General features: G+C 61.7%; 56 protein-coding genes (2 of these 56 running past the window's edge). 47 read left to right on the top strand and 9 right to left on the bottom strand.

The genetic code is table 11. The annotated features are described in order from the left end of the window. Together E5720_RS02395 and E5720_RS02390 are read right to left on the bottom strand one after the other, a co-directional pair. On the bottom strand, positions 1-365 hold the 5' portion of the coding sequence (locus E5720_RS02395) for a PPOX class F420-dependent oxidoreductase (RefSeq protein ID WP_136172385.1). It extends 133 nt beyond the left edge of the window; the window shows 365 of its 498 coding nt (coding positions 1-365); the start codon lies at positions 363-365; the stop codon falls past the left edge of the window. A gap of 58 nt (positions 366-423) precedes the next feature. Further along, positions 424-1,125 carry an IclR family transcriptional regulator gene (locus E5720_RS02390; RefSeq protein ID WP_136169324.1) on the bottom strand — a complete coding sequence of 234 codons (702 nt, stop codon included), beginning with the start codon at positions 1,123-1,125 and terminating at the stop codon, positions 424-426. Positions 1,126-1,277: 152 nt separating this feature from the next. Between E5720_RS02390 and leuC the strand changes: the two genes are divergently transcribed. The 3 genes from leuC (at position 1,278) to E5720_RS02375 (ending at position 4,223) form a co-directional block, all read left to right on the top strand. Continuing rightward, on the top strand, positions 1,278-2,702 hold the full coding sequence (gene leuC, locus E5720_RS02385; protein WP_136169323.1) for a 3-isopropylmalate dehydratase large subunit: 1,425 nt from the start codon (positions 1,278-1,280) through the stop codon (positions 2,700-2,702). A 50-nt stretch (positions 2,703-2,752) separates the two neighbouring features. After that, a complete protein-coding gene (gene leuD, locus E5720_RS02380; protein WP_084348563.1) occupies positions 2,753-3,370 on the top strand; it encodes a 3-isopropylmalate dehydratase small subunit in 618 nt (205 codons plus the stop codon). A 148-nt stretch (positions 3,371-3,518) separates the two neighbouring features. Further along, positions 3,519-4,223, top strand: a complete 705-nt coding sequence (locus E5720_RS02375; protein ID WP_136169322.1) for an HU family DNA-binding protein — start codon at positions 3,519-3,521, stop codon at positions 4,221-4,223. Between the two features lie 90 nt (positions 4,224-4,313). On the opposite strand, the gene E5720_RS02370 is transcribed toward E5720_RS02375, so the two are convergent. The 3 genes from E5720_RS02370 to cofC are packed head-to-tail and all read right to left on the bottom strand — an operon-like array spanning position 4,314 to position 8,197. Beyond that, positions 4,314-5,249 carry a bifunctional NUDIX hydrolase/histidine phosphatase family protein gene (locus tag E5720_RS02370; RefSeq protein WP_136169321.1) on the bottom strand — a complete coding sequence of 312 codons (936 nt, stop codon included), beginning with the start codon at positions 5,247-5,249 and terminating at the stop codon, positions 4,314-4,316. Next, the gene (locus tag E5720_RS02365; RefSeq protein WP_136169320.1) at positions 5,249-7,486 is read right to left on the bottom strand and encodes an RNA degradosome polyphosphate kinase; all 2,238 of its coding nucleotides are present in this window, start codon (positions 7,484-7,486) and stop codon (positions 5,249-5,251) included. The genes E5720_RS02370 and E5720_RS02365 overlap by 1 nt, the downstream gene beginning before the upstream one ends. 60 nt (positions 7,487-7,546) lie before the next feature. Then, a complete protein-coding gene (gene cofC / locus E5720_RS02360; RefSeq protein ID WP_210729942.1) occupies positions 7,547-8,197 on the bottom strand; it encodes a 2-phospho-L-lactate guanylyltransferase in 651 nt (216 codons plus the stop codon). Positions 8,198-8,319: 122 nt separating this feature from the next. Here cofC and E5720_RS02355 point away from each other — a divergent pair, with 122 nt between their 5' ends. Further along, positions 8,320-9,318: an NAD(P)H-dependent glycerol-3-phosphate dehydrogenase gene (locus E5720_RS02355; RefSeq protein WP_136169319.1), complete on the top strand. Its 999-nt coding sequence runs from the start codon at positions 8,320-8,322 to the stop codon at positions 9,316-9,318. A 52-nt stretch (positions 9,319-9,370) separates the two neighbouring features. Further along, on the top strand, positions 9,371-10,477 hold the full coding sequence (locus E5720_RS02350; protein WP_136169318.1) for a D-alanine--D-alanine ligase family protein: 1,107 nt from the start codon (positions 9,371-9,373) through the stop codon (positions 10,475-10,477). A 9-nt stretch (positions 10,478-10,486) separates the two neighbouring features. On the opposite strand, the gene E5720_RS02345 is transcribed toward E5720_RS02350, so the two are convergent. Next, positions 10,487-11,080 carry a DUF3515 domain-containing protein gene (locus E5720_RS02345; RefSeq protein WP_247596136.1) on the bottom strand — a complete coding sequence of 198 codons (594 nt, stop codon included), beginning with the start codon at positions 11,078-11,080 and terminating at the stop codon, positions 10,487-10,489. Positions 11,081-11,261: 181 nt separating this feature from the next. On the opposite strand from E5720_RS02345, the gene E5720_RS02340 reads away from it, so the two are divergent. From E5720_RS02340 to E5720_RS02330, 3 genes are all read left to right on the top strand, one after another. Continuing rightward, on the top strand, positions 11,262-12,254 hold the full coding sequence (locus E5720_RS02340) for a thiamine-phosphate kinase (RefSeq protein ID WP_247596278.1): 993 nt from the start codon (positions 11,262-11,264) through the stop codon (positions 12,252-12,254). 75 nt (positions 12,255-12,329) lie between these two features. Beyond that, entirely contained in the window at positions 12,330-12,854 is a 525-nt protein-coding gene (locus E5720_RS02335; RefSeq protein WP_136169316.1) for a gamma carbonic anhydrase family protein, read from the top strand. Then, entirely contained in the window at positions 12,851-13,543 is a 693-nt protein-coding gene (locus tag E5720_RS02330; RefSeq protein ID WP_136169315.1) for a uracil-DNA glycosylase, read from the top strand. Before E5720_RS02335 ends, E5720_RS02330 begins: the two co-directional genes overlap by 4 nt. Positions 13,544-13,554: 11 nt before the next feature. Here E5720_RS02330 and E5720_RS02325 read toward each other — a convergent pair whose 3' ends face one another. Further along, positions 13,555-14,343 carry an enoyl-CoA hydratase-related protein gene (locus E5720_RS02325; RefSeq protein WP_210729941.1) on the bottom strand — a complete coding sequence of 263 codons (789 nt, stop codon included), beginning with the start codon at positions 14,341-14,343 and terminating at the stop codon, positions 13,555-13,557. Positions 14,344-14,502: 159 nt separating this feature from the next. Further along, positions 14,503-14,694 (bottom strand): 50S ribosomal protein L28, encoded by a 192-nt coding sequence (gene rpmB / locus E5720_RS02320; RefSeq protein ID WP_084348574.1) that lies wholly within the window; start codon positions 14,692-14,694, stop codon positions 14,503-14,505. Between the two features lie 328 nt (positions 14,695-15,022). On the opposite strand from rpmB, the gene E5720_RS02315 reads away from it, so the two are divergent. The 25 genes from E5720_RS02315 (at position 15,023) to trmD (ending at position 44,460) form a co-directional block, all read left to right on the top strand. Then, positions 15,023-16,690, top strand: coding sequence for a DAK2 domain-containing protein (locus tag E5720_RS02315; protein ID WP_136172381.1), 1,668 nt, complete (start codon positions 15,023-15,025; stop codon positions 16,688-16,690). A gap of 47 nt (positions 16,691-16,737) precedes the next feature. Continuing rightward, complete coding sequence (gene recG, locus E5720_RS02310) at positions 16,738-19,017, top strand: ATP-dependent DNA helicase RecG (protein ID WP_136169314.1); 2,280 nt, start codon at positions 16,738-16,740, stop codon at positions 19,015-19,017. Positions 19,018-19,107: 90 nt separating this feature from the next. Next, the gene (locus E5720_RS02305) at positions 19,108-22,518 is read left to right on the top strand and encodes a pyruvate carboxylase (protein ID WP_136169313.1); all 3,411 of its coding nucleotides are present in this window, start codon (positions 19,108-19,110) and stop codon (positions 22,516-22,518) included. A gap of 57 nt (positions 22,519-22,575) precedes the next feature. Continuing rightward, positions 22,576-23,133 (top strand): 16S rRNA (guanine(966)-N(2))-methyltransferase RsmD, encoded by a 558-nt coding sequence (gene rsmD, locus E5720_RS02300; RefSeq protein WP_136169312.1) that lies wholly within the window; start codon positions 22,576-22,578, stop codon positions 23,131-23,133. A 13-nt stretch (positions 23,134-23,146) separates the two neighbouring features. Next, the gene (gene coaD / locus E5720_RS02295; RefSeq protein WP_136169311.1) at positions 23,147-23,635 is read left to right on the top strand and encodes a pantetheine-phosphate adenylyltransferase; all 489 of its coding nucleotides are present in this window, start codon (positions 23,147-23,149) and stop codon (positions 23,633-23,635) included. 109 nt (positions 23,636-23,744) lie between these two features. Further along, positions 23,745-24,512 carry a DivIVA domain-containing protein gene (locus E5720_RS02290; RefSeq protein ID WP_136172380.1) on the top strand — a complete coding sequence of 256 codons (768 nt, stop codon included), beginning with the start codon at positions 23,745-23,747 and terminating at the stop codon, positions 24,510-24,512. Between the two features lie 192 nt (positions 24,513-24,704). Continuing rightward, a complete protein-coding gene (locus E5720_RS02285; RefSeq protein ID WP_247596277.1) occupies positions 24,705-25,265 on the top strand; it encodes a DUF177 domain-containing protein in 561 nt (186 codons plus the stop codon). Between the two features lie 2 nt (positions 25,266-25,267). Beyond that, positions 25,268-25,450: a 50S ribosomal protein L32 gene (gene rpmF, locus E5720_RS02280; RefSeq protein ID WP_084348580.1), complete on the top strand. Its 183-nt coding sequence runs from the start codon at positions 25,268-25,270 to the stop codon at positions 25,448-25,450. Between the two features lie 10 nt (positions 25,451-25,460). Then, positions 25,461-26,318 (top strand): ribonuclease III, encoded by an 858-nt coding sequence (rnc, locus tag E5720_RS02275; protein WP_136169310.1) that lies wholly within the window; start codon positions 25,461-25,463, stop codon positions 26,316-26,318. Positions 26,319-26,328: 10 nt separating this feature from the next. Beyond that, positions 26,329-27,195, top strand: a complete 867-nt coding sequence (gene mutM, locus E5720_RS02270; protein WP_136169309.1) for a bifunctional DNA-formamidopyrimidine glycosylase/DNA-(apurinic or apyrimidinic site) lyase — start codon at positions 26,329-26,331, stop codon at positions 27,193-27,195. Positions 27,196-27,233: 38 nt separating this feature from the next. Continuing rightward, positions 27,234-27,662, top strand: coding sequence for an OsmC family protein (locus E5720_RS02265; RefSeq protein ID WP_136169308.1), 429 nt, complete (start codon positions 27,234-27,236; stop codon positions 27,660-27,662). 85 nt (positions 27,663-27,747) lie between these two features. After that, positions 27,748-28,023 (top strand): acylphosphatase, encoded by a 276-nt coding sequence (locus E5720_RS02260; protein ID WP_136169307.1) that lies wholly within the window; start codon positions 27,748-27,750, stop codon positions 28,021-28,023. Between the two features lie 76 nt (positions 28,024-28,099). Next, complete coding sequence (smc, locus tag E5720_RS02255) at positions 28,100-31,828, top strand: chromosome segregation protein SMC (protein ID WP_136169306.1); 3,729 nt, start codon at positions 28,100-28,102, stop codon at positions 31,826-31,828. A gap of 76 nt (positions 31,829-31,904) precedes the next feature. Next, positions 31,905-33,251 carry a signal recognition particle-docking protein FtsY gene (ftsY, locus tag E5720_RS02250; protein ID WP_136169305.1) on the top strand — a complete coding sequence of 449 codons (1,347 nt, stop codon included), beginning with the start codon at positions 31,905-31,907 and terminating at the stop codon, positions 33,249-33,251. Positions 33,252-33,571: 320 nt separating this feature from the next. Next, on the top strand, positions 33,572-34,831 hold the full coding sequence (locus E5720_RS02245; protein ID WP_168708407.1) for an ammonium transporter: 1,260 nt from the start codon (positions 33,572-33,574) through the stop codon (positions 34,829-34,831). A 74-nt stretch (positions 34,832-34,905) separates the two neighbouring features. Beyond that, positions 34,906-35,244 carry a P-II family nitrogen regulator gene (locus tag E5720_RS02240; protein ID WP_019664269.1) on the top strand — a complete coding sequence of 113 codons (339 nt, stop codon included), beginning with the start codon at positions 34,906-34,908 and terminating at the stop codon, positions 35,242-35,244. After that, on the top strand, positions 35,234-37,762 hold the full coding sequence (locus E5720_RS02235; protein ID WP_136169304.1) for a [protein-PII] uridylyltransferase: 2,529 nt from the start codon (positions 35,234-35,236) through the stop codon (positions 37,760-37,762). Before E5720_RS02240 ends, E5720_RS02235 begins: the two co-directional genes overlap by 11 nt. Positions 37,763-37,946: 184 nt before the next feature. Then, positions 37,947-38,762, top strand: coding sequence for a M23 family metallopeptidase (locus E5720_RS02230; protein ID WP_136169303.1), 816 nt, complete (start codon positions 37,947-37,949; stop codon positions 38,760-38,762). Positions 38,763-38,898: 136 nt separating this feature from the next. After that, positions 38,899-40,455 (top strand): signal recognition particle protein, encoded by a 1,557-nt coding sequence (ffh, locus tag E5720_RS02225; protein ID WP_136169302.1) that lies wholly within the window; start codon positions 38,899-38,901, stop codon positions 40,453-40,455. A 6-nt stretch (positions 40,456-40,461) separates the two neighbouring features. Beyond that, entirely contained in the window at positions 40,462-41,544 is a 1,083-nt protein-coding gene (locus E5720_RS02220; RefSeq protein WP_136169301.1) for an amidohydrolase family protein, read from the top strand. Further along, complete coding sequence (locus tag E5720_RS02215) at positions 41,541-42,371, top strand: CPBP family intramembrane glutamic endopeptidase (RefSeq protein WP_136169300.1); 831 nt, start codon at positions 41,541-41,543, stop codon at positions 42,369-42,371. The genes E5720_RS02220 and E5720_RS02215 overlap by 4 nt, the downstream gene beginning before the upstream one ends. Positions 42,372-42,499: 128 nt before the next feature. Beyond that, positions 42,500-42,991, top strand: a complete 492-nt coding sequence (gene rpsP / locus E5720_RS02210) for a 30S ribosomal protein S16 (RefSeq protein ID WP_136169299.1) — start codon at positions 42,500-42,502, stop codon at positions 42,989-42,991. Further along, positions 42,988-43,230 carry an RNA-binding protein gene (locus E5720_RS02205; protein ID WP_003939023.1) on the top strand — a complete coding sequence of 81 codons (243 nt, stop codon included), beginning with the start codon at positions 42,988-42,990 and terminating at the stop codon, positions 43,228-43,230. The genes rpsP and E5720_RS02205 overlap by 4 nt, the downstream gene beginning before the upstream one ends. A gap of 11 nt (positions 43,231-43,241) precedes the next feature. Beyond that, positions 43,242-43,775 (top strand): ribosome maturation factor RimM, encoded by a 534-nt coding sequence (gene rimM / locus E5720_RS02200; RefSeq protein ID WP_136169298.1) that lies wholly within the window; start codon positions 43,242-43,244, stop codon positions 43,773-43,775. A 4-nt stretch (positions 43,776-43,779) separates the two neighbouring features. Further along, positions 43,780-44,460 (top strand): tRNA (guanosine(37)-N1)-methyltransferase TrmD, encoded by a 681-nt coding sequence (gene trmD, locus E5720_RS02195; RefSeq protein ID WP_136169297.1) that lies wholly within the window; start codon positions 43,780-43,782, stop codon positions 44,458-44,460. 10 nt (positions 44,461-44,470) lie between these two features. Here trmD and E5720_RS02190 read toward each other — a convergent pair whose 3' ends face one another. Beyond that, entirely contained in the window at positions 44,471-45,442 is a 972-nt protein-coding gene (locus E5720_RS02190; protein WP_136169296.1) for a serine hydrolase, read from the bottom strand. 64 nt (positions 45,443-45,506) lie between these two features. Between E5720_RS02190 and E5720_RS02185 the strand changes: the two genes are divergently transcribed. The 14 genes from E5720_RS02185 to E5720_RS02125 form a co-directional block, all read left to right on the top strand. Continuing rightward, positions 45,507-47,852: a Tex family protein gene (locus tag E5720_RS02185; protein WP_168708265.1), complete on the top strand. Its 2,346-nt coding sequence runs from the start codon at positions 45,507-45,509 to the stop codon at positions 47,850-47,852. A gap of 77 nt (positions 47,853-47,929) precedes the next feature. Continuing rightward, on the top strand, positions 47,930-48,775 hold the full coding sequence (locus tag E5720_RS02180) for a hypothetical protein (RefSeq protein WP_210729940.1): 846 nt from the start codon (positions 47,930-47,932) through the stop codon (positions 48,773-48,775). 151 nt (positions 48,776-48,926) lie between these two features. Continuing rightward, positions 48,927-49,268: a 50S ribosomal protein L19 gene (gene rplS, locus E5720_RS02175; RefSeq protein ID WP_136169295.1), complete on the top strand. Its 342-nt coding sequence runs from the start codon at positions 48,927-48,929 to the stop codon at positions 49,266-49,268. Between the two features lie 175 nt (positions 49,269-49,443). Next, on the top strand, positions 49,444-50,226 hold the full coding sequence (gene lepB / locus E5720_RS02170) for a signal peptidase I (RefSeq protein ID WP_136169294.1): 783 nt from the start codon (positions 49,444-49,446) through the stop codon (positions 50,224-50,226). A 14-nt stretch (positions 50,227-50,240) separates the two neighbouring features. Next, positions 50,241-50,981, top strand: a complete 741-nt coding sequence (locus E5720_RS02165; RefSeq protein WP_136169293.1) for a ribonuclease HII — start codon at positions 50,241-50,243, stop codon at positions 50,979-50,981. 40 nt (positions 50,982-51,021) lie between these two features. Continuing rightward, complete coding sequence (locus E5720_RS02160) at positions 51,022-51,327, top strand: DUF2469 domain-containing protein (protein WP_084348597.1); 306 nt, start codon at positions 51,022-51,024, stop codon at positions 51,325-51,327. A 10-nt stretch (positions 51,328-51,337) separates the two neighbouring features. Continuing rightward, the gene (locus tag E5720_RS21555) at positions 51,338-51,496 is read left to right on the top strand and encodes a hypothetical protein (protein ID WP_168708264.1); all 159 of its coding nucleotides are present in this window, start codon (positions 51,338-51,340) and stop codon (positions 51,494-51,496) included. A gap of 242 nt (positions 51,497-51,738) precedes the next feature. Beyond that, positions 51,739-52,077 (top strand): Lsr2 family protein, encoded by a 339-nt coding sequence (locus E5720_RS02155; protein ID WP_136169292.1) that lies wholly within the window; start codon positions 51,739-51,741, stop codon positions 52,075-52,077. A gap of 289 nt (positions 52,078-52,366) precedes the next feature. Continuing rightward, entirely contained in the window at positions 52,367-52,720 is a 354-nt protein-coding gene (locus tag E5720_RS02150; protein ID WP_136169291.1) for a YraN family protein, read from the top strand. Continuing rightward, positions 52,720-54,228, top strand: coding sequence for a YifB family Mg chelatase-like AAA ATPase (locus E5720_RS02145; RefSeq protein ID WP_136169290.1), 1,509 nt, complete (start codon positions 52,720-52,722; stop codon positions 54,226-54,228). Before E5720_RS02150 ends, E5720_RS02145 begins: the two co-directional genes overlap by 1 nt. Continuing rightward, positions 54,225-55,349: a DNA-processing protein DprA gene (gene dprA / locus E5720_RS02140; RefSeq protein WP_136169289.1), complete on the top strand. Its 1,125-nt coding sequence runs from the start codon at positions 54,225-54,227 to the stop codon at positions 55,347-55,349. The genes E5720_RS02145 and dprA overlap by 4 nt, the downstream gene beginning before the upstream one ends. A gap of 94 nt (positions 55,350-55,443) precedes the next feature. Continuing rightward, positions 55,444-56,214, top strand: a complete 771-nt coding sequence (locus E5720_RS02135; RefSeq protein WP_136169288.1) for a siderophore-interacting protein — start codon at positions 55,444-55,446, stop codon at positions 56,212-56,214. Between the two features lie 96 nt (positions 56,215-56,310). Beyond that, positions 56,311-57,240: a tyrosine recombinase XerC gene (locus tag E5720_RS02130; protein WP_136169287.1), complete on the top strand. Its 930-nt coding sequence runs from the start codon at positions 56,311-56,313 to the stop codon at positions 57,238-57,240. Positions 57,241-57,380: 140 nt separating this feature from the next. Further along, a protein-coding gene (locus E5720_RS02125) for a MinD/ParA family protein (RefSeq protein ID WP_247596135.1) crosses the window boundary here: on the top strand, positions 57,381-57,671 show its 5' portion. The gene runs 1,101 nt beyond the window's last position; only the first 291 of its 1,392 coding nucleotides appear in the window; the start codon lies at positions 57,381-57,383; its stop codon lies off the right edge, out of view.

Raw genomic sequence — 57,671 nt, 5'->3', positions numbered from 1 at the left:
CGCACCTGTTCCGAATAGGGCCCGGTGTAGCGATCCCACACACTTATGCCCACTGCAGAGATCGACTCAGGGTCGTCGAGTATCTCCGCTGTCCCTTCGAAGGAGACGCCGCGGAGAGTGTCATAGGTGTTGCCGTCCTCGACGAGCACCGTGATCCGTGAGTCACGACGAATGTTGACGGCCTTCTGGGACTTCGCCTTGGTCTCGAACCACACCTCGCCGTCGATGACGCCATACCACATCGCTACTAGGTGAGGCTGTCCATCGGCTCCGATGGTGGCGAGAGTCGCAACTCGACTTCTCTCGATGAACGTCGCGATTTCGACGTCGGTCATTGTTATCTGCGCGCGCTGATTGGTTCCCACGCTCATTGCTTATCAGAGAACGGGGTATCGAGGATCGTAGATTCCGAATCTGTTCGTGTCAGAGCCGTTTGTGTATCGCCTCGGCAGCAGCGAGCAGATCTGCGGCCCAACGCGCGCCGGGTCGACGGCCGATTCGGTCGATGGGTCCTGAGACCGATACAGCGGCGATGACATTTCCTGCCGCATCTCGAACCGGAGCTGCGACGCTGGCGACTCCTGGCTCACGTTCCCCGGCACTCTGAGCCCAACCCCGCCTGCGGACTTCGATCAGCACACGTTCCCCGAATTCTGCATCCGGCAGAACGGTGCGTTGGGTCTGTTGATCGGCCCAAGCGAGTAGAACTTTCGCGCCGGAGCCTGCTGACATGGGAAGGCGGGCACCGACGAGAACCGTATCGCGCAGACCTGTCGGCGGTTCCATCGAGGCGACGCAAACCCGTACGGTGCCCTCGCGCCGGTAGATTTGCACGCTTTCGCCCGTGATCTCGCGCAACCGCGGAAGGACGGATGCTGCTGCGTCGAGCAATGCATCGGTGGCAGTGGCCGCAAGTTCGGCCAGGCCCGGCCCGGGCCGGAAGAGCCCGTGCGCGTCACGCGCGAGGAGCCTGTGGACTTCGAGACCGACGGCCAGGCGATGTGCGGTGGCGCGGGGGAGTCCGGTTCTTATGCAGAGATCACTGAGCGTGCAGGGTTCCGCGGCAACCGCATGGAGAACCCCCATTGCTTTGTCCAGAACGCCGATGCCGCTATGCTGTCTCATAGACCGATACTAGCGTCTCGCATCGTGGGAATGCACACTGTCGAAGGTGCTCGCTCGCGGCGGGAGATACGTGATGTCGGTGCGATAGCGCGACGTGGGCCAGCCCGTAGTCCACCGGCGCGACACACATCAGGAAAAGGTTGGTGGCATTGATGGCCGGCACAGCACGCACTCTGGCAGAGAAGGTATGGGATCAGCACGTCGTCGTTCGAGGCGGCGGCGAAGGGGGCTCGCGGGAGCCCGATCTCATCTTCATCGATCTCCACCTCGTTCACGAGGTGACGAGTCCGCAAGCGTTCGACGGTCTTCGCCTGGCCGATCGGCCGCTGCGTCGACCGGATCTCACCATTGCAACCGAGGATCACAACGTCCCGACGGCCGATATTTTTGCGCCGATCGCGGATCTCGTCTCACGTACCCAGGTCGACACTCTTCGTAGGAACTGTGAAGAATTCGGAGTTCGCCTGTACCCCATGGGCGATCTCGATCAAGGAATCGTGCACATCATCGGACCTCAACTCGGTCTGACGCAGCCGGGTATGACAGTTGTCTGCGGAGACAGTCATACCTCTACCCACGGTGCATTCGGGGCGATCGCGATGGGAATCGGAACCAGCGAGGTCGAGCATGTGATGGCCACGCAGACTCTGTCGCTGAGGCCGTTCAAGACGATGGCGATAACCGTGGACGGTGAATTGGCGCCCGGGGTGACGAGTAAGGATTTGATTCTGGCCGTCATCGCCAAGATCGGGACGGGTGGCGGGCAGGGGTACATACTCGAGTACCGCGGCGAAGCCATTCGAAAGCTTTCGATGGAAGCTCGAATGACCATCTGCAACATGTCGATCGAGGCAGGTGCGCGTGCCGGGATGATCGCACCCGACGAGATCACGTACGAGTACATCAAAGGCCGGCCGCATGCCCCGCAGGGAAGCGACTGGGACGCCGCTGTTTCGGCGTGGGAGGAACTCGCAACGGACGCGGACGCAGTCTTCGACAACGAAGTCCACATCGATGCTTCCAGTCTCACTCCGTTCGTCACGTGGGGTACGAACCCCGGTCAGGGTGCGCCACTGGCAGATCGGGTGCCGAACCCGGCCGATATGACCGACGAGGGAGAAAAGCTCTCGGCCGAGAAGGCGTTGGCGTACATGGGTCTCGAAGCAGGGACGCCACTTCGGGAGGTGTCGATCGACACAGTGTTCGTCGGTTCGTGCACGAACGGACGAATCGAAGATCTGCGTGCCGTCGCGGGAGTCCTGGAAGGGCGGACGGTGGCGAAGGGGGTGCGCATGCTCGTGGTGCCCGGATCGATGCGGGTGCGCGCCCAGGCCGAAAAGGAAGGTCTCGGCGACATCTTCACTGCCGCAGGAGCCGAGTGGCGCCAAGCGGGATGCTCGATGTGCCTGGGAATGAACCCCGATCAATTGGCTGTAGGGGAGCGATCGGCGTCGACATCCAATCGAAATTTCGAGGGTCGGCAAGGCAAAGGCAGCCGTACGCACCTTGTCTCGCCATTGGTCGCGGCTGCCACCGCGGTCCGAGGGACGCTGTCGTCTCCGGCCGATCTTGATTAGTTCTTTCGCTCGAGCCGCCTGATCGTTCGTCAAACGTAGGAGATTTTTCGATGGAAGCCTTTATCCGCCACCAAGGAATCGGCGTGCCTCTGCGCCGTTCGAACGTCGACACCGACCAGATCATTCCAGCGGAGTACCTGAAGCGGGTGACGCGCACCGGTTTCGAAGACGGACTCTTCGCTGCATGGCGTAACGACCCGGAATTCATTCTCAATGTGAGCCCTTACGACCGAGGTTCGGTCCTCGTTGCCGGCCCCGACTTCGGAACTGGATCTTCCCGCGAGCATGCAGTGTGGGCGCTATCGGACTTCGGATTTCGGGTCGTCATCGCATCTCGTTTCGCCGACATCTTTCGTGGGAACGCTGGAAAGGCTGGGCTTCTCGCGGCAGAAGTCGAGCAGAGCGACGTGGAATTGATCTGGAAAGTTCTCGAGGAACAGCCCGGTCTGGAAATTCTTGTCGATCTCGAATCGAAGACCATAACGGCCGGAACCTTGGTGGTGCGCTTTGCCATTGACGACTACACGCGATGGCGTCTGCTGGAAGGTCTGGATGACATCGGACTGACATTACGCCAGGTAGAGGCTATCTCCGAGTACGAAAAGTCAAGGCCTTCATGGAAACCTGCGACGCTTCCGGCCCGTATCGAAGAACCTTTGGAAGGGTGACGGGGGAGGGTTCCGACACGCTTTGCGGCCCTGCCACATTGCGCGACACCCGATGAGAAATGGCGTGGCGCATAGACTCTTGACGACTTGGGGTTTACCGTTGTAGTAGTCGGTCCGACGATGGACCACAATATTGCGGAGGAATTCCATGAACAAGGCAGAGCTGATTGACGCCCTGACCGAGAAGTTGGGGTCGGATAGGCGGAGCGCCACAGAGGCTGTCGAGAACATCGTCGACACCATCGTGCGTGCGGTCCATCGTGGCGAGAGCGTAACCATCACTGGTTTCGGCGTCTTCGAGCAGCGTCGTCGTGCGGCGCGTGTCGCCCGCAACCCGCGCACCGGTGAGACGGTTCGCGTAAAGCCGACCAATGTCCCCGCATTCCGTCCGGGCGCTCAGTTCAAGGCAGTGATCGCCGGCGGACAGAAACTTCCCGCAACCGGACCCGCAGTAAAGCGTGGATCCGCTTCGGCGCCAGTGAAGAAGACGGCCGCAGCGAAGAAGACGGCCGCCAAGAAGGCCGCAGTCAAGACCACGGCACGCAAGACCACTGCCGCGGCCAAGAAGGCGGCACCGGTCAAGACCGTCGCAAAGAAGACAGCGCCAGCCAAGACCGTCGCGAAGAAGGCAGCTCCCGCCAAGACGGCAGCACGTAAGACAGTGGCCAAGAAGGCTCCCGCGAAGGCGCCGGCCAAGAAGGCCACGACCACTGCTGCAGCGAAGAAGGCTCCGGCCAAGACTGCAGCGAAGAAGGCTACGACCACTGCTGCAGCGAAGAAGGCTCCGGCCAAGACTGCAGCGAAGAAGACCGCGGCAAAGAAGGCCCCGGTAAAGCGCGCAGCTCGCAAGTAGTTCTCGATTCGGTAATCGACGAACGGACAGAAAGCAGGGCCCAGGCAGACACTGCCTGGGCCCTGCTTTCGTGTGTGAAGATCTACTGGTTCAGTCCACGGCCGGAACCACCGGTAATGGACTGGCAAGGTGGTCTGCCGCAATCAACCGACCACCGTGGAGTGAGAGTACCCAGACGCTGCCCTTGCGGTTCCGGTTCGGCGGGAGTTTCACGCCGTCCTCATCGGCCCACGACTGCAACAGATCCGGGATGACCTTCCCCTGGCTGCATATCGCTCGGACACCACCCGCCGACGCGATCGCACGTGCACGCTCGCGCGCACCCGCGGGATCCTCCCAGTAGCCCTCCTCGGAGAGCAGCGGCTCCAAGATGATCTCTTCGCCGAGCCGATCGGCCAAAGGTTGCACTGTCTGAACACAACGGCGTCTGTCGGCAGAGTGGACGCGGTCGGCTCCGAATGCCAAGAGCTGAGCCACCAGCGCGTCGGCCTGAGATTGTCCGACCTTGTCCAGCGGCCGCAATGTGTCGTCGCCTTTGTAACGTGAGCGTCGCCCAGCGCGCCCATGTCTGACGAGAAGGACGGTGTCGGTGTTGGGCGGCTTCTCGAGAAATCTACGGAGAATCTTCCGATCCATCGGGTAAGACAGCTCTTCCGATGCTTCGGTCGGTGAAACCCAGCGGAGCTCGTCGACTTCGTCGTTCGGTTCGAACTTGCCGTCGTACGCTTCTGCCGCCCAGTAGTCGACCTTCTTCATCCGTCTATGCCCGGGAACGGGATATGTGACCTTCGACAGATATCGCCCGAAGCGTGCGGCGAACCCGGTCTCCTCCTCGACCTCGCGAACGGCCGCCACCACCGCAGTCTCTCCTGGATCGATCTTTCCTTTCGGAAAAGACCAGTCGTCGTACTTCGGCCGGTGAACGAGTGCGACGCTGATCTCCCCGTTCACGCCCTGAGATTTCTGCCACAGAACCGCCCCGGCGGCAAAGATGTCGTCAGGCAGTGGCGTGCTGCGGCTTGCCATTACGAAGCCTGGTTTCGACGACTACGCATCAATTCCTGTTGGTGTTCACGGACCTTCTCGCCATGGGCGGGGGACGCCGCCCATCCGCCGTCCGCTCTCAGTTCCCAGCAACGAGTTGTCGGATCCAGAGCAGACTCGAAAATTTCGTCCAGCTGATGGGTCAGGCGTGGATCCTTCACCTGCGCCATGACTTCGACGCGACGGTCGAGATTTCGGTGCATCATGTCCGCGCTTCCGATCCAGAACTCATCGGCACCCCGAAAATTCAGTACGCGCGAGTGCTCGAGGAATCTACCGAGAATGGAACGTACTTCGATGTTCTCACTCAGACCGGGCACGCCAGGCTTCAGTGCGCAGATTCCGCGTACGACGACCTGAACCGAGACACCCGCCGCTGATGCGCGATAGAGCGCATCGATGACTTGCTCGTCGACGAGGGCGTTGGCCTTGAGCCGAATTCCCGCCTCGCCGCCCGCCAGCTTGCGCTCGATCTCGCCTTCGATACGTTCCACGATGCCCCGGCGCACTCCGTAGGGAGCAACGAGGAGGTTGCGATAACTGGTCTTTCGCGAGTACCCCGTCAAAGAGTTGAACAGATCCGTGAGATCGGCGCCGATCTCGGGCGAGGAGGTCAACAAGCCCACGTCCTCGTAGATTCGAGCGGTCTTCGGGTTGTAGTTACCGGTTCCGATGTGGCAGTACCGTCTGATCACAGAGCCTTCGCGGCGAACCACCAAGCACGTCTTGCAGTGCGTTTTCAGCCCTACGAGCCCATACACGACATGGACCCCTGCCTTTTCGAGCTTGCGTGCCCATTCGATGTTGGCTTGCTCGTCGAATCGCGCCTTGATCTCCACGAGTGCCACCACCTGCTTGCCCGCGCCTGCGGCATCGACGAGAGCGTTGACGATGGGGGAGTCACCGGATGTTCGATACAGAGTTTGCTTGATGGCGAGAACCTGAGGGTCGGCCGCGGCCTGCTCGATGAAGCGCTGAATGCTGGTGGAGAAAGAATCGTATGGGTGATGCACCAATACGTCCCCGTCGCGAAGGGTGGAGAAGACACTTTTGGGTGTTTCACGTTCCCCGAACGCTGGATGCGTTGCAGGGACGAAAGGCGCATCCTTGAGGTTCGGCCGGTCCACGCCGTATACCTGCCACAGGCACGAGAGGTCGAGCAAGCCTGGAACCTGAATCACGTCACTGGGGTCGACGTCCAACTCGCGCAGCAGCAATTCGAGCATGTGCTCGGTCATGTCGTCTGCGATCTCGAGTCGAACGGGAGAGCCGAATCTGCGACGCGCGAGTTCGCGCTCCAATGCTTGGAGGAGATCCTCGTCGCGATCTTCCTCTACCTCGAAGTCGGCGTTGCGAGTGATGCGGAAGGCGTGGCTTTCCACCACGTCCATACCAGGGAACAACACATCGAGATGTGCGGAGATCACTTCCTCCATCGACAGAAAGGCATCGATGCGATGGCTGCCGTCGCCGCGTCGTACTCGAACGAAACGATCGACATTGTCCGGTACCTTGACGCGCGCGAAGTGCTCACCCGAGGTGGCGTAGTCCTTCACTGTCACAGCAAGATTGAGGCTCAACCCGCTGATGTAGGGGAACGGGTGAGCCGGGTCGACGGCGAGCGGGGTGAGGACCGGAAACACTTGTTCGTGGAAATAACCGGACAGACGCTCCCTCTCGTCCGCATCGAGATCGGACCAACGGATGATCGCAATGCCTTCGGAAGTCAGTTCGGGGAGTATGGCGTCGAGGAGGACGCGAGCATGGCGGTGTGCGAGCTGTTGAGTGCGCTCGCCGATCAGAGCCAATTGTTCACGCGGTGTGAGACCGTCCGCGGAGCGGACCGACAATCCTGTCTCGTCGCGGCGCTTCAAGCCCGCAACTCGCACCATGTAGAACTCGTCCAGATTGGACGCGAAGATGGCGAGGAACTTCGCTCGCTCCAGAAGCGGGAGAGATGAATCCTCCGCGAGCGCGAGGACGCGGGAGTTGAAGTCGAGCCAGCTCAATTCCCGGTTCAGGTACCGGTTCTCGGGCAGTGCGTCCGCGGCGTCCAGGGAATCGAGCGCAGTAGTCGCGGGAAGCGATGTGGGATTACCTGGCGTCGGGTTCGTCGGTAGTGCACTCGACTGCACTGTGTCGGTGCTGCCGTCGGACTCTGACGATCCGGCGGCGGCGGCTGGTCCTTCACTGTTGCTCACCGTCCGATCATCCCCCATTCGGGTGGACTGTGAAACTCGGATCGGTGAATTGTCCGGGTCTAGTTCGTCGGCGATACGTCACCAGCCGAGCGAGTGCAGCACTTCCGTCGTTGCGCGACCCACACCCAGTTCGAAAGCGAGCCGAACGTCGGAGATCGTATCGACGTCCAGACGCAGTCCTGGCCAGTGGCCGTCGAGGTCGAGCGCACCGGAATCTTGATGACGTTGCGCTGATTCCGGGCCGAACAGTGGGTCGAAACGACCCGAAGTGCCCTTCAGGATCAATGCCGCTGTGCCGGTCCCATGATGGTCACTGACCAAGGAGCGGCCATTGGGTCGAGCACGTGCATACGCCTGCGCCAATTCCTCGCTGCGCAGGGCGGGCAAATCGGCTTGGAGTGCGACGATATCGAGTCCATCCTGCGCTCGGATAGCCGATGCAGCAGTGGAGAAGGCAAAGTTGAGACGTGTGGACGAGTCCCCGGAAGGATTGCTCCACGGCTCCTGCGCAACGCGCGCACCCATGCTCTCGGCAATCTCTGCAACTGCGGGATCAGGAGTCACCACGGTGATCCCGACGACCGAGTCGACGGCCCGCGCGGCCTCCGCCGTATCGCGAAGCATCGCCACGACGAGCCGTGCACGATCGGCAGCGGTGAACGAGTCGGCCAACCGAGACTTGGCGGTAACCAGGTCCCTGACGGCAATCACCACGTGCGCTCTTCCCATGACGGTCCATTCTGTCAGCGACTCGAGTATCAGTGGAGTTCGGCCTCGGCAACGCCTCGGACAGATACTGTGGTCCGGCGTGGTCCACATGATTTCTTGGCGATCAAAGAAGGTGGCGTTCGATGACCAAAGCAGCGGTACTCGGTTCTGGATCGTGGGGAACCGCATTCGCGAAAGTGCTCGCGGACGCAGGCACCGACGTCACGATGTGGGCCAGACGTCCTGAGTTGGCCGAGTCGATCAACGATAGTCACGAGAACACGGACTATCTTGCGGGAATCACCTTGCCACCCTCGATCTCGGCGACGAGTGATCCAGGCCGTGCACTGGACGGTGCGGACATCGTCGTTCTCGCCGTACCGTCACAGTCGCTTCGGGACAATCTCGCCGTGTGGACCGACTCGATTCCAGCCGACGCAACCTTGCTCAGTCTTGCGAAGGGGATCGAGACCGGGACATTGCTACGCATGAGTCAGGTCATCAGTCAGGTGACCGGAGCCGATCCGAGCCGAATCGCAGCGTTGTCCGGCCCGAATCTCGCTCGGCCGATCGCCGAGGGGCAGCCGGCTGCCACCGTTATTGCATGCTCAGACTCCAGGCGCGCTCTCGAGGTTCAAAAGTCTTGTGCAACTGGATATTTCAGGCCATACACTAATTCGGACGTCATCGGGGTCGAAATCGGTGGTGCGTGCAAGAATGTGATCGCGTTGGCGTGCGGCATGGCCAGCGGAGTCGGGTACGGCGAAAACACGCTCGCCTCGATCATGACTCGCGGTCTCGCCGAGATCATCAGACTAGGCTCGGCGCTCGGGGCGAAACCCGCCACCCTTGCAGGCTTGGCAGGCGTCGGTGATCTGGTGGCGACCTGTTCGTCGTCGCTGTCACGAAATCGATCCTTCGGGGAACGGCTGGGCGTCGGTGGGTCGATGGAGAGTGCCCAGGCGGCAGCCCACGGTCAGGTCGCCGAAGGCGTCAAGTCCTGCACCTCGGTGCGGGCTCTGGCGGAGAGTTACGACGTCGAGATGCCGCTGACCGACGCGGTGCACCGCGTGTGCCACAGCGGACTGTCGGTCCCTGATGCAGTGGGTCATCTGCTCGGCCGTCGGATCAAGCCCGAGTAACGTCGACGGGCCACATCGAGGCCCCTCTTCGGGGTGACGGTACGGTTTCGCCGTGAGCAATCCTCGTACCAGAGTCGCCCTGATCTTCGGTGGTCGGAGCAGCGAGCACGCCGTTTCCTGCGTATCCGCAGGTAGCGTGCTCGACAACATCGACCGTGAACGATACGACGTGATTCCCATCGGTATCACCACCGATGGTGCATGGGTTCTCGGTGCCACCGACGTCGACGAACTTGCCATCCACGGACGGTCCCTGCCGTCGGTGGACAAGAACGGTACGGCTCTGGCGTTGACAGCGGATCCAACCCGGCGCGGCGCCATCATCGGTCTGGGTGAAGAGGATGCAGGAAAAATCTTGGCGTCGGTGGACGTCGTGTTTCCCATTCTGCACGGCCCGTACGGCGAGGACGGCACGCTACAGGGACTCCTCGAACTCGCCACCATTCCCTACGTCGGGCCCGGAGTGTTCGCCAGCGCCGCAGGCATGGACAAGGAGTTCACCAAGAAGCTACTGGCATCGGAGGGGCTGCCGGTCGGCAAGCAGATCGTGCTCAGACGAGGCGCCGACGCGCTGACGGTCGACCAACAGGAGTCGCTGGGCCTGCCTGCGTTCGTCAAGCCGGCGCGTGGGGGATCGTCGATCGGTATCACGAGAATCGTCGCATGGGACCAACTTCCGGCTGCGGTGGCAGAGGCTCGCCGACATGATCCGAAGGTGATCGTGGAAGCCGCAATTCACGGACGTGAAGTCGAGTGCGGAGTCCTCGAGTTTCCGGATGGATCCATCCGAGCAAGCGTCGTGGCGGAAATCAGAATGCCCGACGCCCTAGCCGACGATCACACGTTCTACGACTTCGACAGCAAGTACCTGGACAACGTGTGTGAATTCGACGTTCCGGCACTTCTGGCCGAGGACATCAGTGCGTCCATTCGCGCTGCAGCAGTCGACGCATTCCGGGCTTTGGACTGCCAAGGTCTGGCCCGCGTCGACTTCTTCGTCACAGATGACGGACCGGTGATCAACGAGATCAACACGATGCCCGGATTCACCTCGATTTCGATGTTCCCGAAGATGTGGAACGCGACCGGCGTCGATTATGGAACGCTGATCGACACCCTCATCCAGACCGCACTAGCGCGCGGCACCGGGTTGAGATAGGTCGGCTACCTACCGAAGTGGGGCCGGATCGAGAGGTGCCTGCGCGAGTGAGTTCGAAATCGCAGTGGAGGCATCCTGCAGCGGCGTGGGTCCGGACCCGTTCGGCACGGTCAGCGCCACGTACACCGGGCGATCTACTGCGAACCACGTGCTCGCCTCGATGCCCGAGTCGGCGCCGGAGACTTCGAACCATTGAACTCCGTTGACCACCTGCAAAGGGGCTGCGACATCGAATCCGTCGGGGCGGTTCAGGCCGCACCGCAAGACCACGGGCTCGGATGTGTCGTCGTCGAGCGCCCATGCTCGGGTTGCGAGCGGTGCCGGATCGGCGAGCTCGACGCTCTCGTAGTCGCCGAGTGATGTTGGTAAGGCATCGACGAGTGCGTTGCAGTCGGCACTGTCTGCTGCAGGAGCATCGACCGGCCCAAGGGCCTCGGGTGCCCGCGTCGAGGTTCCGGATATCGACACCGCAGCCACGATGAACCCGACCAGCAGGGCCACCGGAAGTGCGATCGCGGTCGCGACTACCGCGGGATGGCGTTTGTCGGGCTCGGGGGTGGGTTCGGGCGCGTGATCGTCGGTATTCATCGTCCTCGGTGTCATCAGGAGTCGTTGTCGGACAGTCGACGGCTCAGCTTACGGGTGATCGGCCCGTCCTGAATCCCCCACCGTGATACCGAGGTAGTGTCGCGGTGGTTTCTTGCGCGCGTCGAAAGTATTCAGGCCGCTGCTCGGCCGCAGCTGAAAGGTACCGCAGAGGTCGGCGGCAAGCCTGCCTCGCCAGATTCGTAGGAGGAAGATCATCGACGACGAAGATCGTGTCGAAGTCCGGAAGCGAACCGTTGCGGAGATCGGCGAATTCGCGGTTATAGACCGCGCCACTCGCGGGCGCGTGCAGACCGCCGACTCGATCCTGGGTCCGGGCGACGACGCTGCCGTTGTCGCCGCATCGGATGGCAGGGTCGTCGTGACCACGGATATGTTGGTGCAGGGCAGGCACTTTCGTCTGGACTGGTCCAGCCCGGTCGATATCGGCCGGAAGGCGATCGCACAGAACGGTGCGGACATCGCAGCGATGGGAGCGCGGTGCACCGGATTTCTCGTTGCTCTGGGGTGTCCGGCCGACACGCCCCTTTTCGTCACGGATGGCATCAACGAAGGGCTATGGCGGGAGGCAAGCCGCGCAGGCGCGGGAATCGTAGGTGGTGACCTCGTACAGAGTGACAGCTTGGTGATTTCGATCACGGCGCTCGGCGACCTCGGCGGAAGGTCTCCGATCCTGCGGTCCGGGGCGGAACCGGGCGACGTCGTTGCCGTTAGCGGACGGTTGGGTTGGTCGGCAGGGGGTCTCGCTGTGCTTCTCGCGGGATCGGCCCGTCATCACAGCCTCGTGGAATTACATTGCGCTCCACAACCCGACTATCTTCAGGGGATCTCCGCCGCGGTCAGTGGTGCCACATCTTTGACCGATGTGTCCGACGGGTTGATCGCCGATCTCGATCATATCGCCGAGGCATCCTCGGTCGCCATCGATCTCCACAGTGAATCGATCACCCTGGATGACGAGATCGTCGACGCCGCACACGATCTCGGTTCGTCCGCGCTCGACTGGGCTCTCACCGGAGGAGAGGATCACTCGTTCGCAGGCACCTTCCCAGCGGATGCCTCGCTCCCCGACGGGTGGATTCGGATCGGTTGGGTCCGCGAGGGCGCCGGGGTCACCGTCGACGGGCGGAAGTTCTCGGGCGGGAACGGATGGTCGAGTTTCTCGACCTGACAGTCGAGTGGACTCCGCCACCGTCGGCGCCTTCACGCAGGTCGGCCGAGTTCGAAGACATGTAAGTTGCAGGACATGGCAATCTACGCGCTCGGCGACCGTGAACCACAGATACATCCCGACGCCTACGTGCATCCTGACGCTGTGGTCATCGGAGCTGTGACACTGGCCGCAGGCTCGTCTCTCTGGCCAGGAGCAGTCCTTCGCGGTGACTACGGAACGATTTCGGTCGGCGCATATACCAATGTGCAGGACGGAACGGTCGTGCACTGCACGCCGATCCACCCGACCGTGATCGGATCGAACTGCGTTCTCGGACACAACGCTCACGTGGAAGGCGCAATCATCGGTGACGATTGCCTGATCGCTTCCGGTTCGGTGGTCCTCAACGGCTCGACGATCGGTGCCGGTTCGATCGTCGGCGCCGGCGCAGTGGTTCCGTTCGGATTCGTAGTTCCAGAGCGGAGCATGGCTCTGGGGGTACCCGCGAAAGTCCGCGAGGGATATGAGGTTCCGCTCGGTCACCTCGACATCAACGTCAAAATGTACGCGGCGAATGCCACCTACTACCGTGACTCGCTTCGGCGGTTGGACTTATGAACGGTATGCCACTCACCGATATCGTCGAAAGCGGTTGGGCCACAGCACTTGCACCTGTGGAAGACCGGATCTCGGCAATGGGGGACTTCCTTCGAGACGAAATCACCGAGGGACGCACTTATTTACCGTCCGGTGAGAACGTGCTGCGCGCTTTCGCACGGCCGTTCGCGAATGCCCGTGTTCTCATCGTCGGCCAGGATCCGTACCCGACACCCGGCCACGCTGTAGGACTGAGCTTCTCGGTTGCTCCCGACGTTCGACCGGTGCCACGGAGCCTCGCCAACATCTTCAAGGAATATTCGAACGATCTCGGATTTCCGACGCCATCGAACGGAGACCTCACCCCGTGGGCCGACCAAGGGGTGCTCCTCCTCAACAGAGTCCTCACCGTCGAACCAGGGGTCGCCGCTTCGCACCGCAAAAAAGGGTGGGAAGCGGTGACCGAGCAGGCGATTCGAGCGCTCGTAGAGCGTGAGGAAGCAGAAAGGCCGTCGGGACTCGTCGCTATCTTGTGGGGCCGCGACGCGGCCACTCTCAAACCCATGCTGGGACTCACTCCCATCATCGAGTCCGTGCATCCGTCACCGTTGTCGGCGTCGCGAGGATTCTTCGGCACCAAGCCGTTCAGTCGCACCAATGAGCTACTGACCGCCGACGGATACGAGCCTATCGACTGGCGTCTTCCCTGACTGTGTGCGAGTCAGGAAAAATCAGGTCGACGCTTCTCGACGAAAGCATCGACACCCTCGCGGCCCGTCGGTCCTACCGCTGCCGCGGAGATCGACACGGCCTCTGCCTCCAATTGCTCGGCCAGAGTCCGGTGCTCCGAGTGCGCCAGCAACTCTTTCGCGCCGCGGTAAGCCGACGTCGGTCCGGCGGCGAACGCTCGAGCCAACCGCTCGGCCTCGCTCACGATGATGTCGTCGCCGACGAGCCGGCTCAGTAATCCGAGTCGCACGGCCTCTTCGCCGTTGAGGATCGAGTCGTTCAGGAGAATGTCACGTGCTCTGACCGAACCCACGATGCGAGGCAACGTCCAGGTCAGCCCGCCATCCGGGGTGAAACCGATTCCTGGGTAAGCCGGACGCATCTTGGTTGCACGCCCGCCGATGGCGACATCGGCGTGACAAACCAAACTCATCCCTGCGCCTGCTGCCCATCCGTGCACACCGGCGACGACGGGAACGGTCGTCGCCGCCAGTTCCAGGACGAAGGCATGGAAGCCGTCGGCCACGGCGCGAACGTAACTTCCGCGATCGTCCGCTGAAGCGAAGGCTCGCACATTGCCGCCCGCGCAGAAATTGGCGCCGGTACCGACGAGAAGAACGCAGCCGACGCGGAGATCACCTGCGTTCACAGACCGAAGTGCCGCAGCCCCTTCGGTCATGGCATCGCCACTGAGCGAGGTGCCCGCGGCATCGGTCGACACGATGATCTTCAGGACCCCGTCAACCAGTTCTACATGATTCGTGCTTTCGAAGTTCGTCACAATCGCACTGTATCCGGCCGCATTGGTCGGCATCGACGGTGCCCTGACGACGAGAAGCGATCGCGAGGACAACCTTGCCCAGCTGCTGTGGTCGAAAGACAACTATGGCCTCACTGCTCCGAGAGCAGTGAGGCCATAGTCGAGTCTCGTGGGCGAAAGTCAGCCCCGAACCACCTTGCCTGCCTTGAGGCAGGACGTGCAGACGTTCATGCGCTTGTTGTTGCCGGGGGCAACCTGTGCATGAACGGTCTGAATGTTCGGGTTCCAACGACGGTTGGTCCGTCGGTGCGAGTGCGAGACCGACTTACCGAAGCCGGGCCCTTTGGCGCATACGTCGCAGACGGCAGCCATAGTCGCGAACTCCTTGATAGATGATTGATCATTAACGTGCGGGCGGTTGCTCCGAATAACTTCAGCACACAATCCGCCGAACCACACCGGGCAACCCTGCAAGATTAGCGGGCGTAGCGCTAATTCGCCAAACCGCGTCCAGAGGCCACGCCATGACAGACGCTCGACGGAGTGCCGACCTGCGCCTGCAGGTGCTCGAGTCTAGGCTGACTCGTCTGAAGAAGCTGGGTCATGGAACGTGGTCGGCTCAGCCAAATGTATTTCGGTTCTTTCAGCACGAACTGGGGGCGAACAGGTGGTGGACGTGGTCGAGCACGGCGAGAAGTCCATGGCCGTCGGCAGTCCCACGTCCTCTATCGGGGTCGAGGAGATTCGGCTGTGGGCCTACAGATGTGTCGACGGCCTCACTGCGCGATGCGACGAGATCAACGAACTGAATGTCTTCCCGATCGCAGACTCCGATACCGGCACCAATCTCGTGTTCACCATTCGTGCAGCGGTGGAGTCGATGCGCAAGGCAGGCGCGGACGCCGATATCGCTGCCGTTGCGGCAGCGCTGGCACAAGGCTCCATAGCCGGTGCGCGGGGCAATTCCGGGGTGATCGTGTCTCAATTGCTGCGTGCCGTTGCAGAGGTTGCGGCCAACGGTGAGTTCGATGGAGCCGCGCTCGCCCGTGCACTGGTTCGGGCGGCCGACCTCGTCGTCGACGTAGTGAGCGTTCCGGTGGACGGGACGATCGTCAGCGTGCTGGGCAGTTCGGCACGCGCGGTCGCCAGCCTCGATCAGCCGTGCGATATCGCAGCAGTGGCGCGCTGCGCAGCTGAATCGGCTGCCGTGGCACTCGACCGCACCCGCCACCAACTGCCGGCTCTTCGAGCAGCAGGAGTCGTCGATGCAGGCGCACTCGGCCTTCTCGTGATGCTCGACGCGCTCTGTGGTGTCGTGACCGGAAGCGAGCCGCCGCCGAGACAGCGCTACCACCGGCACGTGACGACCGAGACCAGTCGAGCCGTGATGCCGAGATCGAACAATCGCCTCGATTCGGTGCAGGTAGGAGAGGCGATCGTCGGATACGAGGTTCTCTATCAGCTTTCCGATATCGACGACGCCGCTGCGATCGAGTTGCGGCGAGCGCTGACAGAGATCGGTGATTCGGTGGTCGTAGCCGGTGACGGCAACGGTTCGTGGTCCGCTCATGTTCACACGGCAAATGCCGGCCTGGCCGTCGACATAGGCATAGGTGCCGGGCGGATACATGGTGTGCGCATTGCAGCCTTCGGCGCAGGGGAGGGCTGTGACACGGCGGCGTCGACTCCGGACGACGGTGGGGAAATTTTCGGTCGAGAGATATTGGCGGTGGTGGCAGGTGCGGGTGCCGAGCAGCTGTACCTTGCCGAGGGCGCACACGTACTTCGTTGCGACACAACAGAGATAGGACCCACACAGTTGTGCGCGGCGATCGTCGGATCCAGGCACACGGAGGTCCTCGTCCTGCCGAACGGGGCATTGTCCGCCCAGGAATTGGTAGCCGTCAGCGTCGCTTCACGCAACGCAGGCAAGGACGTCTTGATGCTTCCGTCCTCGTCGATGGTTCAAGGCCTGGCGGCACTCGCCGTCCACGACCCGACCAAAGAAGGAGTGGACGACGCATTCACGATGTCCGAAGCGGCGGCCGGGACCCGGTGGGCTTCGGTCCGAATCGCCGAGGGGCGCGCCCTGACATGGGTCGGGACATGTGAACCCGGTGACGGCCTCGGTTTGGTCGGGCGGGAAGTGGTGGTTATCGGGTCCGACGCGATCACCGCCGGATGTAACCTGCTCGATCAATTGTTGTCGGCGGGTGGTGAGATGGTGACCATGCTTCTGGGGGAGTCCGCAGACGACGAATTCGGTCAGCGGTTGGCCGAGTACGTCGCCGAGCATTATCCCGTCGTGGAGTTCGTCACCTATCGCGGAGGGCAGCCAGGAGACATGGCTCAACTCGGCGTGGAATGAGAACTTCGCACGAGAACCGGATCGAGAGGGTAAGGACGACAATCGAGATGGTGGCACTCGCGGATCGGCTCGACGGGGTTTTCGGCGACAAGGTGGCCGGGCCCCTGGCGGAATTGTTCGCGCTCGAGACCGTCGAGGATCTCTTGCGGTACTACCCTCACCGTTACATGACGCAGGGCGCCGAACTGAGCGAAAAGGAACCGCCGGAGGGCGAGCACATCACCATCGTCGCGACGATCGCATCGGCAACGTTGCGAACGATGAAGGCGCGCAAAGGGCAGTTTCTCGCTGTCTCCCTCGCCGCGGAAGACCAGCAGATCGATGCGACGTTTTTCAGCCCCCACAAGCTCAAGCATGTCCTCACCCCCGGTAAGCGTGGAATGTTCTCGGGCAAGGTCAAGTATTTCGGCAGGCGATGGAATCTGACCCACCCGAGTTACGTGATGCTCGGTGGGGACGAGGATGACGGTGCGGTACTCACCGAAGGTCGGGTCGTGGGTGGTGGATCGTTGGCAGGGTTGGCGCGTGGCTCGCTGGATTCGTCCGGCAGTGTCGACATGACGGTGTTCGAGCGCACATTCGTTCCGATCTATCCCGCGGCGAAGGACGTGGAGAGTTGGACGTTCATGCGTTGCGTCCGTCAAGTTCTCGACCAGTTGGACACCGTCGAGGACCCACTTCCGCCGGAGGTGCGCTCGGAGCGGGGATTGGTGGACCTCGACACCGCACTGCGTTGGATCCACTTTCCGGACTCCGCGGACGAAAAGGACCAGGCGCGAGCACGTCTGAAGTTCGATGAAGCGCTTGCAGTGCAACTCGTGCTGGCAGCGCGCAGACAGAATGCGTCGAGCAGGGTGGCGCCCGAATGTTCGCCGCGTGTGGACGGGATTGCAGCGGAGTTCGAGCGTCGACTTCCGTTCACACTGACAGCAGGGCAGTTGACGGTGGCGGCGGAAATCTCTGCGGACTTGTCGCAGGGACATCCGATGTCGCGATTGCTACAGGGTGAAGTCGGATCGGGTAAGACAGTGGTTGCCCTACGGGCGATGCTGCAGGTGATCGATTCGGGACATCAATGTGCTCTGTTGGCCCCTACCGAGGTACTTGCGTCGCAGCACGCGCGATCCATCTCGGCGATGCTGGGCTCGTTGGCGGCCGCCGGTGAACTCGGATCCCACGAGCTCGCCACCAAGGTCGCCCTGCTGACCGGTTCCATGTCGACGGCGGCCAAGCGGACAGCGCTGCTGGATGCAATTACCGGAGACGCCGGAATCGTGATCGGGACGCACGCGCTCATCCAAGATCGGGTCGAGTTCATGGACCTCGGCATGGTAGTCATCGACGAACAGCACAGGTTCGGTGTCGAACAACGGGATGCGCTCAGATCCAAGGCGCGTAACAACAGAAGTCCCCACCTGCTCGTGATGACGGCAACTCCTATTCCGCGGACCATTGCCATGGCCTCACTGGGTGATCTCGAGACGTCCATTCTCGCCGAGCTCCCGCGCGGGCGCGCACCGATCAAGACCAGCGTGGTTCCCGCAACGCAGAAGCCGAGTTGGGTCGATCGTGCGTGGGAACGCATTCGTGAGGAAGTCGGCGCAGGCCGGCAGGCGTACGTTGTCTGTTCTCGGATCGGTGACGACGACGCGGAGGGTACCGGGAAGCGGCCACGAACACGTGCAGCCGGACACGAAGACGATCGCGCACTGCCCGAGACCAAATCTGCACTCGAGATGTACGACATGCTCACCGGTGGCCCGTTCGCCGATCTCCGTGTCGGGATGCTGCACGGCCGGATGCCCGCGGAGGAGAAGGACGCCTCGATGCAGGACTTCACGGCAGGCGAGATCGATGTGTTGGTGTGCACGACTGTGGTCGAGGTCGGCGTCGACGTGCCGAATGCCACGGTCATGGTGATCGTCGACGCAGATCGGTTCGGAACCAGCCAGTTACATCAGCTACGGGGTCGCATCGGCCGTGGCGGTCACCAGGGTCTGTGCATCATGATCAGCCAACTCAGTCCGATGGGTGCTTCGTTCTCGCGTTTGACGGCGGTGGCCGCGACCAATGACGGATTCGAGTTGGCCAAACTCGATCTCACTACGCGCCGTGAGGGCGATGTGCTCGGCTCAGCACAATCGGGGACCGTCACCAGCCTTCGCCTGCTCTCACTCATCGACGACGAAGACGTGATCGCCGACGCCCATGCATGCGCAAGGGCGTTGTTCGAGTCGGATCCGACGATGGCGGATCATCCTGGCGTCGCGTCGATGATGAAATCCGCTTGGCGATCGGACCGTATCGACTATCTGGAGAAGTCCTGACGGGTCTCTGCACCGTTTAAGACGCCGAACTATCTCATATCTCGAGATGGCGGACGCTGCTGGTGGACTTGTCGGCGGTAGGTTTAGCGCATGTTCTCCAAAGTGTTGGTTGCCAATCGTGGCGAGATTGCTATCCGTGCATTTCGTGCGTCGTACGAGTTGGGCGCCGCTACTGTGGCTGTCTTTCCGTTCGAGGACCGCAATTCGGTTCACCGGACGAAGGCGGACGAGGCGTACGAGATCGGGGAGAAGGGCCACCCCGTCCGCGCGTATCTGTCGGTGAAGGAGATCGTCGCTGCAGCACAGCGCAGCGGTGCCGATGCGGTGTACCCGGGGTACGGGTTCTTGTCGGAGAATCCGGATCTTGCTGCTGCGTGCGCGGCGGCGGGCATCACGTTCGTCGGGCCTTCGGCCGAGGTGCTCGAGTTGACGGGCAACAAGGCCCGCGCGATTGCTGCGGCAAAGCGTGCCGGTTTGCCGGTGTTGGCGTCCTCGGAGCCGTCTGCGGACGTCGAAGAATTGGTAGCGGCTTCGGAAACGATGACCTTCCCGTTGTTCGTGAAGGCAGTGGCCGGCGGCGGCGGCAGGGGTATGCGCCGGGTGTCCGAGCCGGCGCAGTTGCGCGAATCGATCGAGGCGGCGGCGCGTGAGGCGGAGTCGGCGTTCGGTGACGCGACGGTGTTCTTGGAGCAGGCGGTCATCGATCCGCGGCACATCGAGGTGCAGATCCTCGCCGATGGGCAGGGCAACGTGGTGCACCTGTTCGAGCGGGATTGTTCTCTGCAGCGGCGTCATCAGAAGGTCATCGAGATGGCCCCTGCGCCGAATCTGCCTGCGGAGCTTCGTGATCGGATGTGCGCCGATGCGGTCGCTTTCGCGAAGGAGATCGGGTACTCGTGTGCTGGGACGGTGGAGTTCCTTCTCGACACTCGGGGCAATCATGTGTTCATCGAGATGAATCCGCGTATCCAGGTCGAGCATACGGTGACCGAAGAGGTCACCGACGTCGATTTGGTGCAGTCGCAGTTGCGTATTGCCTCGGGGGAGTCCCTCGCCGATCTGGGGTTGGCTCAGGAGAACATCGTGTTGCGTGGGGCGGCATTGCAATGCCGCATCACCACCGAGGATCCCTCGAATGGTTTCCGTCCCGACACCGGCCGCATCACCGCGTACCGCACCCCGGGTGGTGCCGGTGTGCGGTTGGATGGTGGCACGACACTCGGCGCCGAAGTGGGAGCCTACTTCGATTCGATGCTGGTGAAGTTGACGTGTAGAGGCAGAGATTTCGATACCGCGATTGCGCGTGCGCGTCGCGCGGTGGCGGAGTTCCGTATTCGTGGCGTGGCAACGAATATCCCGTTTCTGCAGGCAGTTCTGGTCGATCCGGATTTCACTGCGGGGAGGGTGACGACCTCGTTCATCGAGGAGCGTCCGCAGCTGCTGACCTCGCGTACCTCCGGTGACCGCGGGACGAAGATTTTGACGTATCTGGCGGATGTGACGGTCAACAAGCCGCACGGGGAGCGTCCGTCGCCGGTGTACCCGCACGACAAGCTTCCCGACGTCGATTTCTCGGCGCCGATTCCCGACGGCAGTAGGCAGCGCTTGTTGGCGTTGGGACCGGAGGGTTTCGCTCGGGATCTGCGCAATCGGAAAGCGCTCGCGGTCACCGATACGACATTTCGGGATGCACATCAGTCGTTGCTCGCGACCCGGGTTCGCACGTCCGGGTTGTTGATGGTGGCGCCGTATGTGGCGCGTACGACGCCGGAGTTGCTCTCGATCGAATGTTGGGGCGGGGCGACATACGATGTGGCACTGCGCTTCCTGCACGAGGATCCGTGGGAGCGGTTGGCGGCGTTGCGTGAGGCGGTACCCAATGTTGCGTTGCAGATGTTGCTGCGTGGCCGTAATACGGTGGGTTACACCCCGTATCCGGAGAAGGTGACGCGCAGCTTCGTTGCGGAGGCGACGGAGACGGGTATCGACATCTTCCGTATCTTCGATGCGCTCAACAATGTCGATCAGATGCGTCCGGCGATCGATGCGGTTCGTGAGACGGGGACTGCCATTGCGGAGGTGGCGCTGAGCTACACCGGGGATCTGTCGAATCCGAACGAGACGCTGTACACGCTCGACTACTACCTGAAGTTGGCGGAGCAGATCGTCGATGCGGGCGCTCATGTGCTGGCGATCAAGGATATGGCCGGGTTGTTGCGTGCCCCTGCCGCGCGGACGTTGGTGACGGCGTTGCGGAGCAATTTCGATTTGCCGGTGCATGTGCACACCCACGACACTCCGGGCGGTCAGTTGGCGACGTATCTGGCGGCGTGGGAGGCGGGCGCTGATGCCGTCGACGGTGCGAGTGCATCGATGGCAGGTACGACGAGCCAGCCTGCGTTGTCGGCGATCGTGGCTGCTGCTGCGCACACCGAGCGCGATACTGGTCTGGATCTGTCGACGGTGTGCGATTTGGAGCCGTACTGGGAGGCGTTGCGGAAGGTGTATGCGCCGTTCGAGTCGGGTTTGATGGCTCCGACGGGTCGGGTGTATACCCATGAGATTCCGGGTGGGCAGCTATCGAATCTTCGTCAGCAGGCGATCGCATTAGGTTTGGGTGACAAGTTCGAGACCGTGGAAGCGAATTACGCTGCTGCGGATCGGATGTTGGGGCGTTTGGTGAAGGTGACGCCGAGTTCGAAGGTGGTCGGCGATCTTGCGCTGGCCTTGGTCGGGGCTGATGCGTCGGCTGAGGAGTTCGCGGAGAATCCTGGAAAGTTCGATATCCCTGATTCGGTGATCGGTTTTTTGCGTGGTGATCTCGGAACGCCTGCTGGTGGATGGCCGGAGCCTTTGCGTTCGAAGGCTTTGGAGGGTCGAAGTGAAGCCAAGCCCGAGACGGAGCTGACCGTGGAGGAGGGGCGCAGTCTCGATGGGACGTCGGCGACGCGTCGGGAGATGTTGAACCGGTTGCTCTTTCCGGGTCCTACTGCGGAGTTGGCGGAGCATCGGGAAAAGTACGGTGATACCTCGCGGTTGTCGGCGAATCAGTTTTTCTATGGTCTGCGTCAGGGCGATGAGCATCGTGTTCGGCTCGAGAAGGGCGTGGAGTTGCTGATCGGGTTGGAGGCTATTTCCGATGCCGATGAGCGGGGGATGCGCACGGTGATGTGCATTCTGAACGGTCAGTTGCGTCCGGTGTCGGTGCGGGATCGTTCGATTTCCAGTGAGGCGCCGACGATCGAGAAAGCGGATCGGTCCAATTCCGGTCATGTTCCGGCACCGTTTGCCGGTGTGGTGACGTTGGCAGTGGCCGTGGGCGATGAGATCTCGGTGGGAGAGACGGTTGCCACGATCGAAGCGATGAAGATGGAGGCCGCGATCACGGCATCGAAGGGCGGGAAGGTCAGTCGCCTGGCTATCGGCGGTGTTCAGCAGGTCGAGGGTGGGGATCTACTCGTCGTGATCGGCAGCGGCGAAGGCGCTTCGGTGAACGATTGATCTGGTCCGGCGAACACGGCGGCAAAGAGGAACTCCACCCTGAGTAACCTTCTGTAGATGACCCGGATCGTGGCAGGCATCGCAGGAGGCCGAACCCTGAAAGTCCCGCCTCGCGGCACGCGTCCAACATCGGACCGTGTCCGCGAGGCGTTGTTCAGCTCGTTGGACTCGCGTCTGGATCTCGACGGCGCTGCCGTGCTCGATCTCTATGCCGGGTCGGGCGCCCTGGGATTGGAAGCACTTTCACGCGGTGCGTCGACTGTCGTGATGGTGGAGTCCGATCCGCGAGCGGCAGAGGTGATTCGGGGTAACGCCGCCGGCATCGGGCTGCCGGGTGCGTCCGTTCGATGTGCGCCGGTCTCCGCGGTGTTGGCGAGCCAGCCCGACCGCCCTTACGACCTCGTGTTGGCCGACCCTCCCTACGCCATCGCCGATTCCGCGGTTGCGCAGATGCTCGTCGAACTTCTGGCGAACGGTTGGTTGGCACCGGAAAGCATTGTGGTGTTGGAACGCTCGTCCAGATCGACGGAAACCACCTGGCCCGAAGGCTTGGTGGCGGAGAAGGTCAAGAAGTACGGCGAGACGCGAATCGAAATCGCCGGACTGGCACGGTGATAGCCTGTGCGCCATGACTGGAGCAGTGTGTCCTGGATCCTTCGACCCGGTGACCAATGGCCATATCGATGTGATCACCAGGGCTGCGGCGCAGTTCGATGAGATCATCGTCACCGTCATGATCAACAAGAACAAGCGTGGTTTGTTCTCTGTCGACGAGCGCATCGAGCTTCTCGGCGAAGCGACGGCCCATCTGAAGAACGTGCGGATCTCCTCGTGGCACGGCCTGCTCGTCGACTATGCGAGGCAGGAGGGCTTCACTGCGATCGTGAAGGGTCTGCGTGGAGCAAACGATTTCGACTACGAACTTCAGATGGCCCAGATGAACCAGCGATTGACAGGTGTGGACACCCTTTTCATCCCCGCGAATCCATCGTTCAGCTTCCTGTCCAGTTCGCTGGTCAAAGAGGTCGCTACTTTCGGTGGAGATGTCGCAGGAATGGTCCCCGAGAATGTTCACTCCAGACTATTGAGCCGCATCGCCGAGCGCGCCGCCGAATAGATCGGGCGACACACCGAGGCGAGTGCGACGCGCAGGCAGCAATCACCAGGCAAACTGGAAGTGCACTTTCCGCACGTTTCTTCGTAGTTTCTATCGATTGGGGTTACCGGTGTACCGCGTATTCGAGGCACTCGACGAACTCGTCGCCATTGTCGAGGAGGCGCGCGGTGTCCCTATGACGGCCGGCTGCGTTGTTCCTCGCGGCGACGTCCTTGAACTTCTCGACGATGTGCGCGACTCGATTCCCGGTGAACTCGACGACGCGCAAGATGTCCTCGATCATAAGGACAAACTGGTCACGGACGCTCGGTCGACGGCAGAGAAAACTGTCACCTCGGCCAACGACGAAGCCCAGGACACCGTCGAAAATGCGCGCGATTCCGCAGACCGAATATTGGCCGATGCGAAATCACAGGCCGATCGCATGGTTGCCGAGGCGAAGGCTCACGCCGAGCAACTCGTCGACGATGCGAACGACACCGCGGAGCGTTCGGTCGAAGCAGGAAGGCGTGAGTACGAGACGCTGACGACGCGGGCGCGATCGGAGTCGGAGCGTCTCATCGAGTCGGGTCAGGCTTCGTACGAGCGTTCGGTCGCAGACGGAGCCGAGGAGCAGGCGCGGTTGGTCGATCAAACCGAGGTCGTGCAGGCCGCACGCACAGAATCGGCGCGCGTCATCGACACTGCGCATGCCGAATCAGACCGAATGCGCAGTGAATGCGACGTCTATGTCGATACCAAGCTGGCGGAGTTCGAGGAGTTCCTCAGTGGCACTATTCGCTCTGTGGGGCGAGGCCGCCAGCAGTTGCGTACCGGATCGGGTGTCCCGGACTACGGCCCGGATCCATCCGGCGAGGGTCGTCGTTCGCGCAGGTAAATCGTCCAGATTTGCTCATGCCTGAGTCCGTGCGTACCGTTGTGTGGTTGCCCAAAGGTTGTCCCGGTCCGGCGCACCACTTCGGTGCTGTCGGTCCAGCAGCGCAAAGGTGATCGAATCAATCGTCTGAGCAGGAAGATTACTGTGTCTACCCGTCGTAATACCCCTCGTGCCGAAGCGGGCACGGGATTCGTGCTGGATATCGACAACCTGAGCCGTCGGCCCGGGTCCATGACGGAGATCCAGCGGTCGATTGTCGCGCCCACGCGAATCGGCCTCGATGGGATCGCCATCGAAATGGGGTCTCCGGTCGATATCGATCTTCGCCTCGAAGCGGTATCGGAGGGTGTGCTCGTCACCGGCACCGTCCGCGCAGACACTACGGGTGAGTGCTCTCGGTGCCTGGAGCCTGTTTCGGGTGCGGTGGATGTGTATCTCACCGATCTGTTCGCCTACCCGTCCAGCGTCACTGAGGACACGACCGACGAGGAGGAGATTCATCGCGTAGTCGATGATCAGATAGACCTACAGCCAGTCGTCGTGGATGCGGTCGGATTGGAGCTTCCATTGCATCCTCTCTGCCGTGAAAACTGCCAGGGATTGTGCTCGGAATGCGGCATCAACCTGGCGATTGCGGAATCTGGACATAATCATGAGATAGTTGATCCTCGCTGGGCTGGACTTGCAGCCAAATTTGGCGTGGATCCAGTATCGAGCACCGAACTTGTGAACAACGAAGCCGAGGAGAAGTAGAAGTGGCTGTCCCGAAGCGTAAAATGTCGCGTTCCAACACGAGGTCGCGTCGTGCACAGTGGAAGGCCACAGTGCCTACGCTTGTCACGTGCCCCAACCGTGGATGCGGCGAGAAGACACTGCCCCACATTGCGTGCCCCTCGTGTGGCACCTACAAGGGCCGACAGGTAGCAGCAGCTGTCTGATCTTCAGCACATGACATCGAAGAGCAGTTCTACCCACCTGAACCGCTCGACAGCCGACAGCGGCGGGGACGACCGAGAGTCGCTCCTCGCCGCTCTTGGCGTCGTACTCGCTGAACCCCTGTTGACTCTGGCCTTGACCCACCGGTCGTACGCGTACGAGCGTGGTGGTCTGCCGACCAACGAGCGGCTGGAATTCCTGGGTGATTCGGTTCTCGGTTTGACCGTGACCGAGGAGCTCTACACTGCACATCCGGAGAAATCCGAAGGCGAGTTGGCCAAGATTCGTGCCAGCGTCGTGAACATGCATGCTCTGGCCGAGGTGGCACGCGAACTCGGTGAAGGTGGTCTCGGCCGTCATCTCCTGCTAGGCAAGGGCGAGGAGCAGACCGGTGGTCGTGACAAGCCCAGCATTCTGGCCGATGGCATGGAGTCCCTGTTGGGCGCGATTCACCTCCAGCACGGGATAGAGGTCGCACGTCGTGTCGTTCTGACCCTGTTCGCACGTTTGCTGGACCGAGCACCACGCTTGGGCGCCGGCCTGGACTGGAAGACCAGTCTTCAGGAGCTGACGGCTGTGAAATCGCTTGGCGTGCCCGTATACCAAATCTCCTCCACCGGACCAGACCACGACAAAGAATTCACTGCGACCGTCGTCGTCAGCGGTAAGCCACTCGGGGTAGGTGTCGGCCGATCCAAGAAGGAAGCCGAGCAGAAGGCAGCGAGTACTGCCTGGAACGACATCTCCGACGGAAACGTGAGCTCTGCCGCCGTCGAGTCCCCCGCCGTCGAGTCCCCCGTCGTAGAGCGCACCGCCGGAGCACTCGACTCCCCGGCCCCCGACGTCGCTATGGCTCCGCACGCGGAGTAGCGGATACCCGATGCCCGAGTTACCCGAGGTCGAAGTAGTGCGCCTCGGTCTCGAATCGCATGTAGTCAGTACAACTATCGAATCGGTGGAAGTACTGCACCCTCGCGCGGTCCGGCGTCACTTTGCTGGTGCGCGGGACCTGGAGGCTCAGCTACGCGGCCGCCGTATCGTGTCGGCGGAGCGTCGCGGCAAGTATCTGTGGCTGCCACTCGATGCGCATGACGACGCGATAGTCGTGCACTTGGGAATGAGCGGCCAAATGCTCGTGCAGCCACCGTCGGTGCCTGCCGAGAAGCACCTCCGCATCCGTGTGGGGCTGGACAACGGAGCCGAACTCCGATTCGTCGATCAACGAACGTTCGGTGGTTGGGCCATCGCGCACCTCGAATCTGTCGACGGGTCCGTGGTTCCCGAGACCGTGGCACACATCGCACGAGACCCGGTGGATCCGTTGTTCGATGCGGAATCCGTCGTGAACGTGTTGCGGGGCAAACACACCGAGATCAAGCGCGCCATACTCGACCAAACGGTGCTGTCGGGCGTGGGCAACATCTACGCCGACGAGGCACTGTGGCGCGCCAAGATTCACGGCAATCGAATTGCAGAGACCTTGTCGAGGCCAGTTCTACGCACACTGTTGACCTCGGCACACGCAGTGATGGGTGAGGCTCTCGCGCAAGGCGGTACATCCTTCGACGCGTTGTACGTCAATGTCAACGGCGAATCGGGATACTTCGATCGGTCGCTGGATGCGTACGGCCAAGAGGGGCTGCCATGTTCGCGTTGTGGTAGCCCGATCCGGCGTGAGAAGTTCATGAACAGATCGTCGTACAGCTGTCCCACCTGCCAGCCGCGACCTCGAAATACGCGGACCTGACGCTGCCCTGACGGCCGGTCACCCTAGAATCGACTCTCATGGCTGATGAGAGCACACCGACGGCACTGTGGGTCGAACGGACGGGGACGCGTCGATACACCGGAATGAGCTCGCGAGGAGCCGAGGTGCTGATCGGTTCGGAATCCGTCGACGGGGTCTTCACCCCTGGCGAGTTGCTCAAGATAGCTCTTGCGGCATGCACCGGGATGAGTTCGGATCTCCCATTGTCACGCCGCCTCGGTGACAATTACGACTCGAAGGTGACGGTGTCGGGGTCTGCCGATCGTGAGAACGAACGCTACCCGGAGTTGCATGAGGTACTCGCCGTCGATCTCAGCGAGCTCGACCCCGAAGCGCAGCAGCGGTTGCTGATCGTCGTCGAGCGCGCCATCGACAAGGTGTGCACCGTCGGACGCACGTTGAAAGCAGGCGCTGAGGTATCTCTCGAGATCGACGTGGACGGCTGACGATGCGGATGCCTACGTTGGGCAATCGGCTCGCTCCTGCTGTACTTCACGGTTTCGACGGAACGAACCGAAAGTCGACCTCCTCGTGAGTGAGATTCGGTTGACCGCCTGGGTGCACGGTTCGGTGCAAGGCGTCGGGTTCCGGTGGTGGACCCGTTCGCGCGCCCTCGAGCTCGGACTGGTCGGCCACGCAACCAATAGCGCGGACGGTCGAGTGCTCGTCATCGCCGAGGGTGTACGAGAAAAGGCCGAGCGCCTCCTCGAGCTTCTTCGGGGGGGAAATACTCCGGGCGTGGTGACCCTCGTCGTGGAGAGCTGGGATCCGCCGCGTGGTGGGCTCAGCGGTTTCGTCGAGCGGTGATGGAGGGACGTATTCGGACCGTGGCGCTCCAGATCTCGTACGCGCAGGTGGGGTACACCCGGTACTCTGAAGCGCCATGCATCTCAAGAGTCTGACGCTCAAGGGCTTCAAGTCCTTTGCTTCGGCGACGACTCTTCGATTCGAGCCGGGTATTACTTGCGTCGTCGGGCCCAATGGATCGGGGAAGTCCAACGTAGTGGACGCTCTCACCTGGGTGATGGGGGAGCAAGGAGCGAAGGCATTACGTGGCGGCAAAATGGAAGATGTCATTTTTGCGGGCACCTCTGGACGTGCCCCGCTCGGGCGTGCGGAAGTGACGCTCACGATCGACAACTCCGACGGTGCGTTGCCTATCGACTACTCCGAGGTGTCGATCACCAGGCGAATGTTTCGTGATGGCGCAGGCGAATACGAGATCAACGGAGCCTCGTGTCGGCTGATGGACGTCCAGGAATTGCTCAGCGACTCCGGCATCGGCCGCGAAATGCACGTCATCGTCGGGCAGGGGCGGCTCGCTGCCATTCTCGAATCCAGGCCGGAAGATCGAAGAGCCTTCATCGAAGAGGCCGCAGGCGTTCTCAAACACCGTAAGCGCAGAGAGAAGGCTGTCCGCAAGCTCGACGCCATGCAGGCGAATCTGGCTCGATTGACCGACCTGACCACCGAGCTTCGGCGTCAACTCAAGCCTCTCGGTCGCCAAGCCGAGGTCGCTCGTCGAGCACAGACGGTCCAAGCAGATCTTCGCGACGCCAGGCTGCGTATCGCGGCCGACGACTTGGTCGGCCGCCGTGCCGAGTTTGCCAACCAGACTCAGGACGAAGCTGCCGCCCGCGAGCAGTACGCGACTGTGCAGGACACGCTCGAGGCAGGCAATGTCGCACTCGGAGAGCTCGAACAGTCGGTTGCCCGGTTGACTCCGAACGCTGAGGCCGCCGGTCAAACCTGGTTTCAGTTGTCTGCACTCGCCGAACGTGTCAACGCCACCATCCGGATCGCGAAAGAGCGTGCACGTCACCTCGATTCGGCGTCGTCGACGGGCCGTGGTCAAGACCCGGACGAACTGGAAGCTCAGGCGGATCGTGTCGCCGAAGAGGAATTGGAACTCGTCGAGGCCGTCGAGATCGCACGCGAGTCTCTCGAGGCTGCACGCGAAGAGTTGGCCGAACGCGAGGCTGCGGCTTTCGAGGCGGAGCGAGCTCATATGGCTGCGGTGCGTGCGGTCGCCGATCGTCGAGAAGGATTCGCGCGGCTTTCCGGACAGGTCGACACTTACCGAACCAAGGCCGATTCCACCGATGCAGAGGTTGCTCGGCTGTCGGTGGCGATCGACGAGGCTCGTGAGCGCGGAGACCTCGCGCAGATGGAATTCGAGAGCGTCCAGGACCAGATAAGCGGGCTCGACGCCAGTGAATTGAGTCTCGACACGCAGCACGAGCGAGCTGTGATGGCGCACCGAAGCGCGGACGCGCGCGTGACCGAATTGCAGAACGAGGAGCGTGTCGCCGGGAAGAAGGTTGCCTCGTATCAGGCTCGAATAGAAGCGTTGAAGATGGGACTCGAACGCAAGGACGGGGCCGGTTGGCTCATCGAGAACTCTCAGCCTGGCCTGTCGGGGTTACTTGCCGACCGCATCAGCGTGGAAACGGGCTTCGAAGTGGCGGTGGCGGTGGCATTGGGCCCCGTAGCCGATGCTGCTCACGCCGAATCGTTCACAAGTGCACTCGATGCTGTTCTGGCACTGCGTGATGCGGACGGTGGGCGTGCAGCTGTCGTCTTCGGCGATGTCACGCATTCCGCGAATCGTCGCACCGTTCAGTTGCCGCATGGCGCCAGGTGGGCGCTCGATGTGATCCATTTCCCTGATTCGCTTTCCGGTTCGATGAGTGCGTTGCTCGGCGGCATCGTAGTAGTCGAATCTCTCGACGACGCCGCGTCATTGGTGCAGTCGTCGCCTGGAGTCAGGGCAGTGACGAAGGCCGGGGATCTTCTCGACACAGGATGGGTGACGGGCGGTTCGGACAGGCGGCCGAGCACCATCGAGGTGCAGTCGGCGATTGATACCTCGACAGTCGAACTTGCTGCAGCAGAACGATATTCGGCTGAGCTCGAAGCAGCATTGTCGGGAGCGCTCGCCGAGCAAGCCCATCGCCGTGAATCCGCCGAACAAGCGCTGGCCGCGCTCAACGAGTCCGATGCTGCTATTGCAGCGGTGTACGAGCAGCTCGGTCGCCTCGGGCAGCTCGCTCGATCGGCACACGCAGAATCTTCGCGGTTGACCGAGCAGCGAAGCCGAGCAGAAACCGGTCGTGAGGAGGCTCTTACCGCGTTGGCGGAGCTCGAGGAGCGCCTCAGGCTGGCCGAGGACGAGCAAGCCGGGACCGACAGTGGATCCGATTCGGGTGAATCGGTCATGGCGCGTGAGATGGCTGCCGCCGCATTGTCCGAGGTTCGATCGGTCGAGGTCGACGCACGCCTGAATGTCCGCACAGCCGAGGAACGGGCGCAGTCCGTCCGGGGTCGCGCGGACTCGATGCGTCGAGCTGCCCGCGCCGAACGTGAGGCTCGAGCACGGGCCGAACGGGAGCTGATCGGGCGTCGACACGCTGCAGCAGTAGCGCAGGCGGTTGCGTCCGCCGGTGATCGCGTGGCCGACCGGCTCGCCGGCGTCGTCGCGGCCGCTGCCGCTCGTCGTGACGAGCTTGCTGCCCAGCGTGCCACTGCTACCGCCGAATTGGACCGGGTCAAAGAACAGGTTCGGGCTCTCCAGGCCCAGCTCGCTTCGATCACCGACGCGGTCCACCGCGATGAAATTGCTCGTGCGCAGGCTGCGCTCAGAATCGAGCAGCTCGAGGCGACGATCCTCGAACAGCACGGTATCGGGCTCGACGACCTGATTGCCGAATATGGACCGGACGTGAGCCTGCCACCGACGGAACTCGAGGTGAGTGAGTACGAGGCCGCCAAGGAACGCGGAGAACAGGTGGTGGCACCTGCCCCGATGCCGTTCGACCGGGTGGCTCAGGAAAAGCGGGCGAAACGTGCCGAACGGGATTTGGCGACCCTCGGAAAGGTGAACCCCCTCGCGCTCGAAGAATTCGCTGCGCTCGAGGAGCGATACAACTTCCTCTCCACACAACTGGAGGACGTCAAGTCCGCCCGCAAGGATCTGCTCGAGGTGGTCGCCGATGTCGACGAGAGAATCTTGCAGGTCTTCACCGAAGCGTGGTTCGACGTCGAACGCGAGTTCACTCAGGTGTTCGCCAAGTTGTTCCCAGGGGGAGAGGGAAGACTGATCCTCACCGAACCAGGGAACATGCTCACCACAGGTATCGAGGTCGAAGCACGCCCACCAGGAAAGAAGGTCAAGCGCCTGTCCCTGCTGTCCGGCGGCGAGAAGTCCTTGACGGCCGTAGCGATGCTGGTTGCTATTTTCCGAGCGCGACCATCTCCGTTCTACGTGATGGACGAGGTCGAAGCTGCACTGGACGATACGAACCTCCGACGTCTGATCGGGTTGTTCGAGCAACTTCGCGAGAAGTCGCAGCTGATCGTCATCACCCACCAGAAGCCGACGATGGAGGTTGCCGACGCACTGTACGGAGTATCGATGCGCGGCGACGGCATCACGACGGTGATTTCGCAACGCCTCAACCGCAACCGAGTCGAGACGATCGGCAGCGTGACGGCCCCAGATGGCAACGAGACGGATCTCCTCGATGCGCCGGTCCCGGAGGGCCGTGTCCGTGAAAATTCCGTGCCTGCAGACGAGGTTTCTGTACCGGAAGGCTCTGAGTCGTCGAACTGAGTTCGAGTGATGTGCTGTGCGCTTGCCCGCCAGGGTGCCGGTTGGGTGGCGAAGACGCTCCTGACAGGATGGACGTGTGAGTAGCGAAGCGTGGATCATCGTCGCGGCCGTTCTGGCCATCCTGGCCGTTGGGCTCGTAGTTGGGCTCGTGGTGTCGCGTCGACGGCGAATATCGCTCACCTCTTCGGAGACGCCGAAGATCGAGGAGGGCGAGAAGGACAAGTCGGGCGGATACAAGGCCGGTGGCGGATTCTCGTTCAGCCAGGGAAGCGCGGTTGCCGAGCCGGATCTCGCGCCGAAACCCGTGCCCGCGTCTCTACCCGAGCCCAAGCCTGTGGCCTCGCCGGAGCCTCAGCCGTCCCCGGAGCCCCAGCCTTCTCTGGAACCTGAGCCGTCTCTGGAACCTGAGCCATCCCCGGAACCCGAGCCATCCCCGGAACCCGAGCCTGCGCCAGCTCTCGATTCCGATCCGGTATCCGCCGCGCCGGTTCTCGACGAGATTGCTCCTATCGATGGGCGGCTGGATCGCCTACGCGGTCGACTCTCTCGCTCGCAGTCCGCAATCGGTAAGAGCTTGTTGGGAATCCTCGGCGGCGGCGACCTCGATGAGGATTCGTGGGAAGAAGTCGAGGACACACTGCTGATCGCAGACCTCGGTTCGTCCACTACCAACGAAATCATGACCTCGCTGCGCGAGCAGATGGCGTCGCGGAGCATCCGCACCGAGGCCGACGCCAGAGCGTTGCTGCGCGAGATTCTCGTCAAGCAGTTGCACCCGGAGTTCGATCGATCGATCAGAGCACTGCCGCATGAGGGCACACCTGCTGTGCTACTTGTCGTCGGTGTAAACGGGACGGGCAAGACGACCACGACCGGCAAGTTGGCCCGCGTGCTCGTTGCGGACGGGCGTCGTGTCCTTTTGGGTGCCGCGGATACGTTCCGTGCCGCTGCGGCGGATCAATTGCAGACGTGGGCCGAGCGTGTGGGTGCCGACGTCGTTCGCGGCAAGGACGGCGCCGATCCGGCTGCAGTTGCTTTCGACGCAGTGACGCGAGGTATCGAGCTGGGAGTAGATGTCGTTCTTGTCGACACCGCCGGACGTCTCCATACGAAGTCCGGATTGATGGATGAACTCGGCAAGGTCAAGCGGGTAATCGAGAAGCGAGCGCACGTCGACGACGTATTGCTGGTCCTGGATGCGACCGTGGGGCAGAACGGTCTGATGCAGGCACGCGTATTCGCCGAGGTAGTGAACATCACCGGGGTGGTCTTGACCAAGCTCGACGGCACCGCCAAGGGTGGCATCGTCTTCCAGGTGCAGCGTGAACTCGGAGTGCCGGTCAAGCTCGTCGGACTCGGGGAAGGCGCTGACGACTTGGCTCCGTTCGAGCCCGAAGCCTTCGTCGACGCGTTGCTCGGCTGACCGGATCTGCTCGGCCGATCTCGGTCCGGAGTACGTCGGGCGGTAAGTAGTCGGCCGAAATCAGTAGTCGGCCGAAATCAGTGGTTCTTCTGAAAATTCAGTTGTTCTTCGGATTTCGACGAAAACTACAAAACGCCTGCACGAAATATTATTGCAACAGTTCTGGTCCATCCGTTCACACGAGTGAAACACCAGAGTGTCATGGATGAAACTTCGTGAAACCACTCTTCTCTCAGACGGTGCACCATCCGGTGCGCACGAGAAGGAGGGTGTACGTGAGTCCCGAGGAATTGTTGGCCAACTCCGGCAATGCTGCCTGGATGCTGACAGCAGCATCGTTGGTGCTGCTGATGACGCCAGGTCTGGCGTTTTTCTATGGTGGTATGTCGCAGCAGAAGTCCGTACTGAACATGATGATGATGTCTTTCGGGGCAATGTTCGTCGTCGCGCTCGTCTACGTCCTGTGGGGATGGTCGATGTCGTACGGAACCGAGAACATCGGCGGGGTGTTCGCGAATCCCTTCGAGTTCTTCGGTCTCAAGGATTCGATCACCGATGCGGACGGAAACTTCCTTGCCGGCGCCTGGGGCTACCCGAACGTCATCGACATTGCCTTCCAGGTGACGTTCGCGATCATCACGGTCGCACTCATCAGCGGTTCGCTCGCTGGGCGCGTCAAATACGGCACCTGGCTGGTGTTCGCCGGCGTCTGGGTCACTCTGGCTTACTTTCCCCTCGCACACATGGTGTGGGGCGGCGGATTACTCTCCGGTTCGGAAAACGGCTTCGCAGCGAAGATCTTCGGCACGACCGACGACGGCGACGGCGGGCTCGTTGCATCTGTCCCTCCGATCGACTTCGCTGGTGGCACCGTGGTCCACATCAACGCAGGAATTGCCGGTCTGATTCTGGCGCTCATCATCGGCAAGCGCGCAGGATTCGGTCGAGTTGCTTTCCGGCCGCACAATCTCCCGTTCGTCATGCTCGGGGCGGCTCTGCTGTGGTTCGGTTGGTTCGGATTCAACGCAGGCTCCGCTTTCGCTGCTGACGGGTTCGCGGGGCTGGCCTGGGTCAATACGACTACTGCGGCTGCAGCTGCGATCGCAGGCTGGCTCGTCGTGGAACGTATCCGTGACGGCCATGCCACCAGCCTCGGTGCTGCTTCGGGCATCGTCGCAGGCTTGGTCGCCATCACACCCGCTGCAGGCGCCCTGACCCCGATCGGTTCGATCTTCCTCGGCGTCGTTGCCGGAGTACTCTCCGCTCTGGCGGTCGGCCTCAAGTTCAAGTTCGGCTACGACGACTCGCTCGACGTCGTCGGTGTCCACCTCGTATCAGGTCTGTGGGGCACCATCGGAATTGGCTTCTTCGCATCCGAGACCGGGCTGTTCTACGGTGGCGACTACAAGCAGTTGGTCGTCCAGACGGTCATCGCTCTGTCTGCTGTGATCTTCACCGGTGTCATCACAGCGATCATCGCGTTTGCGCTCAAGCCACTCGGCTGGCGCGTGTCGGATGAAGGCGAGGCCAAGGGTATCGACGAAGCTGAGCACGCTGAGACTGCGTACGACTTCGCTTGACAGGGTAAAGATAGGGGGCGAGAAGTCGCTCCGAATACAACCGAGCATTCGTGAGCTTGTGAAGGGAAGCATAAATGAAGCTGATCACGGCAATCGTCAAACCGTTCACCTTGGAGGACGTCAAGACAGGCCTCGAACAAGCCGGCGTGCTGGGCATGACGGTCAGTGAAGTCCAGGGCTATGGACGTCAGAAGGGCCACACCGAGGTTTACCGTGGTGCCGAGTACTCCGTCGACTTCGTTCCGAAGGTACGCGTGGAGGTCGTCGTCGACGACGCCGCAGTGGAGAAGGTCGTGGAAGTAATCGTCGAAGCTGCACGTACCGGCAAGATCGGTGACGGCAAAGTATGGGTTTCGCCGGTCGATTCGGTCATCCGAGTACGTACCGGGGAACGTGGCGCCGATGCGCTCTGACCCCAACGGGTCGCGGGCAGGGGGCCCCGATTCTGGAGCGAAAGCTGCAGGGTCGGGGCCTTCGGTCTCGAAGGGCACCGTGTCCAAGAGCACCAGTGATGCAGCCGCAGATCTGGCGCGAGCCAGAAAACAGCTGCTCGACGACGGAAGCCGGAACCGTCGTCTCGACGCGCCCTCGCTCCGACAAGCTTTGGTCGATCTGCACGAGTTCTGGTTGACCACCAAGGGCGCCGAGCTCGGTATCAAACCGGATTCCGGATTCGCCATCGTTGCGGTCGGTGGATTGGCACGTCGCGAAATGCTGCCCTATTCCGATCTCGATCTGATTCTTCTTCATGACGACATGCCGGCTGAACTCGTAGCCGATGTGGCGGACAAGCTTTGGTATCCGTTGTGGGACGCACACATCAAGCTCGATCACAGCGTCCGTACCGTTCCTCAGGCTCTGCAGGTTGCAGCGTCGGATCTGACTGCTGCTCTCGGAATGCTCGAAGCGCGGCACATCGCCGGCGATGTCGAATTGAGCAATTTGCTGATCGGTGGTGTTCGGCGAGAGTGGCGGACGAATATCCGCTCTCGTTTCGAAGAGTTGATCACGCAAACTCGGTCTCGCTGGGCCCGTAATGGAGAGATCGCCCATCGTGCCGAGCCCGAACTCAAGAGCGGCCGCGGAGGGCTGCGCGACGTTCAGCTACTCGATGCGCTGTCCATTGCACAACTCACCGACGGGATGCCGGGGCTCGGGCCGGAGTCACCGGGCGGCGGACTTGCCTTCGCGCATGGCCGTTTACTCGATGTCCGGACAGAACTGCACCGAGTTGCAGGCCGAGCACGCGATCAGCTTCGGGCGCAGGACGCCGACGAGATCGGCGCGGCATTGCGCATCGGCGACAGATTCGATCTCGCTCGCGTACTCAGTGATTCGGCTCGCACCATCAGCTATTCGGTGGATGTCGGCCTTCGTACCGCCGGCAATTCCCTGCCTCGGCGGGGGTTGTCCCGCCTCCGGCGTGTTCCGGTTCGGCGCCCGCTCGACGAGGGTGTCGTCGAACATGGCGGTGAAGTCGTACTCGCGCGTGACGCTCGTCCGAACAAAGATCCCGGGCTGATAATGCGGGTTGCCGCCGCCTCCGCGCAGACGGCAATGCCGATGTCTGCGTCGACGTTGAATCGCTTGTCCGAAAGCGCACCCGAGCTACGCGAACCGTGGCCGAAGGAAGCGTTCAACGACCTGTTGGTGTTGCTCGGTTCAGGACGCCGAGCTATCGCCGCGATCGAGGCGCTCGATCGGACCGGCCTATGGGGTCGGCTGATTCCGGAATGGGGAGCCGTTCGTGATCTGCCGCCGCGCGATGCGGTGCACACGTGGACGGTCGACCGGCATCTCGTGGAAACTGCTGCGTACGCAAGTGCTTTGACGACACGTGTGGCCCGACCGGACTTGCTCGTCCTCGGAGCTTTGATCCACGACATTGGGAAGGGAAGGGGCGGAGACCACAGTGTGGTCGGCGCTGAACTCGCGACACAGATCGGGAACCGGCTGGGGCTGTGGCCTTCCGACGTCACGTTGCTGTCGAAAATGGTGCTCCATCACCTGCTACTTCCGGACACGGCGACTCGTCGCGACCTCGATGACCCGGCCACCGTGGAGAAGGTGGTGCAGACCCTCGGATCGGACACTGTCCTTCTGGAGCTACTGCACGCTCTCGCCGAAGCAGACTCGTTGGCGACCGGCCCTGGCGTGTGGGGTGATTGGAAGGCCTCACTCATCCGCGAACTGGTTCGGCGATGCCGCTTGGTCATGGCGGGAGAGAGCTTGCCGACTGCTGACCCGCTCGATCCGGCCCACATCGCTTTGGCGCAGAAGGGAGGAGTTCACGTCGATCTGCAGCCGACCGAGGGTTCGCACACGTTCGTGGTCACCGTGATCGCTCCGGAAAATCCTAGTTTGCTGTCCGACGCAGCCGGCGTCTTGGCACTGCAATCTTTGCGAGTGCTGTCGGCTTCGCTCGGTAGTCAGGAGGGGGCGGCCGTGAATTCTTTTGCGGTCGCGCCACTGTTCGGCTCACCGCCTCAGGCCGGTCTGCTGCGTCAAGAGATTATTCGCGCACAGTCCGGGGAGCTCGATCTGCTCGGCATGCTCGACGCGAAGGAACGTGATGCTCGGCCGGTGAACCTGGACGGCGAAGTCGATGCGGCAGTTCCGGTTCTGTATGCGCAGGCGCCCCCGAGAGTCCTGTGGTTCGACGGAACCGAGCCTGGTCAGGTGGTCCTCGAATTGCGCGCCGAGGATCGACTGGGCTTGCTTTGTCGACTGGCAAGCGCGCTCGAACGCTGCGGTGCACACGTCCGCTGGGCGAGAGTGACGACATTGGGAACGTCGGTCATCGATGCGTTCTGCATCGATCTGGCCGGATCTGACGGCCGTGATATTCGCGAAGAAATCGAGCGTGCGGTACTCGCGGTCGTTCCGGCCCCCGAACCACCGAAACCTACGGTGAAGCCGGAGGGCACCTGAACGCTGGTTCGGGTGGTCAGAAACGAATCTTCCAGAGAGTAGTGATATTTCATAAAGATTCGGTTACGGTCTGTGCGGGCGAGATCAATTTGTTATGTTTCACGCCATCGAATGAAAGTACGACTTCCGGTCGTTTTACGACGCTCGAGATTCATGCACGCCGACGACTGATGAGGTATTAACTGTGGGATCCCACCGGCGGTCGAACATATACGTTCCGATCGAGATGGATATCGATGCACCGCGCGGGCGTCACAGGGCACAGGTAGAAAAGAACGAAGCCGGACTGCGGGCCGCGACGATCGTTCTGGCTACCGGCGCGATCGTGGCGGGAGCTGCACAGCTCGGAGCGGGTACCGCCGCTGCTGCCCCTGCGCCGGAAGCTCCGACTGCGGGAATGCCATTCGAGATTCCGCAGAATCTTCTCCCCGGAGGCTTCGAGTTGCCGCCGGGTATCGAGCTCCCGGAAAACATTGCGCTCCCACAAGATCTTCAGCTTCCGGACACGTCGAACCTTCAGGGCTTCGGAATCCCTGACCTCGGAGCCGCAGCCCAAGATTTGATCAGGGGTCTTCAGCCCATCAAAGAACGGGCTGTGCAGCCTGTATCGGGGGTACTCACATCGACATTCGGGTCCCGTTGGGGTGCGCACCACGGTGGTCTCGATATCGCTGCCCCTATCGGAACGCCGATCTTGGCCGCGACCGACGGCCAGGTGACAGCAGCGGGACCGGCCTCCGGTTTCGGTCTGTGGGTAAAGGTGCTGCACGACGACGGCACCGAGACCATCTATGGGCATATCAACGACTATTCGGTGACCCCCGGACAGCATGTGACGGCAGGTCAACAGATCGCAACGGTGGGTAACCGCGGCGAATCCACCGGTCCGCACCTGCATTTCGAGGTCCACGATCCGAGTGGCGTCAAGGTCGATCCCGCCGAGTGGCTCTCCATGCGCGGAGTCTCGGTCACGTGGACCGACGCGGCAATCAACGCCTGATCTCGAAGGTCGTTTTCCGGCGTGCACAGCGCTGTAGAACCCTCGCCGACGACGTGTTGTAATACCGGGCGCTAGTGTGGAGCCTGCTCTACACGTTGTTCAGGCCCCATTCGCAATCGGCTCAGGAGTGCAATCGGTGTTCGAATCCCTTTCCGACAGGTTGACCGGGACCCTCAAAGACCTGCGTGGCAAGGGGCGTCTGTCGCCTGCCGATATCGATGCCACCGCCCGCGAAATTCGACTTGCCCTGCTCGAAGCCGACGTGGCGCTTCCAGTGGTGCGAGAGTTCATCACGCGTATCAAGACGCGAGCCAAGGGTGCCGAGGTTTCCGGCGCGCTCAATCCTGCCCAGCAGGTCGTCAAGATCGTCAACGAAGAACTCGTCGGAATTCTCGGCGGCGAGACCCGCCGACTTACCTTCGCGAAGACACCTCCGACCGTCGTCATGCTGGCAGGCCTACAGGGCTCCGGTAAGACCACGCTTGCGGGCAAGCTCGCCAAGTGGTTGAAAGATCAGGGGCACACGCCTCTCCTGGTCGCCTGCGATCTGCAGCGTCCGGGCGCCGTCACTCAGCTTCAGATCGTCGGAGAACGCGCTGGCGCGACTGTCTTCGCCCCGCACCCGGGCACGTCCATCGGAGGCGGTGAGAACGCGCTGGGAGTCTCTGCATCCGATCCTGTCGAGGTTGCTCGTGCAGGCGTTGCCGAGGCCCGGAACAAGCAGTACGACATCGTCATCGTCGATACGGCAGGCCGGCTTGGAATCGATACCGAACTGATGACTCAGGCCGCGGGCATCCGAGACGCGGTCCAGCCGGACGAAACCCTGTTCGTCCTCGATTCGATGGTCGGACAGGACGCCGTGAGTACGGCGCAAGCTTTCCGTGACGGTGTCGGATTCACCGGTGTCGTGCTGACAAAGCTCGACGGAGATGCACGTGGCGGCGCGGCACTGAGTGTGCGTGAGGTGACCGGTGCCCCGATCATGTTCGCATCTACGGGTGAGAAGCTCGAAGACTTCGACGTGTTCCACCCCGACCGGATGGCCAGTCGAATTCTCGGAATGGGTGATGTTCTCAGCCTCATCGAGCAGGCTGAGCAGCATTTCGACGCGGAACAGGCCGAAGCGACCGCGAACAAGATCGGGTCGGGGCAGCTGACGCTGGACGACTTCCTCGAACAAATGATGGCCGTTCGCAAAATGGGCCCGATCGGCAATCTGCTCGGGATGCTTCCCGGTGCCGGCCAGATGAAGGAACTGGCCAATGTGGACGAGAAGCAACTCGACCGCGTGCAGGCGATCATTCGTGGCATGACGCCACGCGAGCGCACCGACCCCAAGATCATCAATGCCTCCCGCAGGCTGCGCATCGCCAACGGATCCGGTGTCAAGGTTTCCGACGTCAACCAACTCGTCGACCGCTTCTTCGAAGCGCGGAAGATGATGTCGGCCATGGCAGGTCGCATGGGGATGCCGGGCGCGCGCAATCAGGTCCGCAGCAAGAAGGGTAAAAAAGGCAAGAAGGGTGCTCGTGGCCCAACCCAGCCGAAGATCCGTGGCGGTTTCCCGGGCATGCCGGGTGGCATGCCCGCCGGTATGCCCGATCTATCCGGTATGCCCAAGGGCCTCGATCAGATTCCGCCAGGCCTCGAAGGCATCGACCTGTCCCAGCTGAAGCTGCCCAAGAAGTAGACCGAGATGGTCGGATTCAGAGTTCGGGGTCGGGTATTGCCGTCCGAGGAACTCATCGAACTGTGGATCGTGGATGGCCTCGTCTCGGTGGAACCAGTAGTCGGTGCGCAGTCACTGTGCGAGGACGGCTGGATTCTCCCCGGTCTCGTCGACGCGCACTGTCACGTCGGTATCAAGTACGGCGGCGGGCACGAGGACCTTCCCGGCGCAGTCGAGCAGGCGAAGACCGAGCGTGATGTCGGAGCATTGTTGCTTCGTGATGCCGGATCGCCCATCGACACCAGAGAACTCGACGAGTACGAAGAACTGCCGCGGATAATTCGCGCCGGACGGCACATCGCCATGCCCAAGCGGTACATCCCGGGTTTGGCCGTCGATATCGAGGACGAATCGCAACTGCCGGAAGCTGTTGCGCAGCAGGCGCGATCGGGTGACGGCTGGGTCAAGCTGGTCGGTGACTGGATCGACAGAAGCGTCGGGGACCTCAGCCCGCTGTGGGACGAGGCGATCCTGAAGAAAGCAATCGATGCAGCACACGCCGAAGGTGCGCGGGTCACCGCGCACGTGTTCGGTGAGGACGCGTTGCCGGGCTTGATCGGGGCCGGGATCGACTGCATCGAGCACGGCACCGGGCTGACGGACGCGACGATCGAGCAAATGGTCGAGCATGGAACCGCCCTTGTTCCGACGCTGATCAATATCGAGACGTTTCCCGATATAGCGGCTTCGGCCGGCAAGTATCCGGTCTACGCGCGACACATGCGGGAACTTCACGGTCGAGTGGCGTCGACCATAGGACGAGCACACGATGCCGGTATACCGATCTTTGCGGGGACCGATGCAGGCGGCTCCATCAGGCACGGACGGATCGCCGAGGAGGTGCAGGCACTCGAACGCGTGGGTATGACCGCGACCGAAGCTCTGGGAGCTGCGTGCTGGGACGCTAGATCTTGGCTCGGTCATCCCGGACTCGAGCACGGAGCGTCAGCCGATCTGCTGATCTACACGACGGATCCACGCAGGGGGCCGGATGTGCTGTCGACGCCCGACGTCGTAGTACTTCGTGGTGTGCCGATCGAACGAAAATGACCTGGCCGGGCCCGAGCGACCCCGAGAATCTTCCGCCGAGCTGGGCCGGGATGGCCCCGATGAACGCTGTTCATCACCAGAGCACCGGGTACTCGGATCGCTACTGGCGGGCCGAGTCGCTGGCTGCGAAACGGCGAGGCGGTCAGAGATGGGGAATTCCAGCAGCGGCGGCCGTGCTTGCCCTCAACCTCGCGGGCTTCCTCGCGTTGCCGTGTTTGATCGACACCGACTCCTCGCCCGCCTACGTTCTGGCGATCATGCTTCCCAGTGTCCTGGCTGCGAGTCTTGCATTCGCGATCACCGCGCGCCGAGGGAACGGCCCCGTCGTGGACTTCGGCCTGCCGACCTCGCTGTCCGAATGGGGAGTTCAGGTTCGATCAGGAATCGCCTGGGGTGCCGCTGCCTTGGTAGGTGGCCTGTTACTTGCGCTGCTTGTCTTGGCTCGTACCGATCTCGAGAGTGGATCACCGCTCGGAAACCTGCTCGCCATACCCACACCCTGGAAAGTCGTATTGGTGGCGTGGATCTGGATCGGCGCCCCGTTCTGCGAGGAAGTGATGTTCCGGGGGATGCTGTGGGGTGCGCTCGAACGGCGTGCAGCGCCGATGCGGATGTCTTGGTTGGGAAACAGATGGGTCGTTCTGGTGGTCACGGCAGTCGTGTTCGCGCTGTGGCACCGCGAAGGATGGCGTTTCTTAGTATTGGTGTGGGGCGGATTCGCTATCGGCATCGCCCGAATGCGGACCGGTTCGGTAGTGGCATCCACTACCGCTCACTCGGTGAACAACACCCTGCCGGCACTGGCGATTCTCTCTCTGGCAGAATAGGCAGCTGTTCGCCCGTCCACCGGTTACGTACCGCACGGCGGTCACAACACCTCCATCGCAAAACCGGGTGCGCATCCCAAGCGCACCGCAGAATTGCGGCGTGACCAACTCGAAAGGCTCTATTTTTCATGGCTGTCAAGATCAAGCTCATGCGTATCGGCAAGATCCGCACCCCGCACTACCGCGTCGTCATCGCTGACTCTCGCACTCGCCGCAACGGCCGTGCGATCGAGACCATCGGCAAGTACGAGCCCAAGCAGGACCCCAGCATCATCGACATCGATTCCGAGCGTGCACAGTACTGGCTCGGAGTCGGCGCTGTCCCGACCGAGCCCGTCGAAGCACTGCTGAAGATCACCGGTGATTGGCAGAAGTTCAAGGGCCTTCCGGGCACCGAGGGCACGCTCCGCTTCGCTGAGGCCAAGCCTTCCAAGCTGGACCTCTTCAACGCTGCTCTGGCTCAGGCCGACGCCGAGCCGCTCGGCGACGCTACGACCGCCAAGAAGAAGAAGGCTCCGAAGGCCGACGAGGCTGCAAAGTCCGATGAGACGGCCAAGGCCGACGATTCAGCTGCTGCCGAGACCGCAGAAGCTCCGGCCGCCGAGGCTGCTGAGAAGTGAGTGCCGTTGTCGCCGACGCCGTCGAACATCTTGTTCGTGGCATCGTCGCCAATCCTGACGACGTGCGCGTCGAACTGATCACCGGACGTCGTGGGCGCACCGTGGAAGTCCACGTGCACCCAGACGATCTGGGAAAGGTCATAGGACGCGGCGGTCGGACGGCAACTGCGTTGCGCACCTTGGTCTCCGGAATCGGCGGTCGCGGCATTCGCGTCGACGTCGTCGATACCGATCAGTAGGTAATCTCGCAATGGAGCTCGTAATCGGTCGTGTCGCCAAGTCGCACGGCGTCAAAGGCGAAGTGGTAGTCGATGTTCGCACCGACGAACCGGACGAACGCTTTGCTGTAGGAACGGTGCTGCACGGGCGTAAGCCGCGAGTATCGACCGATACAACCGAATACACGGTAGAAGCCGCCCGGGACCACTCCGGGCGGCTTCTCCTGCGCTTGAAAGGCGTCGACGACCGCAGCGTGTCCGACGCTCTTCGCGGCACACTGTTCGTGATCGATTCCAAAGATCTGCCGACCTCGTCGGACGATGACGACGAATTCTACGACCATGAGCTCGAGGGACTGTCGGTCCGTCTGCTCGACGGAACTGTCATCGGTACGATCCGAGAGGTGCTGCACTCGGCGGCGGGGGAGTTGTTGTCCATCCGCCCCGCTGACGGCAGCCGCGCAGAGTTACTCGTGCCGTTCGTCGCCGCGATCGTGACGTCGGTGTCGCTTGCCGACGGCGTCGTCGTGATCGATCCGCCCGAGGGTCTACTGGACCCGGAGTAGCACGGTGCAACTCGATATCGTCACGATATTTCCCGAGTACCTGACACCCCTTCGAACTGCTTTGCTGGGCAAGGCAATCGACAAGGGGCTTGTCTCGGTGGGGGTTCACGATCTGAGGTCGTGGACCAACGACGTGCACAAAGCCGTCGACGATTCGCCCTACGGTGGTGGCCCAGGGATGGTCATGAAATCCACGGTCTGGGGTGACGCACTCGATGACGTACTCGCAGAAGATTCACTTTTGGTAGTTCCGACGCCGGCTGGTGTGCCCTTCACACAGCGCACCGCAGAGCGGTGGGCGGACGAACGTCATCTGGTGTTTGCTTGTGGCCGGTACGAAGGCATCGATCAGCGAGTCTTCGACGACGCAGCTCGACGAGTTCGTGTCGAAGAAGTGAGCATCGGTGATTACGTTCTCATCGGCGGCGAGGCCGCAGTCCTGGTGATGAGTGAGGCCGTTGTACGGCTCCTGCCGGGTGTGCTCGGCAATCAGCAATCGCACCAACAAGATTCGTTCTCCGATGGTTTGCTCGAGGGCCCGAGCTACACCAGGCCTGTGAGTTGGCGTGGACTCGACGTTCCCGACGTACTTCTCTCCGGTGACCATGCGCGGATCGCAGCGTGGCGCGCCGAGCAGTCCCTCCGACGTACTACCGAGCGTCGGCCGGATCTCTTGTCGGACTGAACTTTTCGGGTCATGAGATAGGCGAGCTGCCGATCGCGCCATCCGGAAACAGCATTGTCACGACGCCGGTGAGCGTGTCGCGCGCGTGCTGAGCGCTACTGTCGTCGGTGACGTCTACGACCGCGGTGTCCGGATAGTGCTCCATATCGTCCTCGTAATGAATCTCCTCGCGAGAAACGAATGCCAACACGTAGCGATTGTCTGCGCCTACTGTGCCTGTCGAGAGATGGATCCACCGGTCGGCGATGCAGCACATCCACCCCTGTTTGACCGCGTAGACCGGCTCGGCCGGTAGGCCGTCGACAATGCCGAAATGCTGGTGGTACCCGTCGGTCGCCACCGGAGCCGATTGACGAAGAAGCCCGATCATCGTTGCGGTCGACGCAGGCGAGAGTCCACCGACGCCGTCGAGCAGTCGTGTGTAATACGCAACTAGGTCTGCTGCGGTCGACATCGTGTTCCACCACAGGTCATCCCACGGCGGTGTGGTCGCCGTCAATCCGTAGCGCTCGCTCACACGCGTGATGATCTCGGACCCGCCGTACTTGTCCCACAAGTAGTTTGCGGCAGAGTCGTCCGAGGACTCGAGCATCGTCTTCAACGACTCCAGGTCTTCTTCGGCAACCGGAACCTGGCTCACATCCGCCCCGTGCAGAACGTCGTCGGCGATGAACAACTTGGATACCGACGCTGTTTCGATCGGTTCGGCATCGCCGCTGGCAAAGTACGCACCGGTCTCGCGATCGAGGAAAGCAAAATCGACCTCCGCGCCACGCCCGAGGGCCGACGCCACGGCTTCGGGGATACGCGAGTCGATAGACATGTCTTCGACGGTGGCCGTGTCGGGAAAAGGTGATTCGGAGGTATCGATCGCGAGCGCGGCCGGTGTGTCGTCGGGGGCACTGCATCCTGTGGAAAGAATCGATACCGCGGCGACAAGTGCCGTGAAAGACACCGCCAGGACTTGCAACGGCCTGGACATGTCTGCAATCTCCCACGATGGTCACTGATGTTGTCGTCATAGAGTAGCGGTAGGGTCCAACGCCGTGACGACTGCTCTGAAATCTGTGAACAAGCGTATAGCCGAAGAACTCGACGTCCGCGAGGAGCAGGTCCGCGCGGCCGTGGATCTGTTGGACGGCGGTTCGACCGTTCCGTTCATCGCTCGGTATCGGAAGGAGGTCACCGGCAGCCTCGACGACGCCCAGCTCCGCCAGCTAGACGAGCGTCTGCGGTACCTCCGCGAACTCGACGAGCGACGTGATGCGGTCATCGATTCGATTCGATCCCAAGGCAAGCTCGACGAGGCACTAGAGCAGTCCCTGATGCTGGCCGAGACGAAAGCCCGAGTCGAGGACATCTACCTGCCGTTCAAGCCGAAGCGCAGAACGAAGGCTCAGATCGCGAGGGAGGCCGGGCACGAGCCTGTTGCCGACGCACTCATCTCCGATCCGAATACCGACCCGGCGCAGTACGACACCGAACAACTCGATGGTGCACGCGCAATCCTCGTCGAACGTTTCGCGGAGGATCCGGACCTGGTGGGCGAACTTCGTGAGCTCATGTGGACCCGCGGCAAGTTGACGGCATCGGTCCGTAAGGGCAAGGAGGACGAAGGCTCCAAATTTGCGGACTACTTCGAGTTCTCCGAGCCCTTCACCAGCTTGCCTTCGCACCGGATTCTCGCTGCACTGCGTGGGGAGAAGGAGGAGATTCTCTCCCTGGGCCTCGAGCCGGAGCAGGAGGAAACGCAGCCTGGAGTACCCACGGTCTACGAAGGGCGAATCGCGAGGAAGTTCGACATCGCCGATCGTGGCCGTGCCGGTGACCGCTGGCTCCTCGACACCGTGCGTTGGGCATGGCGGACCAAGCTCCTGGTGACCATGGCGATAGATGTTCGTATGCGCCTTCGGCAGTCCGCCGAAAAGGACGCGGTGGATGTGTTCGCGTCCAACCTGAAGGACCTGTTGCTTGCCGCTCCTGCAGGCAACCGTTCGACGATGGGTCTCGATCCGGGATTCCGGACAGGCACCAAAGTTGCAGTGGTGGACTCGACCGGCAAGGTCGTCGACTACGACACGATCTATCCGCACAAGCCTCAAGGAAAATGGGACCAGGCGCTCGCGACCCTGGCGGCGTTGGCTTCGAAACATTCGGTTCAGTTGATCGCGATCGGAAACGGCACGGCCTCACGCGAAACCGACGCGCTCGCTGCGGAGCTCATCGCCAAATACCCTGCGGCAGGATTGACCAAGATCGTTGTTTCCGAAGCTGGCGCATCGGTGTACTCGGCATCGGCTTACGCCTCGAGCGAGTTGCCCGAGCTCGACGTGACTATTCGCGGGGCGGTCTCCATTGCACGACGGCTCCAAGATCCGTTGGCGGAGCTGGTGAAGATCGATCCGAAATCCATCGGGGTCGGCCAGTACCAGCACGACATTTCCGAGGCGTTGTTGGCGAGGTCCCTCGGTGCTGTCGTGGAGGATGCCGTGAACGCCGTCGGGGTCGACGTCAACACAGCCTCCGTTCCACTGTTGTCCAGGGTGTCGGGAATTGCTGGTTCGCTAGCCGAAAGCATTGTTGCGCATCGTGATCAACACGGTCCTTTCGCCAGTCGCTCCAAGCTCAAAGATGTCGCACGGCTGGGTCCGAAGGCGTTCGAGCAGTGTGCAGGATTCCTACGCATCGTCGACGGGGACGATCCGCTCGATCGGTCGAGCGTGCACCCTGAGGCATACCCGGTAGTTCGGCGCATCGTCGACACGGCCGGTGTGGGGGTACGCGAGGTGATCGGCAACAGCGCATTACTGCGCACGCTCGATCCACGAAAGTTCGCCGACGATCGATTCGGCCTCCCCACCGTCACGGACATCATTGCCGAACTCGAAAAGCCGGGTAGGGATCCGCGTCCGGAGTTCAAGACTGCAACCTTTGCAGCAGGTATAGAGAAGGTCGCGGATTTGAAGCCGGGAATGACGCTCGAAGGCGTGGTGACGAACGTCGCGGCGTTCGGCGCCTTCGTCGATGTGGGCGTACATCAAGACGGTTTGGTGCACGTTTCGGCGTTGTCGCACAACTTTGTGAAGGATCCACGCGAGGTCGTCAAGTCGGGGCAGGTGGTCAAGGTCAAGGTCATGGAGGTCGACATCGCGCGTCAGCGCATCGGCCTGAGCTTGCGCCTCGACGACGAACCCGGTGCCGGATCGAAGGACAAGCCTCGTGGTGGTCAGTCGGATCGGCGCCAAGGGCCACGCAAGGAAGGCCGCGGTGGTGACAATCGCCGTGGTGAGAATCGCGGTGGTGACAATCGCGGAGGGGCTGCGCGCCAAGCCAGTACTCCGGTGGGAGGCTCCATGGCAGACGCGCTCCGGAACGCAGGATTCGGCAAATAGAGTTTGCCGCGGTGAATGAAATCAGGATCGTGCGCATTCGACAGATGTCCGAATGACTTCAGGAAGGGTGGGCCACGATGAGTGAGTGGCTGGAGGGGGAGATCATCGAGCACGGGCGCCTCCCGCTCCTGTGCTTCCTCATCGGTTTCGTGGTCGGGTTTGCTGTCATTCGACTCAGCGTTCGATTGATCCGGGCTCAGGTGAAGTGGTGGCCGGGAAACATCACTCCGGGTGGTCGACACATCCATCACGTCGTGTTCGGGATCGTGCTGATGCTCGTCGCCGGCATTGCTCTCATCACGGTGTACGAGGACGCATCGACCGAGACCGGCGCCGCACTCGCTTCGTTGTTCGGGGTCGGCGCGGCGCTTGTGCTGGACGAGTTCGCATTGATCTTCTACCTCGAGGATGTCTACTGGTCCGAACAAGGCAGAACGTCGATCGATGCGGTATTCGTCGCGACGGCGGCTACAGGTTTGCTTCTGCTGGGATTTCACCCACTCGAATTCTTGAACGTCACCGACATTCGCCGCGACCCCAACCCATGGGTCAGGGCTGGATACACAGTTCTCGCCCTCTTTCACCTTGCGGTCTGCGCGGTCGTCGTGCTCAAGGGGAAGATCTGGACGGGATTGATCGGATTGTTCGTCGCGCCGATTCTCTACGTCGGTGCGATCCGGCTGAGCAGGCCCGGCGCGCCCTGGGCGCGCTGGTACTACACGAGCAGGCCCAAGCGGATGGAGCGTGCACTTCGGCGCGAGCGAACCATCAGACGTCCGAGCATCAGGGCGAAGGTCTACCTTCAAGACCTGATTGCAGGGAAACCGAGTATCGTCCATGCCGTCGAAGCGACGGAAGACGAACTGGACAGGACGGTCCGGCCGGCGGCGCCACCTCTGGTGCCGGTGGCCTCCGCAGAGTGACGCGATTTCGCAACCGGGGTCTCTCTCTGGCACAATAGGCGGGTTGCCTGTGCAAGGCACAACCCTAATCGGAGTACGAACCAGCCGAGTCTCGTTCGCGGGGCCGCTCGGTTCCTCTGCTCGTGCGAAGAACGCAAGGATGGACCTACCGATGAACACTCTGGACTTCTTGGACAACAAGTCGCTTCGCAGCGACATTCCTGATTTCCGCCCAGGCGACACGTTGAACGTGCACGTCAAGGTTATCGAAGGCTCGAAAGAGCGCATTCAGATCTTCAAGGGCGTCGTTATTCGTCGCCAGGGTGGTGGCGTTCGTGAGACGTTCACCGTCCGTAAGGTTTCTTTCGGTGTCGGTGTCGAGCGCACCTTCCCGGTTCACAGCCCGAACATCGCCGAGTTCGAGGTTCTGACTCGTGGAGACGTGCGTCGCGCGAAGCTGTACTACCTCCGTGACCTTCGTGGCAAGGCCGCCAAGATCAAGGAAAAGCGCTGATTGCGGTCAAATCCGCCCAGCTTCGAAAAGCGCCGCATCGTCCCTCGGGGCGGTGCGGTGCTTTTTTTGGTTCTCATCACGGTGACTCGTTCGGTCGGCACGCGTCGGTGCGCCGTTCGAAGCCCACAGAGACTGCGACTGATAAACACACAAAGACTGGGGCTAATCTAGTGCCGTGCCAGATTCCCAGCAGGATCCGAACCGGCCGTCCGACTCGCACAGTGAGAAATCGGAAGAGACGCGTCGTGAGAAGAAGCCTCGATCCTTCTGGCGTGAACTGCCGATACTGATACTTGTCGCGTTGGTTCTGAGCTTCCTGCTCCAGACATTCGTTGCACGCGTGTATCTGATTCCGTCGGAATCGATGGAACCGACACTGCATGGCTGCGCCGGGTGCACCGGGGACCGCATCGTGGTGGAGAAGATCGGTTACCGCTTCGGAGACCCCAAGCCGGGCGACGTCATCGTCTTTCGTGGCCCTGACTCGTGGAACAGCGACTTCACCTCCACCCGGTCGTCGAACGCGATAATCCGTGGCGCCGAGGAAGTCGGCTCGCTGATCGGTGTCGTCGCACCGGACGAAAACGATCTCGTCAAACGCGTGATCGCCACCGGGGGACAGACCGTAGAGTGCTGTGACGCTCAGGGGCGTGTGCTGGTGGACGGTAAGCCGCTCGACGAACCCTATATTCAGATGGACTTCCCGTTTACGCCTGACGTCATGACCTGCGATACCGAGCTGAAGTCCGGTCGTTGCTTTGCGCCTGTAACCGTGCCCGAGGGCAACGTCTGGGTCATGGGTGACAACCGAAGCAATTCGGCCGATTCGCGGTTCCATGTCTCGGACGAGCTGATGGGGACCGTGCCGATCGACAATGTGATCGGTAAGGCGTTCCTCATCGCACTGCCGCCATCGCGGTTCGGCACCCTCGACTCGCCCGACATTCAGGGACAGTGAGCTGAACACGGGCAATGAGTAGTTCGAGTCGATCACGAGGTCGTCCACCGTGGCCACCGCGTCCTGTCATTCGTCGCTCTTCCGGGCTGCGGACGATGGAGTCGGCACTCGAACGCAATGGACTGGGGCCGGTGGCAGGTGTCGACGAAGCAGGGCGGGGTGCATGTGCCGGCCCGCTGACCGTCGCCGCCTGTGTGCTCGGCGGGAAAGCGCACCCGGCGCTGGCCGATCTGAATGATTCGAAGAAGTTGACCGAGAAGCGTCGTGAGGAGCTGTTTCCGAAGATCCAACGGCTGGCGCTCGCCTGGAGCGTGGTGTTCATCGATGCCGAAGAGATCGATCGAATCGGTGTCCATGTCGCCAACATCGAGGGAATGCGAAGAGCTGTGGCAGGTCTCGAGATGATGCCCGGATATGTTCTCACGGACGGATTCCGGGTGCCAGGACTGCCGGTTCCCTCGCTCCCGGTGATCGGCGGCGACGCGACGGCGGCGTGCATCGCCGCGGCCAGTGTTCTCGCCAAGGTCTCGCGAGACCGAGTGATGGTCGAGATGGATGCAGAAATCCCTGGTTACGGTTTCGCGGTTCACAAGGGTTACAGCACCAGAGCTCACACGGTAGCAATGTCGGAACTCGGGCCGTGCTCCCAACACCGAATGTCGTACGCGAACGTTGTGGCTGCCGCGGCAGGCAGAACCGACGAAGTAGCGTCGGTCCTGGGCCGAATGGACTGCGATGAACGCAATGCGCGATGATTGAACTTCATGCCAGCCGACGGAGGATGAGAAAAAACCGATGAGTGCCGAGGATCTCGAAAAGTACGAAACCGAGATGGAACTCTCGTTGTATCGGGAGTACCGGGACATCGTCGGTCAGTTCAACTATGTGGTCGAGACGGAGCGCCGGTTCTATCTCGCCAACTCCGTCGAGCTCATTCCACACAACGCGGACGGCGAGATCTATTTCGAACTGCGAATGTCCGATTCCTGGGTGTGGGATATGTACCGACCGGCACGTTTCGTCAAGCATGTTCGGGTGATCACATTCAAGGACGTCAACATCGAGGAACTCGAGAAGACCGACCTGCGTTTGCCCGAGTAGACCATTTCCCGTGTCGGTAACACTGTGGCTGCTGTTGATCGCTGCCGGTACCTATCTCGTAGGCCGACGACGCTCGCGCAAGACCCTCGTCATGTGTGCTCAATTGATCGGCGCAGCCGCGCTGTGCTTCGTACTCGGTCAGGTTTTGTGGTCGATTGTGCAGCAGTAACTTTTCAGCTCAGTGAATCGCCGCAATCGGTGATCGAATAACGTGAGCGTTAATTCCACATTGTCTGCAGGACAGAGGAATTGGCTGCTCGCATCTTTTGTGGATGTCTCGAAATCGGCTGTATTTGCTCGATATGAAAGCTGAAACGTTGCTGTGGATTTCTGTCCAATGTTGGGAGAATGAGCCAATTGGTGGTAGAAACGGCTCTATAAGCACTTCCCCCGACTGTTAGAGGTTCGGACATGGCACGCAAGACACTCGTCCAAATGATCGATGATGTCGACGGTTCGGTCATCAAGGACGGACAGGGTGAGACCATCGAATTCAGTATCGGTGGCAATCAGTACAGCATCGACCTGAACCTGAAGCATGCAAACGAACTGCACGAGCAGTTGGCATTCTGGATCGAGCATTCAGAGAAAGTATCGGGTCGTCGAGCACGCAAGACTTCACCGACGTCCGCTCGTGGCAAGGTCGACCTGCAGGACATTCGCGCATGGGCGCGGGAGAATGGTTATGACGTGAGCGCCCGCGGTCGAATCAGCCAGGACGTGCAAGCAGCGTACGAAGCAGCGCACTGAGTTCATCCCGCTAGGGATTTCATCCACGTAGCTGGACTTCGAGCAATGCCCCGACCGAGAAGGTCGGGGCATTGCTTTGTTTGTGGTGCCTTCGGGGGTGTAGTGCCATGCACATGGGTACGACACGTAGTCCCCCCGGAGAGTCGAATTTCAGTGGTAGTCCACAGGTGATTCACTTGTACACAGGGTGATTCTCGAGCTGCGAGTATGCGAATCCTCGGTCCTTTGTTGGCGCATCGTCGGTTGCGGGTTCGGCAGATCGGCGAACCGACGACCGTGGGGGAGTGCGATGTCCAATTCGGACTTGGGGGCGCGCGGGGAGGCTTTGGCCGCTCTGCGCCTGGTCGATAGCGGAATGGAAATAGTAGAGAGAAATTGGCGATGCCGGTACGGGGAACTCGACATAGTTGCGCGTGAGGGCGAGGTTCTCGTCTTCGTCGAGGTGAAAACTCGTTCGGGGACCGGCTACGGAACACCGGCAGAGTCGGTGACGTACGCGAAACAACAGCGAATACGTAAGCTCGCGCTGGCCTGGTTGGAGGACCGTGACAGCCCCTGGGTAAGAATGCGTTTCGACGTGGTCGCCATCATGATGGCACGAGGTACCGATCCGGTAGTGACACATTTGCGTGGGGTGTTCTGATGGCACTGGGTCGCGCTTTCTCGGTGGCCGTGTCCGGTGTGGATGGCCAAGTAGTGGAGATCGAAGCAGATATCGGTCGCGGATTGCCGGGAGTTCATTTGGTAGGACTCCCGGACACAGCGTTGAACGAGTCACGAGATCGAGTAAAAGCGGCCGTAACGAATTCTGGCAATAGTTGGCCGGATTCTCGGGTAATTCTGGCACTATCCCCGGCTACTTTGCCGAAAGTAGGCTCCGTCTACGACCTCGGCCTTGCGTTGGCGGTTTTGGATGCAGCCAGACAGATCCCGCGGCGATCACTCGAAAAGACCGTGTTCCTAGGCGAATTGGCATTGGACGGACGCCTTCGTCCGGTGCGCGGCGTTCTGCCGGGTGTGTTGGCAGTCAAACGGGCGAGGTGGTCACGAGTGGTGGTGCCGATCGGCGCACTGGCAGAAGCAGGTCTTGTCGACGGTATCGAAGTGCTCGGGGCAGGTTCGTTGAAGGAAGTCGTCGAATGGCTCCGGGGGGAAGTCGAATTGAGCCGACCGATTCCCGGGCAATTCGGGCAAGACGTGTCATATCCGGATATGAGCGAGGTAGTCGGCCAGTCCGAGGCGAGGTGGGCCTTGGAAGTCGCTGCGGCCGGTGCGCATCACGTCATGCTGACCGGACCTCCGGGAATCGGCAAGACGATGTTGGCACAACGACTCCCAGGAATTCTCCCACCCCTGACCGAATCGGAAGCATTGGAGGTGACCGCAATTCATTCGGTTGCAGGCTTGTTGACGACAGAGCGGCCGTTGATTTCTTCGCCACCTTTCATCGCACCGCACCATTCGACATCGGTGAGCGCGCTCGTGGGCGGTGGAACCGGAATGGCGAAGCCAGGTGCCGTAAGTCGAGCGCACCGGGGCGTCCTCTTCCTCGACGAATGTGCCGAGATGGGTCTGAAAGTGTTGGAGGCGTTGAGAACTCCATTGGAGGACGGTGAGATCAGGATTGCGCGACGCGATGGCGTGGCGCGGTATCCGGCACGTTTTCAATTGGTGTTGGCTGCGAATCCGTGCCCATGTGCACCGGCCAGAAACGCCGATTGTGTTTGTGCGCCGATGGTTCGACGAAAGTACCTCGGCAAGCTGTCCGGTCCGCTTCTCGACCGCGTCGATCTGCGCATCGCCATGATGGGAGTAGCTACCGGTGCTTTGACGGACGAACTCGGAGAGACCACCGAGCACGTGCGTGCCCGCGTCATCGCTGCACGCGAGCAGGCAGCCGAACGTTGGCGCGAATACGGATGGCGGACGAACGCCGAGGTTCCTGGGCCTGCGCTGCGGCAGAAGTTCACGCTCTCGCGTGAAGCCTTGGTGCCGGTCGAGAGAGCGCTTCGTAATGGTTCGCTGACCGCCCGAGGTGCCGATCGTGCACTTCGTGTGTCCTGGACTTTGAACGATCTGGCTGGAGGAGACATGCCCGGCATCGGAGAGGTGGGAGCCGCTTTGGACTTTCGAGACAGGGGGACGAGGTGACCACGCACGATCCACGTCGCCTGGCCTGGGCGTACCTCTCCCGCGTTGCTCAGGGTCCGCATCGAATACTTCGCGACTTCGCAGCCGAGGCAGGTCCCGAGGGCGCCGCCGATGCCGTCTCCCGTGGGGCCCTTGGGGAGCGACTACAGGTTCGCTCGCATATCGACACTGCACAAGCGGATCTCGATCTTGTTGCATCTCAGGGTGGTCGGCTCATCACCCCCGATGACGACGAGTGGCCGATGTGGCAACTTCTCGCGTTCGACGGCGCTGGGATGCCGGTGGGCACCGATCAATGTGCACCTTTGGCCTTGTGGGTTCTCGGCGCAGTTTCGGTTGCGGAGTTGACGGAACGAGCCGTATCGATCGTCGGTACGCGTGCCGCCACTTCGTACGGCGAGCACGTGACTGCCGAGATTGCCGGAGATCTGGCAGTCGACGGGTGGACGATTTTGTCGGGGGCGGCATTCGGGATCGATGCGGCCGCTCACCGGGCAGCATTGGGCGTGGGTGGTTCGACGGTGGCGGTGCTGGCTTGCGGAGTCGATCGAGCATATCCCTCGGGACATTCCCGCTTGCTTCAACGAATCGCCCAGACGGGGGCCGTGATCAGTGAGTACGCCCCCGGTACGACGCCGGCCAAACATCGCTTTCTCGCTCGCAATCGTTTGGTCGCAGGCCTCGGGTCGGCTGTGGTCATCGTGGAGGCCGGTTGGCGCAGCGGTGCACGCAACACAGCAGGGTGGGCTCGCAAACTCGGACGGCCGGTACTTGCGGTTCCCGGTCCGGTGACTTCGGCGGCATCGAAGGGGTGCCACCGAATGATTCGTGAAGGCGAAGCGTGTTTGGTTGCCGATGCTCATGACGTGGTCGCCGAAGCAGGAATCGCGGGGGAGACCGACGAGGGGAGACCCTCGATGTTTCGCGAGATCGATGCACTGTCCGAGTCGGCGTTGTTGGTGTACGAGGCGCTACCTGCGTCCGGAACGCTATCGCCGCGTGAGCTTTCCAGTGTGTCCTCGTTGCCTCTGGCTACTGTTCGATCGATATTGCCGCTGTTGGAACTGGACGGGTTCGTAGCCAGTGACGAGACCGGGTGGTCCAGGGTGGTTCGCCCGTGAACGATCTGGGGAACCGCCGAGAACGGTATGGTGTTAGGTAACACTTACTCTTCTAAGCAGTAAACGTATGTCAACAGCTCGGAAAGGCTGAAAAGTGGCACGACGCAAAACCGTCTTGACCGTCCTCCGTACGGAATCACTGACTCCTCACATGCAACGGGTGTACCTCGGCGACCCAGGATTCGACGACTTCCAACCGGTCGACTTCACCGACTCGTACGTGAAGCTCGCATTCGGCTCGGAGGACGAGGAAGTCAAGCGCACCTACACGGTCCGATCCGTCGATGTCGACGCTCGCGAGATTGCGATCGACTTCGTCGTCCACGGCGACGAGGGCATTGCCGGACCGTGGGCGGCCAACGCGAAGGCAGGCGACCGCATCGGCCTGTATGGCCCCAACGGCGCTTACAAGCCGCGTCCAGAGGCGGATTGGCATCTTTTTGCCGGCGACGAATCTGCTATCCCCGCCATCTCCGCAGCGGTCGAGGCACTGCCGGAAGACGCGATTGCGAAGGTGTTCGTCGAGGTGTCGGACCGCAAGGACGAAATCTACATGGAGACGCTTGCACTCGTGGACGTGACGTGGATTCACCGTGGGGCCGGTTCCGGCGAGGTCGGTGACGACAAGGCCGGGGACAACTCACCACTGATCGAGGCTGTTCGAAATACCGAATGGCTACCTGGCCAGGCCCAGGTGTTCATTCATGGAGAAGCGCAGGCTGTGATGCACAACCTGCGTGGCTACGTGCGAAAGGACCGAGGTGTTCCTGCCGAGTGGGCCTCGATCTCCGGCTACTGGAGACGCGGGCGAACCGAGGAGACCTTCCGCGTGTGGAAGCGTGAGTTGGCCGAGGCCGAAGCGTGACCGCGAGCGACGGACGTCTTGTCTCGGCGGATAAACAAGGTGGGATGTCCGGCGCGGCTGGTTGCTCCCCTTCAGTGCAGCGGTAAGGCTGTGTCAATGGCCGACGACGAGCTCCCACCGACGCTGCGCGTACACCTCGAGGAGTATGCCGAGCATCTCGAAATCGGACGCAACCGATCGGTGAACACCGTGCGCGCATACGTGGCCGATGCAGAGTCATTGCTCCGTCATCTCATCCGACGTGACGCGTCGGCAACGCTGGCCGACCTCGATCTACGGGTGCTCCGGTCCTGGCTGGCGGATCAGGCTCGGCACGGATCCGCTAGAACGTCGATGGCCAGACGCACGTCTTCGGCTCGCGCCTTCACCGCATGGCTCACTCGCAGTGCCCGCATGACTTCCGATCCAGCGCTGCGTCTGGCAACACCGGCGGTCCGGCGCTCACTGCCCTCGGTTCTCAAGCAGAGTCAAGCCTCCGAGGCGCTCACCCAGGCCCAATCCGGAGCGGCAGAGCTGGATCCACTTGCACTACGCGACCGCCTGATCGTGGAAATGTTGTACGCCACCGGAATCCGAGTCGGTGAACTGTGCGGACTCGACCTCGACGACATCGATACCGATCGACGAGTGGTCCGCGTGATCGGAAAGGGTGACAAAGAACGTTCGGCACCGTACGGAGTTCCAGCGGCGCACGCTCTCGAGGCTTGGTCGTTACACGGGCGTCCGGCGCTGACGAACGAACGTTCGGGACACGCGCTGCTTCTGGGTCGCAGAGGCGCCCGTATAGATCCCCGCCAGGCCCGGACTGCTGTGCACGAGGTCGTGTCGGCGGTACCCGGTGCGCCCGACATAGGGCCACACGGGTTGCGGCACTCCGCGGCCACGCACCTTCTCGAGGGCGGTGCAGACCTTCGTGTGGTGCAGGAGTTGCTCGGGCATGCTTCCCTTGCAACCACTCAGATCTACACTCACGTGTCGGTGGAGCGATTGCGGGCGGTACACGACCAAGCTCATCCGCGAGCGTGAACCACGCCTGTCACGGGTGAGTTTGGTAGCGTCGTGGCGAAACAAACCGCACGCAAAGTATTGTGTTGCGTAACTGCTGCTCAGTTCGAAAACTGCAGTGGAGTCCAAAGCTGAAGTCGAAATCCGGATACGGGGGGACCGTGGACCGCGAACAACCACAAGGCGCTAGCGCCGCGTGGTCGATCCGTGCCCAGGCGAGTTCTGGTCATCCTTTCCGATCGAACTCGTCGCCGATCGAGCCGGTGTGGACACAGGCATCGTCCGCCGACTCGGGCTCGCGTAGCGGCGAACCCGCGACCGGCGACCGGCAAGTACCCCCGTGGCAATCGAGTCGGTCGGCCGATCGCCAGGCGCCATCGCGCTACGCCCCACCCTCGCAAGCAGTTCCCGACCCTGCTCGCAACGATCGCGTCGATGACTGGACCCCACCG

Source organism: Rhodococcus sp. PAMC28707 (assembly GCF_004795915.1).
GTDB lineage: Bacteria > Actinomycetota > Actinomycetes > Mycobacteriales > Mycobacteriaceae > Rhodococcoides.
Note: the sequence above shows the minus strand (reverse complement) of the source record. Positions and strands in the feature narration are given on the sequence as shown.

Coding starts and splice junctions, on each gene's coding strand:
- E5720_RS02315 (WP_136172381.1), top strand. CDS start 15,023: ATGGCCGTCGGCAGTCCCACGTCCTCTATCGGGGTCGAGGAGATTCGG.
- E5720_RS02265 (WP_136169308.1), top strand. CDS start 27,234: ATGGCTGATGAGAGCACACCGACGGCACTGTGGGTCGAACGGACGGGG.
- E5720_RS02335 (WP_136169316.1), top strand. CDS start 12,330: ATGGCAATCTACGCGCTCGGCGACCGTGAACCACAGATACATCCCGAC.
- E5720_RS02150 (WP_136169291.1), top strand. CDS start 52,367: ATGTCCAATTCGGACTTGGGGGCGCGCGGGGAGGCTTTGGCCGCTCTG.
- E5720_RS02190 (WP_136169296.1), bottom strand. CDS start 45,442: ATGTCCAGGCCGTTGCAAGTCCTGGCGGTGTCTTTCACGGCACTTGTC.
- E5720_RS02245 (WP_168708407.1), top strand. CDS start 33,572: ATGCTGACAGCAGCATCGTTGGTGCTGCTGATGACGCCAGGTCTGGCG.
- E5720_RS02240 (WP_019664269.1), top strand. CDS start 34,906: ATGAAGCTGATCACGGCAATCGTCAAACCGTTCACCTTGGAGGACGTC.
- E5720_RS02305 (WP_136169313.1), top strand. CDS start 19,108: ATGTTCTCCAAAGTGTTGGTTGCCAATCGTGGCGAGATTGCTATCCGT.
- rpsP (WP_136169299.1), top strand. CDS start 42,500: ATGGCTGTCAAGATCAAGCTCATGCGTATCGGCAAGATCCGCACCCCG.
- E5720_RS02370 (WP_136169321.1), bottom strand. CDS start 5,249: ATGGCAAGCCGCAGCACGCCACTGCCTGACGACATCTTTGCCGCCGGG.
- E5720_RS02130 (WP_136169287.1), top strand. CDS start 56,311: ATGGCCGACGACGAGCTCCCACCGACGCTGCGCGTACACCTCGAGGAG.
- E5720_RS02365 (WP_136169320.1), bottom strand. CDS start 7,486: ATGGGGGATGATCGGACGGTGAGCAACAGTGAAGGACCAGCCGCCGCC.
- E5720_RS02390 (WP_136169324.1), bottom strand. CDS start 1,125: ATGAGACAGCATAGCGGCATCGGCGTTCTGGACAAAGCAATGGGGGTT.
- rsmD (WP_136169312.1), top strand. CDS start 22,576: ATGACCCGGATCGTGGCAGGCATCGCAGGAGGCCGAACCCTGAAAGTC.
- rnc (WP_136169310.1), top strand. CDS start 25,461: ATGACATCGAAGAGCAGTTCTACCCACCTGAACCGCTCGACAGCCGAC.
- E5720_RS02235 (WP_136169304.1), top strand. CDS start 35,234: ATGCGCTCTGACCCCAACGGGTCGCGGGCAGGGGGCCCCGATTCTGGA.
- rpmB (WP_084348574.1), bottom strand. CDS start 14,694: ATGGCTGCCGTCTGCGACGTATGCGCCAAAGGGCCCGGCTTCGGTAAG.
- E5720_RS02155 (WP_136169292.1), top strand. CDS start 51,739: ATGGCACGCAAGACACTCGTCCAAATGATCGATGATGTCGACGGTTCG.
- leuD (WP_084348563.1), top strand. CDS start 2,753: ATGGAAGCCTTTATCCGCCACCAAGGAATCGGCGTGCCTCTGCGCCGT.
- leuC (WP_136169323.1), top strand. CDS start 1,278: ATGGCCGGCACAGCACGCACTCTGGCAGAGAAGGTATGGGATCAGCAC.
- E5720_RS02330 (WP_136169315.1), top strand. CDS start 12,851: ATGAACGGTATGCCACTCACCGATATCGTCGAAAGCGGTTGGGCCACA.
- E5720_RS02160 (WP_084348597.1), top strand. CDS start 51,022: ATGAGTGCCGAGGATCTCGAAAAGTACGAAACCGAGATGGAACTCTCG.
- rplS (WP_136169295.1), top strand. CDS start 48,927: ATGAACACTCTGGACTTCTTGGACAACAAGTCGCTTCGCAGCGACATT.
- E5720_RS02165 (WP_136169293.1), top strand. CDS start 50,241: ATGAGTAGTTCGAGTCGATCACGAGGTCGTCCACCGTGGCCACCGCGT.
- E5720_RS02215 (WP_136169300.1), top strand. CDS start 41,541: ATGACCTGGCCGGGCCCGAGCGACCCCGAGAATCTTCCGCCGAGCTGG.
- E5720_RS02145 (WP_136169290.1), top strand. CDS start 52,720: ATGGCACTGGGTCGCGCTTTCTCGGTGGCCGTGTCCGGTGTGGATGGC.
- coaD (WP_136169311.1), top strand. CDS start 23,147: ATGACTGGAGCAGTGTGTCCTGGATCCTTCGACCCGGTGACCAATGGC.
- rimM (WP_136169298.1), top strand. CDS start 43,242: ATGGAGCTCGTAATCGGTCGTGTCGCCAAGTCGCACGGCGTCAAAGGC.
- recG (WP_136169314.1), top strand. CDS start 16,738: ATGGTGGCACTCGCGGATCGGCTCGACGGGGTTTTCGGCGACAAGGTG.
- E5720_RS02220 (WP_136169301.1), top strand. CDS start 40,462: ATGGTCGGATTCAGAGTTCGGGGTCGGGTATTGCCGTCCGAGGAACTC.
- E5720_RS02345 (WP_247596136.1), bottom strand. CDS start 11,080: ATGACACCGAGGACGATGAATACCGACGATCACGCGCCCGAACCCACC.
- mutM (WP_136169309.1), top strand. CDS start 26,329: ATGCCCGAGTTACCCGAGGTCGAAGTAGTGCGCCTCGGTCTCGAATCG.
- E5720_RS02355 (WP_136169319.1), top strand. CDS start 8,320: ATGACCAAAGCAGCGGTACTCGGTTCTGGATCGTGGGGAACCGCATTC.
- cofC (WP_210729942.1), bottom strand. CDS start 8,197: ATGGGAAGAGCGCACGTGGTGATTGCCGTCAGGGACCTGGTTACCGCC.
- E5720_RS02180 (WP_210729940.1), top strand. CDS start 47,930: ATGAGTGAGTGGCTGGAGGGGGAGATCATCGAGCACGGGCGCCTCCCG.
- E5720_RS02375 (WP_136169322.1), top strand. CDS start 3,519: ATGAACAAGGCAGAGCTGATTGACGCCCTGACCGAGAAGTTGGGGTCG.
- smc (WP_136169306.1), top strand. CDS start 28,100: ATGCATCTCAAGAGTCTGACGCTCAAGGGCTTCAAGTCCTTTGCTTCG.